Annotated in this window: 42 protein-coding genes and 1 tRNA gene; 20 read left to right on the forward strand and 23 right to left on the reverse strand. The window is 46.4% G+C overall.

All coding sequences use genetic code 11. The features are described 5' to 3' along the window. Positions 1 to 62 precede the first annotated feature (62 nt). Positions 63 to 329, forward strand: coding sequence for a DUF5615 family PIN-like protein (locus QUA99_RS22985; protein WP_333241334.1), 267 nt, complete (start codon positions 63 to 65; stop codon positions 327 to 329). Between the two features lie 46 nt (positions 330 to 375). On the opposite strand, the gene QUA99_RS22990 is transcribed toward QUA99_RS22985, so the two are convergent. The 6 genes from QUA99_RS22990 to QUA99_RS23015 all read right to left on the reverse strand — a co-directional run bounded on the left by QUA99_RS22990 (position 376) and on the right by QUA99_RS23015 (position 5,931). Next, on the reverse strand, positions 376 to 1,014 hold the full coding sequence (locus QUA99_RS22990) for a type I restriction enzyme HsdR N-terminal domain-containing protein (RefSeq protein WP_333241279.1): 639 nt from the start codon (positions 1,012 to 1,014) through the stop codon (positions 376 to 378). Positions 1,015 to 1,220: 206 nt separating this feature from the next. Next, positions 1,221 to 2,300 (reverse strand): class II fructose-bisphosphate aldolase, encoded by a 1,080-nt coding sequence (fba, locus tag QUA99_RS22995; protein ID WP_333166900.1) that lies wholly within the window; start codon positions 2,298 to 2,300, stop codon positions 1,221 to 1,223. Between the two features lie 242 nt (positions 2,301 to 2,542). Further along, positions 2,543 to 2,614 (reverse strand) — tRNA-Lys (locus QUA99_RS23000). A gap of 67 nt (positions 2,615 to 2,681) precedes the next feature. Then, entirely contained in the window at positions 2,682 to 3,551 is an 870-nt protein-coding gene (locus QUA99_RS23005; protein WP_445251036.1) for an aldose epimerase family protein, read from the reverse strand. A 133-nt stretch (positions 3,552 to 3,684) separates the two neighbouring features. After that, on the reverse strand, positions 3,685 to 5,763 hold the full coding sequence (locus QUA99_RS23010; RefSeq protein ID WP_333241282.1) for a CapA family protein: 2,079 nt from the start codon (positions 5,761 to 5,763) through the stop codon (positions 3,685 to 3,687). A 12-nt stretch (positions 5,764 to 5,775) separates the two neighbouring features. Next, positions 5,776 to 5,931, reverse strand: a complete 156-nt coding sequence (locus QUA99_RS23015) for a hypothetical protein (protein ID WP_333241284.1) — start codon at positions 5,929 to 5,931, stop codon at positions 5,776 to 5,778. Between the two features lie 620 nt (positions 5,932 to 6,551). Between QUA99_RS23015 and QUA99_RS23020 the strand changes: the two genes are divergently transcribed. Continuing rightward, entirely contained in the window at positions 6,552 to 6,863 is a 312-nt protein-coding gene (locus tag QUA99_RS23020) for a DUF6679 family protein (RefSeq protein WP_006633466.1), read from the forward strand. Between the two features lie 471 nt (positions 6,864 to 7,334). Here the strand turns inward: QUA99_RS23020 and QUA99_RS23025 are convergent, their stop codons facing one another. Next, positions 7,335 to 8,966 (reverse strand): MBL fold metallo-hydrolase, encoded by a 1,632-nt coding sequence (locus QUA99_RS23025; protein ID WP_333241335.1) that lies wholly within the window; start codon positions 8,964 to 8,966, stop codon positions 7,335 to 7,337. A gap of 686 nt (positions 8,967 to 9,652) precedes the next feature. Here QUA99_RS23025 and QUA99_RS23030 point away from each other — a divergent pair. From QUA99_RS23030 to QUA99_RS23055, 6 genes are all read left to right on the forward strand, one after another. Further along, positions 9,653 to 10,522, forward strand: coding sequence for a phycobilisome linker polypeptide (locus QUA99_RS23030; protein ID WP_333241285.1), 870 nt, complete (start codon positions 9,653 to 9,655; stop codon positions 10,520 to 10,522). A 182-nt stretch (positions 10,523 to 10,704) separates the two neighbouring features. Next, positions 10,705 to 11,502: a phycobilisome rod-core linker polypeptide gene (locus tag QUA99_RS23035; RefSeq protein WP_333241286.1), complete on the forward strand. Its 798-nt coding sequence runs from the start codon at positions 10,705 to 10,707 to the stop codon at positions 11,500 to 11,502. Between the two features lie 155 nt (positions 11,503 to 11,657). Continuing rightward, positions 11,658 to 12,416 carry a phycobilisome rod-core linker polypeptide gene (locus QUA99_RS23040; protein ID WP_333241288.1) on the forward strand — a complete coding sequence of 253 codons (759 nt, stop codon included), beginning with the start codon at positions 11,658 to 11,660 and terminating at the stop codon, positions 12,414 to 12,416. Between the two features lie 234 nt (positions 12,417 to 12,650). Next, positions 12,651 to 13,184 (forward strand): phycobiliprotein lyase, encoded by a 534-nt coding sequence (locus QUA99_RS23045; RefSeq protein ID WP_333241289.1) that lies wholly within the window; start codon positions 12,651 to 12,653, stop codon positions 13,182 to 13,184. Between the two features lie 212 nt (positions 13,185 to 13,396). Then, positions 13,397 to 13,996: a chromophore lyase CpcT/CpeT gene (locus QUA99_RS23050; protein WP_333241290.1), complete on the forward strand. Its 600-nt coding sequence runs from the start codon at positions 13,397 to 13,399 to the stop codon at positions 13,994 to 13,996. A gap of 99 nt (positions 13,997 to 14,095) precedes the next feature. Next, positions 14,096 to 14,326 carry a CpeR family transcriptional regulator gene (locus tag QUA99_RS23055; protein ID WP_333241291.1) on the forward strand — a complete coding sequence of 77 codons (231 nt, stop codon included), beginning with the start codon at positions 14,096 to 14,098 and terminating at the stop codon, positions 14,324 to 14,326. Between the two features lie 122 nt (positions 14,327 to 14,448). Here QUA99_RS23055 and QUA99_RS23060 read toward each other — a convergent pair whose 3' ends face one another. Beyond that, positions 14,449 to 15,036: a phycobiliprotein lyase gene (locus QUA99_RS23060; protein ID WP_333241293.1), complete on the reverse strand. Its 588-nt coding sequence runs from the start codon at positions 15,034 to 15,036 to the stop codon at positions 14,449 to 14,451. Positions 15,037 to 15,187: 151 nt separating this feature from the next. Here QUA99_RS23060 and QUA99_RS23065 point away from each other — a divergent pair, with 151 nt between their 5' ends. The 7 genes from QUA99_RS23065 (at position 15,188) to QUA99_RS23095 (ending at position 25,185) form a co-directional block, all read left to right on the forward strand. Continuing rightward, positions 15,188 to 16,036 (forward strand): pentapeptide repeat-containing protein, encoded by an 849-nt coding sequence (locus tag QUA99_RS23065; protein ID WP_333241294.1) that lies wholly within the window; start codon positions 15,188 to 15,190, stop codon positions 16,034 to 16,036. Positions 16,037 to 16,610: 574 nt separating this feature from the next. Beyond that, on the forward strand, positions 16,611 to 17,804 hold the full coding sequence (locus QUA99_RS23070) for a glycosyltransferase (protein ID WP_333241295.1): 1,194 nt from the start codon (positions 16,611 to 16,613) through the stop codon (positions 17,802 to 17,804). Positions 17,805 to 17,900: 96 nt separating this feature from the next. Beyond that, on the forward strand, positions 17,901 to 19,247 hold the full coding sequence (locus tag QUA99_RS23075; protein WP_333241297.1) for a glycosyltransferase: 1,347 nt from the start codon (positions 17,901 to 17,903) through the stop codon (positions 19,245 to 19,247). A 108-nt stretch (positions 19,248 to 19,355) separates the two neighbouring features. After that, the gene (locus QUA99_RS23080; protein ID WP_333241299.1) at positions 19,356 to 19,628 is read left to right on the forward strand and encodes a hypothetical protein; all 273 of its coding nucleotides are present in this window, start codon (positions 19,356 to 19,358) and stop codon (positions 19,626 to 19,628) included. Next, entirely contained in the window at positions 19,625 to 20,416 is a 792-nt protein-coding gene (locus QUA99_RS23085; protein ID WP_333241301.1) for an ABC transporter permease, read from the forward strand. The genes QUA99_RS23080 and QUA99_RS23085 overlap by 4 nt, the downstream gene beginning before the upstream one ends. Next, a complete protein-coding gene (locus QUA99_RS23090; RefSeq protein ID WP_333241303.1) occupies positions 20,417 to 22,489 on the forward strand; it encodes a Wzt carbohydrate-binding domain-containing protein in 2,073 nt (690 codons plus the stop codon). It begins immediately after the preceding gene. Between the two features lie 269 nt (positions 22,490 to 22,758). Beyond that, on the forward strand, positions 22,759 to 25,185 hold the full coding sequence (locus QUA99_RS23095; RefSeq protein WP_333241305.1) for a sulfotransferase: 2,427 nt from the start codon (positions 22,759 to 22,761) through the stop codon (positions 25,183 to 25,185). A 56-nt stretch (positions 25,186 to 25,241) separates the two neighbouring features. Here the strand turns inward: QUA99_RS23095 and QUA99_RS23100 are convergent, their stop codons facing one another. From QUA99_RS23100 to QUA99_RS23125, 6 genes are all read right to left on the reverse strand, one after another. Further along, positions 25,242 to 26,462, reverse strand: coding sequence for an NAD(P)/FAD-dependent oxidoreductase (locus QUA99_RS23100; protein WP_333241307.1), 1,221 nt, complete (start codon positions 26,460 to 26,462; stop codon positions 25,242 to 25,244). 7 nt (positions 26,463 to 26,469) lie between these two features. Beyond that, positions 26,470 to 26,661, reverse strand: coding sequence for a hypothetical protein (locus QUA99_RS23105; protein WP_333241309.1), 192 nt, complete (start codon positions 26,659 to 26,661; stop codon positions 26,470 to 26,472). A gap of 173 nt (positions 26,662 to 26,834) precedes the next feature. Next, on the reverse strand, positions 26,835 to 27,191 hold the full coding sequence (locus QUA99_RS23110; protein WP_333241311.1) for a hypothetical protein: 357 nt from the start codon (positions 27,189 to 27,191) through the stop codon (positions 26,835 to 26,837). Between the two features lie 69 nt (positions 27,192 to 27,260). Beyond that, the gene (gene dxs, locus QUA99_RS23115; RefSeq protein WP_333241313.1) at positions 27,261 to 29,171 is read right to left on the reverse strand and encodes a 1-deoxy-D-xylulose-5-phosphate synthase; all 1,911 of its coding nucleotides are present in this window, start codon (positions 29,169 to 29,171) and stop codon (positions 27,261 to 27,263) included. Between the two features lie 440 nt (positions 29,172 to 29,611). After that, entirely contained in the window at positions 29,612 to 29,779 is a 168-nt protein-coding gene (locus QUA99_RS23120) for a hypothetical protein (RefSeq protein WP_333241315.1), read from the reverse strand. Continuing rightward, positions 29,757 to 29,939: a hypothetical protein gene (locus QUA99_RS23125; RefSeq protein ID WP_333241316.1), complete on the reverse strand. Its 183-nt coding sequence runs from the start codon at positions 29,937 to 29,939 to the stop codon at positions 29,757 to 29,759. The genes QUA99_RS23120 and QUA99_RS23125 overlap by 23 nt, the downstream gene beginning before the upstream one ends. A gap of 41 nt (positions 29,940 to 29,980) precedes the next feature. Between QUA99_RS23125 and QUA99_RS23130 the strand changes: the two genes are divergently transcribed. Genes QUA99_RS23130 through QUA99_RS23140 form a run of 3 tightly spaced genes read left to right on the forward strand, consistent with a single transcriptional unit; the run spans position 29,981 to position 30,646 of the window. After that, positions 29,981 to 30,193, forward strand: a complete 213-nt coding sequence (locus QUA99_RS23130; RefSeq protein ID WP_333241318.1) for a helix-turn-helix transcriptional regulator — start codon at positions 29,981 to 29,983, stop codon at positions 30,191 to 30,193. A gap of 10 nt (positions 30,194 to 30,203) precedes the next feature. After that, positions 30,204 to 30,416, forward strand: a complete 213-nt coding sequence (locus tag QUA99_RS23135) for a helix-turn-helix transcriptional regulator (protein WP_333241319.1) — start codon at positions 30,204 to 30,206, stop codon at positions 30,414 to 30,416. Positions 30,417 to 30,433: 17 nt separating this feature from the next. Then, positions 30,434 to 30,646, forward strand: a complete 213-nt coding sequence (locus tag QUA99_RS23140) for a helix-turn-helix domain-containing protein (protein ID WP_332942973.1) — start codon at positions 30,434 to 30,436, stop codon at positions 30,644 to 30,646. Between the two features lie 122 nt (positions 30,647 to 30,768). Here the strand turns inward: QUA99_RS23140 and QUA99_RS23145 are convergent, their stop codons facing one another. Then, a complete protein-coding gene (locus QUA99_RS23145) occupies positions 30,769 to 32,916 on the reverse strand; it encodes a thioredoxin domain-containing protein (protein WP_333241320.1) in 2,148 nt (715 codons plus the stop codon). Between the two features lie 127 nt (positions 32,917 to 33,043). On the opposite strand from QUA99_RS23145, the gene QUA99_RS23150 reads away from it, so the two are divergent. Together QUA99_RS23150 and QUA99_RS23155 are read left to right on the forward strand one after the other, a co-directional pair. Next, positions 33,044 to 34,618, forward strand: a complete 1,575-nt coding sequence (locus QUA99_RS23150; RefSeq protein WP_333241321.1) for an outer membrane protein assembly factor BamB family protein — start codon at positions 33,044 to 33,046, stop codon at positions 34,616 to 34,618. Between the two features lie 123 nt (positions 34,619 to 34,741). Beyond that, the gene (locus QUA99_RS23155; RefSeq protein ID WP_333241323.1) at positions 34,742 to 35,239 is read left to right on the forward strand and encodes a 2TM domain-containing protein; all 498 of its coding nucleotides are present in this window, start codon (positions 34,742 to 34,744) and stop codon (positions 35,237 to 35,239) included. 121 nt (positions 35,240 to 35,360) lie between these two features. Here QUA99_RS23155 and QUA99_RS23160 read toward each other — a convergent pair whose 3' ends face one another. The 8 genes from QUA99_RS23160 to psbV2 all read right to left on the reverse strand — a co-directional run bounded on the left by QUA99_RS23160 (position 35,361) and on the right by psbV2 (position 41,535). After that, a complete protein-coding gene (locus tag QUA99_RS23160) occupies positions 35,361 to 36,212 on the reverse strand; it encodes a Uma2 family endonuclease (protein ID WP_333241324.1) in 852 nt (283 codons plus the stop codon). A gap of 97 nt (positions 36,213 to 36,309) precedes the next feature. Beyond that, a complete protein-coding gene (locus QUA99_RS23165) occupies positions 36,310 to 37,422 on the reverse strand; it encodes an NB-ARC domain-containing protein (RefSeq protein ID WP_333241336.1) in 1,113 nt (370 codons plus the stop codon). A gap of 9 nt (positions 37,423 to 37,431) precedes the next feature. After that, positions 37,432 to 37,713, reverse strand: a complete 282-nt coding sequence (locus tag QUA99_RS23170) for a hypothetical protein (protein ID WP_333241326.1) — start codon at positions 37,711 to 37,713, stop codon at positions 37,432 to 37,434. Between the two features lie 703 nt (positions 37,714 to 38,416). Next, positions 38,417 to 38,674: a type II toxin-antitoxin system HicA family toxin gene (locus QUA99_RS23175; RefSeq protein WP_333241327.1), complete on the reverse strand. Its 258-nt coding sequence runs from the start codon at positions 38,672 to 38,674 to the stop codon at positions 38,417 to 38,419. Further along, positions 38,667 to 38,873: a type II toxin-antitoxin system HicB family antitoxin gene (locus QUA99_RS23180; protein ID WP_333241329.1), complete on the reverse strand. Its 207-nt coding sequence runs from the start codon at positions 38,871 to 38,873 to the stop codon at positions 38,667 to 38,669. Before QUA99_RS23180 ends, QUA99_RS23175 begins: the two co-directional genes overlap by 8 nt. Positions 38,874 to 39,108: 235 nt before the next feature. After that, positions 39,109 to 40,128 (reverse strand): CHAD domain-containing protein, encoded by a 1,020-nt coding sequence (locus QUA99_RS23185; RefSeq protein WP_333241330.1) that lies wholly within the window; start codon positions 40,126 to 40,128, stop codon positions 39,109 to 39,111. A 442-nt stretch (positions 40,129 to 40,570) separates the two neighbouring features. Beyond that, on the reverse strand, positions 40,571 to 40,909 hold the full coding sequence (gene petJ, locus QUA99_RS23190; RefSeq protein WP_333241331.1) for a cytochrome c6 PetJ: 339 nt from the start codon (positions 40,907 to 40,909) through the stop codon (positions 40,571 to 40,573). Positions 40,910 to 41,034: 125 nt separating this feature from the next. Then, entirely contained in the window at positions 41,035 to 41,535 is a 501-nt protein-coding gene (gene psbV2 / locus QUA99_RS23195; protein ID WP_333241333.1) for a photosystem II cytochrome PsbV2, read from the reverse strand. Between the last annotated feature and the right edge of the window lie 116 nt (positions 41,536 to 41,651).

The following is a 41,651-nucleotide window of genomic DNA, read 5'->3' on the forward strand; positions in this document are numbered from 1 at the left end:
AATGGTTATTAAATGGGAGCGAAAAATCAAAAATAAAGGCAATGCTATTTTATCCGGTTTAGCTGCGTAGCAGCTTAGAATTACTGAGAGCTTTAGGACACGATGTTTTGACAGTCCAAGAAGCAGGCAGAGCGAATCAGAAAATTCCTGACCCGGATGTTTTAGCTTTTGCTACTAGCGAAAAACGTGCCGTCATTACCGAAAACCGTAAAGATTTCTTTCGGCTGCATCGGATACAGTCCCTTCATGCTGGCATTATCGCCTGTACGAACGATCGCAATTGGGAAGCCCTGGCTAACCGAATCCACACTGCGATCGTCGTCGCATAACCTTTAGAAGGTAAACTGATTCGTGTTGTGCGCCCTTGACCGTAACTTAGACGGCCGTGATGCCTTGCCCTAAATGCTTCAAGACTTGAAAAGCCGATCGCAATTCACTTCGCACAGTATAAATCGAAAATGCCCGCGATAACCCATATTCGGCTGTAGGTTGAGCCTTGAGTTTCACAAACAACAGATCATCGCCATTCGTCAACATACCAAATCTCGGTTTATCCAAATCAGGATTCGCCATCATGTATGCTAATGCTTGGGGTAATGCCGATCGCGTCGAAATCGTAGTCTTCTTACACTCCAAAACCATTACCCAAAGCTGATTCTGCAAAATCAAGATATCAATTCGTCCGCGCAGGGTTTCTTCCCCATCATCGATCGCAATTTCGATTGCAGCTTCAGCCTTCATCCTGAAAGGTGGATCGTAGAATCCCGCCAGTTCTAACAAAGGTGATGCCACCAGTAATGTCACTGCCCCTTCTAACAATTCTCCATCGGCTCTATGATATAGCAATCTGCGTCGTAGCGTATCCAAAGCAGTCTGTTCAGAATCGCTGGGACTTGGCAATTCAGTTTGCCACTCTGTAAAAAAAGCCTCATCCTCATTTCGGCTCAAATTCAACCTTGATTCAGCCTCAGCAAGGCTTTTAATAGCTTCTGTAACTGCAATAACCTTTGCCATTCGTTCACCTTTGATTCAAACGGTTGAATTTCCAAGGAAAATTAGCTTCATTGTAATCAAAAATAGGGAAACTGCTATAGCGCTCGCAGTTTTCAATATCACTTCTATTGGTTTGTGCCCAAAAACAAAAACCGGGCAACTTCAAAGCTACCCGGCAATCCTAACTTTAGACTTCAGACAAATCTAAAATCTAAAACCTAAAATTCTTAAACAGCTACAGTCTTCTTAGCAGAAGAACTCAATTCGCCCTTAGCATACTTAGCTGCAAAATCGTCCAAAGACACTTGCTTAATCTTTGTACCGTGACCGGCGCAACCGAAAGAATTATAGCGATCGCTACAAACCTTCTGCATATACTTGATCGACGGCTTCAAGAAGTGACGGGGGTCAAACTCGTCGGGCTTGGCAAACAAAGCTTCGCGCACTGCAGCAGTAATCGCCAAACGGTTGTCAGTATCGATATTGATCTTGCGAACGCCGCACTTGATGCCCTTTTGGATTTCTTCCACAGGTACGCCGTAGGTTTCGCGGATTTTGCCACCGTTGCTGTTGATGATTTCCAGCAATTCTTGGGGCACAGAAGAAGAACCGTGCATTACCAAGTGAGTATTCGGCAAGCGGCGGTGAATTTCTTCAATGCGGCTGATTGCCAAAATTTCGCCAGTCGGCTTGCGAGTGAACTTGTAAGCGCCGTGAGAAGTGCCGATCGCAACTGCTAGAGCATCAACGCCGGTTTGCTCGACGAAATCCACAGCTTGTTCGGGATCTGTCAGCAACTGATCGTGAGAAAGCGCACCTTCAAAGCCGTGGCCGTCTTCTGCTTCGCCCATCCCTGTTTCCAGAGAACCCAAGCAACCCAGTTCGCCTTCAACGCTAACGCCGATCGAATGAGCCACCTTCACCACTTCGCGAGTAACTTCAACGTTGTACTCGTAGCTAGCGGGAGTCTTAGCATCCGCTTCCAGAGAACCGTCCATCATCACGCTGGTGAAACCTTGGCGCATGGCAGAATAGCAAGTGCCGGGGGCATTGCCGTGGTCTTGGTGCATGGAAATGGGAATGTGAGGATAGGTTTCAACTGCTGCCAAAATCAAGTGGCGCAGGAAATTTTCCCCAGCGTAGGAGCGAGCGCCGCGAGAAGCTTGCAAGATCACGGGGCTGTTGGTTTCGTCAGCAGCGCGCATGATCGCTTGGATTTGCTCCATGTTGTTGACGTTGTAAGCCGGTAGGCCGTAACCGTTTTCAGCCGCGTGGTCGAGCAGCAGTCGCATAGGTACAAGCGCCATAGATATTCCTCCTAGTTATTTGTGGTTTCTAAACAGTGGATTTTGGACAAGTTCAATTCTTACGACAATCTTAAGACAATTTGTAGCCGATCGCGCATTATGTTTCCAGATTTCAATTTAGCCTCAAAAAATCCACATTGCCCAATAAAAAACTCAGGCCAACCCCCAGGGATTGTCCTGAATTTTTTTTTGAAAGCTAGAATTACTTCTGCCTTCTACTTTTTAGCTTCTGCCTTGAAAAATGGGTCGCCCGGGATTTGAACCCGAGACCAATCGGTTAAAAGCCGAATGCTCTACCGCTGAGCTAGCGACCCGCTAAAACATTGTTTCCGCACACAATTTCTAATAGTAGCACCCATCAATTGAAATAGCAAGTCTTTTTCAAAAAAAAGTTGCAGTCATGCGAACCAGCATCTCGCAAGTCGCTCCCGGCTGCAAATAAATCAAGTGTTCGCCAGTGTTGAGCGCATTTCTAGGAGCCGTCCAAGGTTCCAAACAGTAAAAATCCTTGCCCTTAACCATCCACAAAACCAACTTCCCGTAGCTGGAGTTGTAACTGAGGGTGAGCCGCAAGCGCCGCGCCGCGTCAGTGACAGTAGCCGCCAGACCAGTGAGCTCATCAAAGGAAATATCAATTTCATCCAGCGTGTGGTCAAAAACCCCGGTGAAATAACCCTTCGAGTGGGTGTTCCGATCTCTGTACTGCATCCCGGGAATCTCAAAGCGGAGCTGAGATTTGTCCGTCGCCAAAAAGTAGGGGTGCAAACCGCTAGAAAACGGCATGGGTTCGGCAGACCGATTTGTGTATTGCTGAAAAATTTCCAAAGAATTGCCTTTAATCTGATAAGTGAAGGCTAGTTGGAAATCAAAGGGATAAACAGCCAGCGTTTTGTCGCTGCTGTCGAGCATCAGGGTAAGAGCCGCACCACCCTCGGTAACTTGTTCGCCTATCGTCCAAGGCAAGTCGCGAGCAAAGCCGTGCTGTTTGAGCTTTCGCTGCACTCCCTTGTGGATGTAAGTATTGTCGGGGAGATTGCTGCAGATGGGGAACAGGATGGGAATCCCGCCACGTACAGTTAGATCGGGATTGGCGAACCGTTCCGCGTCCAAGTAGAAGATTTCTTTGCCTTCAACCAACCAGCTAGTGGCAATACCGCCCCGTTCCGGCACAACTTCTAGACAGGAGTTAGCGGTTTCGTCGGAGAGGATATAGGTTTTGTACTGCTTTTGCTTGAGCGCGATCGCAAACACATTTGTCATCGGTAGTAGGTCATCGATCATTGGTTGTCAGTAAATCGGTCGTTAATAATTGGTCGCTGGTATGTTGCTGTTCACCCATTACCGACCCTTTCCTCCCCCTGCATCCTTGCTTCGACCCCACCGGCTAACCAATGCTCGCAGCGATAGGAGGCAGGGCGATCTGCGGCTTGGAGCGATCGCTGGTTGTGCCTGGAACGCTCTTCGAGGTCGGCTGCTCTTTGACAGCGACTTTGAAAGATAGATGCCGAGTTGGGGGAACATAGCTTTGGGGACCAGGCACCACTCCTTGACTGGGAGATGGGGGCGAAATAAACGGTTCTTTGATGAATGGCTCTTTGGTAAACGGCTCTGCTTCCCGGCTGGGATTTTGAGGTGGAGTGCGGTAGATGCGGGGCGGCAAATCTTGACTCGGGGGCGGGCTTGACTCAATTGCAGGTCCCGCCCCGTTCTGGAATAATGAGGAGTTGTCGGGCTGTTTGGCGGCATCAGGCAAAGCCGGCAAAATCGGAGTAGGTTTGGGTTGTCCGGTGTCTGGTATATTGCTTTCACCGGCAGGGACTGGAGAACCGGACCCGGGCCCGTAGGTACCGCTCTTTGCTGCTCCTGGCAATTGAGAATTTGGAGTCTTTGGTGTTGTTCCTGGGTTGATTTGGGCATCTAGAACTACAGAAGATCGCATCGGCCGATCGAAAATACTAGAAATTTGCTCGACGTGTTTGAGGATGCGCTCGGCTGCGGCTCCCTTCACCACCTGCGGCTGAAACTTTGTCACCTCCACGGGCAAAAATTCTACCTTCATATTCCTGTCTTTGAGCGATACTTTCAGGACTGCGGTATCGTAATCGCTGCGAGCATTCCCGCCGAATATAAAATTACCCAGCGAGTAAACAATCGGGCGGCCCTTGTAAATTTCTGCACCTTGCAGGACGTGGGGGTGGTGTCCCACTACCAAATCTGCTCCTTGGTCGATCGTGAACCGAGCCAAATCTATCTGCCAGTCCCCCGGATAATCTGCCAATTCGACTCCCCAGTGGTAATTAACAATAATCCAGTCTACCTGACCCCTGAGAGATCGAATATCCTCTGCCACGCGATTGTTGCGGCGGGGATTAGTGCCGGCTTTTCCTTGGTCGGCGGCGTGAAGGTCGGTATCGTAATAACCGAGGTACGCAATCCGATGACCCTTAACCTCAATAATATCTGGACGCCTCGCTTCTTTAATATTTCTGCCGGCTCCCAGATGCTGAATCCCAGCATTATTTAAAGTATTTATCGTCTCCACCAGCCCCGGTTCCTCGTAATCCATAGCGTGGTTATTTGCCAGATTGACAATATCCACTCCTCCTGCTGTTAATACTTTCACCAATTCTGGATTGGCTTTAAAATTTAATTGTTTTTTGCCAGATCCCAAGGTAGAGCGAGTCAGGGGGTTTTCTAGGTTAACCATCGCCACATCTGCTTGCCGATACTCGTCCATATTGGCGAAAGCCCAATGGTAATCGTTGCCTGCAGATGCTCCGATCGCATCCAATAGATTCACATTTCCTCCGAACATCAGCGTTACGGTTGGGTCGTAGGGATTGGCAACCTGCTTTTGTTGAATTACAGGTACTACTTCTAAGGCCGCTTGCACCGCATCCGGACGTTTTGGGGGCGGCCCCGAAATTACTGCAGCTTGCTGGTACGGGGATACTGGGGATGCTAACCGCATGGCAAGAGCCTCGTGGTAGCTGACCCAACACCCTAAAACAAATGATGCAAGTGCCGATCCTACTAGCAGCAGAGAACGATACGTTTTAAATTTAACCCAATCGACGAGCAGTAGGGAACGGTAACGCCGCTGCCGGCGGTTTGCGGGAGTGACAATTCGCACTGACTGTTTCCAGAGAATTTCTGGTTCCCCAGCCAAGCGCGCGTGAATTCGCACCCCTTCTACTGCTGGCGAGTTGAGTCTCCAAATTTGGTGGCAAATAAATTTGACTAAGCCTTCTCGGAGATTGCTCCCCAGTAATGTAGTGTCTGGCGCAAATTCGCGCTGGAATTCTACTAGGATTTGGACGCAGCCGGCTTGAGCCTGTTCGACGCGGGCATAAATCCCTTCGGGTCTGAGCAAGCTGTCAATCCAGTAATTCAGGGCTTGAAAGTTGCCCGATCGCGCTAGCTCCAAGATAGACGGCTGCGACCACTTTTCTGCGTACACCATCAATTAGCCTCCTTAACACGCTCGAGCGCTGACTCCAATTTCTTTTGAACGGAACCGCAATTCTTTTAGCTTAACCGCCACAGGTTCCGCTGCCCGTTTTGAAGCTAGTTGTTGGTCGCCACCATTTTCTACATTTAGGGGCTGTCTGCTGTCAGTGATTTTTATCACACTTCGGTCTGTCGATTTGAGATTTGAGATTGAGTCCAAAGGCTTTACTGGGGGCTAAAACTAACGTCCAAACTAGAGAGTTCTGCGCGACTTGAGTTTTCAAGCTCTGTATCCATCTTTGGATAAGGTCAAGTTTATGATTGCAGTTGGGTTGGAGTCAAATCATTTGGCAAAAAAATTAACGTTGGGCGAGTTGAAGGGCTCGATTTGAGATTAAATATTGAGTCAATAGGGTGTACTGGGCGATCGAACTAACGTCGAACCTAGAGGGTTCTGGGCGACTTGAGGCAGAAGAGAGCGAGCTTTCTGAGGCAGAGTCTGTTTTTATTATCGCTGTTTGAGCGATCGCTCCGTCAAGTCCTGATTATTCGATCGATAGTGGCAAATGCCTCCCGCGAGGGATGCCAATGGCTGCACAACCTGTAATTGGATAAATGGCGTACTAGATAGATTTGGTGGTAAAATCAAATTTGGTAACTCCCATCGTTACCAAATTTGCGGAAAACGTGAAACTGGTCAGCCGATCGGACTGTGCCTTCCGATATAAAACCCAAAGTACGTTACTGTACTGTAAACAGGCAATCTTTTTGAGCCAATACACTGCGCAGGAGAACTGACAAATGCTACAGCGCAAAATCTATCAACTCTGTTGTGATGGTCGTGAGGTTTCTATTTTTCTTCGAGATCAGCAACGTTGGATAGAGCGCGCTCGTATCCTAGATATTGAAGGGGATCTAGTCACGCTGCGCTACGAAACCGACGAAGAAGACGAAATCAGCTCTTGGGAAGAAATGGTGCGTCTCGAAAGTATTGGAGCTGTGTCCCAGAAGTTGGCTTCGGTGTCGAGAACTAACTGCGAACCCCTAGTTTCTGACGATTGTCCCGAAGCCGAACAAATTCGCAATCACTACCCGGACTCGAATTTGGAATAGTTTTGATCTCGCGCTGGAGGGACAAGGAAAACTTGGGGGAAAAGAAAACGACTTTTCTCCCTTTTTTTCTCCCTTTTTTTTTGGAGGAATTATCCAAAAAACCCGATTTAGCCCAAAAATATTCTGGTTGTCACTAAATCAGCTATTTTTCATTTAGAGCAGAAGGAAGAAGGAAGAAGCTCCTTAAGGGGAAGCTGAGCGGGTAAAAATAAGGAAGAAAGAAGAAGCAGCAGTAACAGCAATGGTTTCAGCGATTAAGAAGCTCCTAAACGTCGGGCGCGGTTGCTATAAATTTAAGCTTTACGGCGGGCTTTTGTGCCTACCCCACAAAAGCTTAAGTACACAGTAGTTGACAAATTCAATGCGTGACAGCTTACCACTGCTTAAAGCGGGTTTTTTACCTGGGTGCGTCGAGGACTGTTCTTTTGTTTTCTTTGCCTGCTAGCTGGTTTCGAGGTGTCCGACAGGTTTTTAGCCGTCTGTTTCCCCATCTAGGAAAAGTTCGGACTCCGGTATCGCTTCAAACACCGGACAGAAACCGTCGGGGGTAACTTTAAAGCCAAACAAAGCACTGGACTGGTTCCAACAGCGCTGGCCGCGGTAGTGCTGGCAATTGCCACAGCATTCGAGGTTTGCCTGAACGGCGCTGCCTTGAAAAAGCAGTTCCCGCTGGGAGATGCCGCGCAGTACCAGTTCTTCCCCTTGCCAGCGGGCTTCTACCAAACCGGTATCGGCAAAATTGGCCCACCGAGGATCGGCTGTAATCGGACTCGGCAAGCTAATGGCTACCTCTGTCCCCAATTCGCTGAGTTCTCCCTCATAGTTAGTTTCCGGGATAGCGGGCTGCAAAAACATTTCCCCGATCGGCAGTTCGACAAGTGTTCCGGCAGCCGGAGTATGCAACTGGTAGCGGTTTCGCAGCTCGTCCAAGTTAGCCAAGTCAGCCAAATACGCAGGGGAACCGTGGATCAAAATTACGTGCTGGGGACGCAAATTGTGGATGAGCTGGGTAGTCCCCGGGCCGTCGCAGTGTTCGGCTAGCAGATAAGTTTCGACGCTTCTGACTCCTGATTGGGGCGAGTTGCCCAGCCAGTCCCTGACGGGATATCCGGGTTTTTGAGGTGCCAGCAAAATCCAAGGATTGGTGCGATCGGCAACGTACAAAGCCAAATCAGCAATTCGATCGGTAATCACAATACATGGCGTGGAACCCAATCCGGGGCGCCCTTCGGCAGACAGCCGGCGGACGCGGGGTTTCACCCTTTCGTCCCAAAACAAAGGTTGGTGCAGAGCAAAATTTTGGACGGCGGTGGGAAATTGGGGCAGCAGTTCCAGATAAGCGTCGCACCCGTCGGCGACAGTGCCGTCCACCCAAATATCCAAGTCGCGGCCGGTGAAGTAGTGGTGACTGCGGAGCAGCATCAGCAGTTCTTGACCCAAACCGATCGCCGGCGAGGGCAGCAGTACCGAGTACCCGTCGGCGATGGCGCGGTGGATGCGATCGGCTAACTGATTTTCCAGTTGTCGGCGGTGAGGGTGGCGCGCCGTGCCGTAACTGCCTTCGACAATTAGCACGTCCGGCTTCATGCCCCTGAGTTCTCCCAGAGGCAAACCTTCCACCAAACGAGAATTGGACAGAAAAAAGTCCCCGGTGTAAACCAGGGTGTAAGTGCGGTGGGAGGCGGTATAAGTCAGCAGCACGGCTGCCCCTCCGGGCAAATGGCCCGAGGGGAACAACTGCACGCTCAGTCCCCGGCGCAGTTCCACCGGCGACTGCCAGGGCAGTGCCTGACAGAAATGCGACTCCGGCTGCTGAGCCAGAGAGGGCCAGTTGAGCGGTAGCAGTCGCGCTGTCACTTCGCTGGCGTAAATTGGCAAGTGGGGGAAAGATTGATGGAGTGCTAGCAAACCTCTGGCGTGGTCGGAGTGGGCGTGGCTGCACACCACGAAATCGGCTGGCAGCGATCGATTTAGTGACGCTGACAGGGGTGAGACATCCTCTACACCGCAGTCGAGTAAAATGCGGTGCGGCCCCATTCGCACTAGCAGACAGACCCCTTCCTGTGCGTGGCCTGCGCCGTAAGGTAAACAATCGAGATCCATCACTGCGGTTAGCTCCCTCCTTTGCGCGAAACTTGCAGTATCGCCAGATTTCAACATCGATCGCGACTGCATTCATTCGATCTAGTTCAGTCCCGGACGCAGAAACCGGGTTTGATGGACGAAAAGACTTTGTTACCGCCCTCGCTCCCGGTAAAAAAAATCCGGTTTATCAAAGTTATGGTGTCTCAGCCCTGGAGTTAAATGTTTGCTCGCAGGCTCCGGCTCCCGTGCCAGGAAAGTAATTGCACTTAAAATTTGACGCACGACCGGGAAAGCGATTTTCCGAAGGCATTAGCCCTCGGGCAAAAGGCTTTCGACAAAGTTAATGCTACTGGTTCTGGCATCAAAAGTTACATTTTATTGCACCTTGTAAGAGCAGTGAACTCGATCTCATATTCTGAGTTTTAAACCTTTTTTCACAATTTGCGCCTGCTAAAAGCTAGTCTTTTTTATGAGAAGATTTTAATTCAGCAGCCCAAAGATGTTGACAAAACTTTACAAATCTTCATCTCTCGGGTTTTGAGGGCGGTGTATAGTCCAATAATCAAAACTTGAAGAACCGGAATCGTGGAGGCTAGCTGCTGCTGTCAGGGCAGATAGCGACTTTATGAGTTCGATCGGTCTCTTTGTAAAAGTTTGATACATTATTCTCAGCAAACCTTGTGGCTATCCAGGAGAGAGTTTAAATGGCTTTTGGACCTGCATCTCAATTGGGCGTTGCCCTATTTGAAGACACAGACCCCGTTCAGTTGTGGCCCGGACGCTCGGATGAGGAAGCCGCAACCGTAATTCAAGCAGTGTACCGACAAGTTTTGGGCAATGCTTACGTGATGGAAAGCGAACGGCTTGCTGTTCCCGAATCGCAGCTAAAACGCGGCGAAATTAGCGTCCGCGAGTTCGTGCGCCAAGTGGCAAAATCGGAGCTTTACCGCTCCCGGTTTTTTGACACTTGCCCGCGCTACCGCTATACCGAGCTGACTTTCAAGCACCTGTTAGGCAGAGCCCCTGAGGGCTACGACGAAACAAAGTATCACAGTGGCATCCTCGATACAAGCGGCTTCGAGGCTGATATCGATTCCTACATCGACAGCGACGAATACCAGAACGCTTACGGGGAAGACACAGTGCCGTATTACCGCGGTTACAAAACCCAAACAGGTAAGAACATGGTTGGGTTTACCTATATGTTCCAACTGCTGCGGGGTGCTTCCAGCAGCGACTTGAAAGGCAGTTTGGCCGGCAAGAGCCCCAAACTGTACAAGCACGTAATTCGCGAAACGCCCCTGGCCGTGATCGCTCCTTCGGGCGGCTCGGACGGCTGGTCGTTCCAAGACTCCCCCAGTGGCGCTCGGACTCGTCACGGAGCAGGTGCTGGCGAGGAAGGCAAGGTCTACCGGATCGAAGTTACGGCTTATCGATCGAATGTGGTCAACCGCGTCTCTAAATTCCGCCGCAGCAACCAAGTCTATCTGGTGCCTTTTGACAAATTGTCGCAAGAGTACCAGCGGATTCACCAAATGGGCGGCGTGATTGCTAGCATCACACCCGTGAGCTAGGTAACAGCAAAATGTCTGGGTAAGGTGCGCAATGCGCACCCTACAGGACTGGGTAAGGTGCGCGCTGCGCACCCTACATGACATTTATGGCGGATGAAATCTACTAGGGGAATTCAACTCAGTAGAAAAGCAGATTTTCAAAGGTTTTTTATCCACAGAATAAGGATGGGGAGACAGTAAAAATGGTCAGTACAGCACCAGCAGTAAAATTCGGAATCGATGCTTTTTCGGGAGGACCAGTTGAACTGTGGCCGACTAGCGGTTTGGAAGAGATCCAAATCGTCATGCGGGCAGCCTACCGGCAGGTTTTGGGCAACGCTCACGTGATGGAGAGCGAGCGTTTGACGAGTGCAGAATCTCAGTTGTGCGATCGTAGCATTTCCGTGCGCGACTTCGTGCGGGCGATCGCCAAATCAGAGATGTACCGCGCCCGTTTTTTTGAAACAGCTTCTCCTTACCGATTTGTCGAACTCAATTTCAAACATTTGTTAGGTCGAGCGCCTCAAGATCAAGCGGAGATTTCCGAGCACGTTCGCCTCTACAACGAGCACGGTTACGAAGCGGAAATTGACTCTTATCTTGATAGCAAAGAATATCAAGAGAACTTCGGCGAAAATACCGTACCTTTCTACCGCGCTGCTGTCAGCCAAGTCGGTCAAAAACAAGTCGGCTACAACCGGATGTTTGCTCTGTTCCGCGGCCCTGCGGAAACGGACAAAGATAAGGATTCTCAGCTAACTTATGCTGTGGCAACTAACAGCACCAGCAAGATTGTACCGCCGCTGTCTGGAGGCCGTGCTGGTGGTTATGCCGACGCTACTGAAAAGATGTTCAAGATTGTGGTGCAAGGTGCGAAGTACAACGGGCCTCGCCGCCGCAGCACAGTTGAGTATATTGTTCCCGGAAACAGAATGACACCGCAAATTCAGCGGATTAATCGGACGAGCGGCCGAATCGTCAGCATCACCGAAATTGGCTAATCGATCCTGAGTAATTGGTAAGGGAAATGGGTAAAAAAAGAGGATGAAGAAGAATGAATTCTGAATTCTCAAATTCTAATGGCCAATTACCAATAACCCGTGACTCGTTACCAGTTACTAACTACAAAATTGATGGAAAACTAGGAGAAAATCAAATGTCTTTATGGGCTGTGGAATCGACACCAGTGGAAATGCGACCGAATGCTACCGAAGATGATTTGCAAACAGTGATTCGGGCTGTTTACAAACAAGTCTTGGGCAATGCACACTTGATGGAGTACGATCGACTGACGAGTGCCGAATCGCTATTGCGCAATGGCGATATCAGCGTTAAGGGTTTTGTCAATTTGGTAGCAAAATCGGAGCTGTATCGATCGCTCTTTTTTGAGTCGAACTCTGCCTATCGGTTTATCGAACTCAATTATAAGCATTTGTTGGGTCGCGCACCGGCGGATCAATCGGAGATTTCCCAACACGTTATCACTTATAACGAGCAAGGATACGACGCTGAAATTGACTCTTATCTCGATAGCAACGAGTACAATGCAAATTTTGGCGAGAATACTGTTCCCTATCCCCGCAGCACTCGCAGCCAAGTTGGCAGCAAAAATGTTGCTTTCAATCGGATGTTTGCTTTGTACCGCGGCGATGCTACTAGCGATGCGGGCACTCAGGCAAAATTGATTGCCGATGTAGGTGCTAATCTCGCCACTAAAATCAAAGCTCCTGCCAGCGGTTCCGGTGCTTACAGCAATACTGGCAAGCGTTTTCGGATCTCGGCTGTCAAAGGCACGGGTGCGCGGAGGAAGGTGAGCAATGTAACTTATGAAGTTGGTTACAGCCAGCTATCTCAGAACATTCAGTATATCAATAAAAGCGGGGGAAAAATCCTCAGCATTACTGAGGTTGCTTAGATCGGTCACCGATCGTCAGTTATTGGTAATTGGTCATTGACTAAGTACAAATAACAGTTGACAGTACGGCAAGGATATGCAATGATACGCGGATGAAAATACTGTTAAATCAGTATTGAATCCGTGTATCTGCGTTAAAGACTCCAACTTAAAAATGGCGTTTTTAATTGGTGATTTTTAATTATTTGCCCAATTCCTTTCCCTCTTGCTTATTCCTTTTGCCTTCAATATAAAATGAACTTGAGTGAATTTATCGAGCGTTCAATTGGCAAATGGCGATCGCAACGAAGCGCTCACCATTTAGCATTCAGTCACTTTGAGGAAGTTCGTTCTAGAATTGAAATTGTAGGGCTGAATGGGGACGATCCAGAAGTAGTTGAGCTTTGTCAATCTTACAATATCGATCCGGCGACGGCGGCTCATCCTTTTCGGATGAGTTGGGAGGGGGAGTCGGATTGGGATGAGAAAGAGGTGCTCGAAGGAAGTTGCGTGCTCGTACCGGTGCCAAATGCAGAAAATCCGTCAGAGGGCAAATTGCTGCGCGATCGCGGGTATGCTGAGACAGTGCCTGCTGTTGGTCGCTACCAGTTGACAGAAGATGGAACTTTTATTTTAATCACAGAGTACGATCGCGCCGCTGCTGAAGAGCGAATTTGGTTCGGCACTCCCAATCTGCGCTTCCGTGTTTCGCTGATCAAAACAGGCGACGGTGCAGGTGTTACCACGGCTTCTTTTTCATCAGAAATCCGCTGTTTATCCTCTAATTAGTCATCAGTCATCAGTCACGGCTAATGGGCAATTACTTATTATTATTATTAGTCATCTGTCATCTGTCACGAATGCACGAATGCACGAATGACTGTTTTTTTGTTAAAGGTTGACTTCTTCTGTTAACATCCATCGGTTAAATCTTGTACACTCCTGCGTTGGGGAACTTCCTTCTTCCTTCAACTTCGCAATTATCAATTACCAATTACCCAATGACAAGTGAACTTATCGCCCTAGCTAGCTGGATGGCAGGGCATTTTAGCAACCAAAAGCAGGCAAGTGCCAATCCGCAAAGTTACGCTCACATTCGGGTTTTGTTTCGGCCTTTACCCTTTGAGTTTTTTGGCGGAATCGGTTTTTATTCCGAACAGGTTTATGACTACGATTTGTGGAATCCTTACCGTCAAGGAATTCACCGACTCGTCGAACAAGAAGGTCAAATTTATATAGAGAATTACGGCCTAAAAGATGGTATGCTGTATGCGGGTGCAGGGCGAGAATTAGATATTCTCAGGACTATTAAGCCGGATTGTATTGAACGGCGCTATAACTGTTCGATGGTATTTAAGAGAGATGGCGAAATGTTTCGAGGAAGTGTGGAGCCGGGGGACAAGTGTTTGATTAATCGCAAGGGATGCGAGACTTATTTAGTCAGTGATGTGGAATTGACAGAGCATACTTGGGCAAGTTTAGACCGAGGGATGGATGTTAATACTCGCGAGCAGGTTTGGGGTTCGACTGAGGGGCCTTTGCTGTTTGAAAAAGTCGAAAATTTTGCTAACGAATTGCCTGCGGTCACATTAGTCATATGAAAAAAACTGAATGGTTAATATATTATGTTGCCGCCATTAGCTAAAAAAAAAATGGAGTGCTGGATTCGGAGCCGGCATTTGATTTGTTCGGGAAACTTTTTGATATTTGAAACGTTAGAATATCCTACTATTGAAAGTTTTGGGGAGTGCATTGAGAGTTTGGGGGGGACTTTTATTTGCGTTCATCCGATTAATAAGGTTTGGATTGGCAATCACCGAAAAGTTATTTTGTATCAAGCTAAAGCGAGTTTGCACGCTCCTGAGTACGAGCTCAAACAATACTGGATTAAATACGGTAGTTTTTATACTAGGTTTGATGAACGCTGTTAGGGAAAAGAGTTACCCCCTTGATGATTCGGAGCTTGAAATTGCTACTGCACAAGCTCTCGTCCGAGCAGAAGCGGACTAAGAAATACAGGGGGTATTTAACGCGGATTTTGTATTCCTTCTTTCTAATGACTGATGACTTGTTGTTGAATTATTTGCTGCAAAACTTCGGGGGCGACGCAGCGGCGTTCGGAACTGTAAGTCATTAAGTTTACTCCGTTCATCATCCGCACTGTGCTGACGCGCACGCGGAAATCGTCGGTGATAAACCAGCAGCGTTCCTGACCTTGATTCTTTTCATATTCAGTGTCGATTGTCAATACTCCATCGGCAGCAAAATTGTATCTCCCGATAACTGGTATTCCTTCTACATAGCCTTGGTTGCGGAGGAATTTTCCAGATTGCGGATTGTTCGGCTCGGGAATATCTACTAGAATTGCTGCGTAATTTGGGTTTGGTTCTTTGTCTTTGGCGTCGAGAGTTGTCTGCCACATGAATGTAGCTCCGCCGACGGCTAGTGCTGGATTAACTCCTTGTTTGTCGCACAGTTCTTGGATTTTGGGGTGGTCTTTTTCCATGACTTGAATGATGAGATTTGATTCTCCTGACTCGTCTGCGGCGGCATCGAAGTGATGGACTGAACGCTGCGAAAACCAGGTTCCTTCGCTTTTGCGAAAGAAGTCCATCATTGTCATTGGCGGTTTAATTTTCATAGCGTTTGTGACCTTTGCTGATTTTTTACCAATTAGGTTTTCTCGATTTTACTAAATTTTATAAATTTTGATTGTAAAGTTTAGTAAGGGATGCCCAGAGTAGTTCTGGTCAAGGTATGATAATTTGAATTGAGGTATTTTTTTTAATGAAATGGTTAATTTAAAGATCGATCGCACAAATTCCGATTCGGAGATTTTACGGGCTTTCAAGTCGGGGCAAAGTTTGGCAGGGGCTGAGTTCCCGGACGCTGATTTGAGCGGGATTGAATTGTACGATAGCGATTTGAGCGGTGCAAACCTCAGCGGTGCAAACCTCAGCGGTGCTAGTTTAATTGGCGCTAACCTCAGCGGTGCTAATTTGAGCGGTGCTAATCTGGTTGAGGCTGATTTGCGGGGCGCTAATTTGCAAGGTGCGATTTTGAAGTCTGCTGCTTTGCAAAACAGTTGTTTGTGCAGGGCTGATTTGCGGAATGCTAATTTGAGTGAGGCTGATTTGAACGGCTCGAAATTGCAAGTTGCTCTCTACGACTCGCTGACAGTTTGGCCCTCGGGTTTTAGATACAAAAGTTGCGGGGCTGTGGGGCCGGGAGCTCTGTTGAGCGGGGCTTTTTTGAATACGGCTAATTTGCGGTTTGTGGATTTGAGCGGTGCTAATTTGCTGGGCGCTTACTTGAGCGGGGCTGATTTGACTGGTGCTAATCTGCAAGGTGCGGGTTTGAGCGGTGCTAATTTGCGGATGGCTTTTCTGACAGGTGCTTGCTTGCGGGATGCGCGGTTAAATGGTGCGGAATTGCAGGGAGTTGATTTTCGAGCGGCTGATTTGACTGGTGCTAGTTTCGATCACGTTACTAGCATTGAAGGTGCGGATTTTACAGGGGTTCGGGGACTTGGCGAGGCGGCGAGGGCGATGCTTTCTCACCGGAGTTCGGAGGAGTTGGATAGTTGGAATTCTTATACTAGAACTACTACTCGCGAAAGTTTGAATTGCGAGAGTGTTTAATTGTTTGGTATGTTGCCCTTGAATAGTACCCGATCGCAATTAAAGCTGAAATGAGGAGCGATCGCAAAAACCCGGTTTTCTTAATAAAAAATCGGGTTTTTTTGATTTGGCATTAATCGCAAAATTTGCTAGCCCTGGTCGCAAATGACACTCGCAATTGAGATAATGCCCGACGAGCAAAAGAGCATCTCATTTTCGCAAAAAGGATTTTTTTTACAGTGCGAGCGTCCCCGCTCGCGATGATTATACACCTCGCGAGCGGGGACGCTCGCACTACAAATGGAAAAGAGAGATGCACCCGACGAGCAATCGCTGTCGGCGACAAATATTCTGTAGGAAAAAAACTTGACATCAGCGGGTCATAGAAAGTAAGAATAAATAACAGCCATAAAAAAAAGAGGTTTTATGTTTGATTCGCGATCGGCGATCGGCAAGTATGACATTAATAAGTTGCTATCCCTAAAACAATTTCGGCTAAAATACATCCGGTAAAATACGGAGGATATATGAGTTTTTTGCAATCTAAAATCTAAAATCTAAAATCTAAAATCTAAAATCTAAAATGGCATAACTCATGGCAACAGCTATTCTCGACCTGGAAATCTCGAAACTCCCGCCAGAAATTACGGTTGAGGAGCGTTACAGCAAAGCCTTAGTTTTAATTCGACTGGACGGAAAACCGATCGGTCAAGCTCTACTTTCGGTAGTCGGAGGTCGCATTGAGGGAGATCAATTGCGGGAAACACTGATAAATGCAGCGGGCGAGAACCTTTGGAAAAATTTGCTCTACGATGCCCTCGCATGGGACGAACGCGGGCCCGTGCAGCCAATGCCGATCGCCACAGTAGCGGTTTGCACGCGCGATCGCCCGGAAGATTTGCGGCGATGTCTAGAAGCGTTTATGCGGCTCCCCGACGACGGTCAGGAATACTTAGTAATTGACAATTGTCCCAGCACGGACGCTACCAAGGAACTGGTCAAAAATTACCCAAAAGTGCGCTATGTGCGCGAAGACCTACCGGGCTCCAGCGCAGCCCGCAACCGAGCTTTACGCGAAGCTAAACATGAATTCGTAGCCTTTACAGATGACGATGCCGCCCCCGATCCGAACTGGCTGCGATCGCTCTTGTGGAATTTTAGCGATCCGCGAGTTATGTGCGTCACGGGGCTGGTGATGCCCTTGGAACTGGAAACCGAAGCGCAAGAATGGTTCGAGCGCTACACCCCCCACGGGCGGGGCTTCGAGCGCCGAGTTTTTGACGGGGCGCACTGCAATCCTCTGATAGTGCATCTGGTGGGAGTTTCTGCGAGTATGGCTTTGCGGAAAAGTTCGATCGACTTTATCGGCTTCTTTGACGAGGCTTTGGGGCCGGGAACGCCCACTGCCAACGGGGAAGACTGCGAACTGTTTGCCCGCATTTTGTGCGCCGGCTACCGCATGGTTTACGAACCGAGGGCCTTGAGTTGGCACCGCCACCGGCGCACATGGGAAGAACTGCGAAACACGCTCCAAGGCTACGCAATGGGAGTCTATGCTTTCTGGACGCAACTATTTGTGGTCAACAGAGAATTCAGCGTGCTTATGTTAGCCTTGTCATGGCTGTGGTACAAACAAATTCCTGAACTAATTGCTTCTTTGCGAAAGCAACCGGATTCTGTTCCTAGTGATTTGCTTTTGGCTCAATTACGGGGCTGCATTAGCGGCCCGAAGGCTTATTTTGTGTCTCGCAAGTGGTTGCAAAAAATTAAGGAAGAAATTATTAGTTAGTTGTGATTGGTTATTTGTTAGTTGTTATTTGTTAAGAAGGCCCTCTTTTCCCTTCCCGATCCCTCCGCTTCGCTCTGCCCAATTCCCAATGTAAATATGGAAAATCTAACATTTAGCATCATTCTTATAACTCACAACCGAAGTTCTTCGCTGCGGCGGGCTTTAGATGCTCTGCAATCACAGACTTATCCGATGAACCTCATCGAAGTCAGGGTAGTCGTAGATAGCTGCATTGACGATACTTTAACAATGTTAAAAGACTACAAAGCTCCTTTTAAAATGCACACAATTGAGGCAAACTGCCGGAGTGTGGGTATGTCTCGCAATATTGGAGCAGCCGAGGCTACTGGACAACTGCTGTTGTTTCTGGACGATGACATTGAAGCAATGCCGTGTTTAGTCGAAAACCACGGGCGCGTTCATCGAGAACGTCCGGGCTGCGCCGCGATCGGTCCTTATCCGCCAAAGTTGCAATCCAGGACTAATTTTTTTGACGTAGAAGTGCGGACTTGGTGGGAGGAAAAGTTTTACCAGATGAGCAAGCCGACTCACCGGTACACTTATCAAGATTTGCTCTGTGGCAACCTTTCTATTGATAGAAAACTGTTTGCTGGTACCGGAGGCTTCGATTCTGCCTTCGGCCCGGGTACTGCCTATGAAGATTACGAGTTCGCCTTGCGCTTGCTCAAAGCAAATGTACCTTTTGCGGTGGCACCGGATGCAGTCGGGTATCACTACGAACACGAAACTAACAACCTCGATCGCTCTTTTGGCAGAGCTCGCGCGGAAGGGCGTTCGGATGTTTTGATCGGTCAGCGGCATCCGGAAATGAGACCGACGCTGCACATAAAAGACTACGAAACTCCTGATTCGCTGGTCAATAAAATTTTGGTCGCGATCGTATTTTTCTGGCCGGCAGCCTTAGATGTGCTGGCTGTCGGACTGAGAAAATCCCTTGACTGGCTTCAATACATGGGGATGCGGGGTAGTTGGCGGTGGCTGCGGACTAAACTACTGGCTTACTCGTACTTGCGGGGAGTGATGGATCAGTTAAAAACCCGATCGGCTCTTTCTAGTTTTATGCAAGAAGGAACGGCTAGCGGCGATTTGGGCAGACATGAAATTGAAATCGATTTGCAGGAAGGTTGGGAAGCAGCAGAACGAATCATTGACGAGAAAAAACCCGATGGCATTTACCTCCGTTACGGTGAACTGTCAGTCGGTCACGTCACTCCCAAATTCGGTGTAGAGCCTCTGCGGGGCGCTCACTTGCGATCGATTCTGGCGCTTGACTTTGCCGAACCCCTGGCTCGGGCGATCGCGGTTAAAGGTATGCCCAAAAGTGCTGCTCATGCTGAGCCTAGCTTAGTTGACAACACCCTACTTCAACATCTACAGTTATTTACAGTATTGGAAAAAAAACAACTGAAAAATCATTCCTAGAAATGACATAATTAGGCTGGATAAGCAACAAAAAATAGAGGTGTAATGAAGCCTTGAAGTAAGTATAAATAAATAGAAATTGAACTAAAATAAATTACAAGGGTAATTATGGCAATAAAATTGATTGAAGCTGATTTTTTAGAACCAATTGCTGACAAGCTGACCCTGGTGCAGACTCAGAATTTGGTTAAGATTCAGCCCTGGGAGGCATCTGGGCGAGAACTTCAGATAAGTAAGTCTGTGGGAAAAAACACAACTGTGTTAAGAAAAATAAATGAGGCTGAAACCCTCTTCCCTCCTGCCTTCTGCCTTCTGCCTCCTGCCTCATTCCAACTACAAATATTTACGCCGTTCTACTTAGTTGCCGGAGGTGTGCGGTGAGAAATGCGGGAACGCTGCTTTATCGGCGCAAAATGGCTCATTGGTTCGATTTGCTGCGGGTGTTGGTCGATCGCGATATGAAATTACTTTACAAGCGATCGACCTTGGGGATTGCTTGGACTTTAATCAGTCCGCTGTTACAGTTGGCTGTATTTTCCTTTTTGTTTCGCTCTGTCGTACCGCTGAATATTCCCAAATTTTCTTCCTTTGCTTTCAGCGGTTTGTTAATCTGGAGTTGGTCTCAAACGGCATTATTTAAATCAACGGGATTAATTACCACTAATAAGGCACTAATCAGGCAGCCAAATTTCCCCACGGCAATTTTGCCGGTAGTCACGACGATGACTGGCCTAATTCACTTTGTGTTAGCTTTGCCGGTGTTAATTATCTTTCTGGCAATAGATGGCGTCCATCTCAATTCAGTGCTACTTTTGTTGCCGCTGCTGATGATTATTCAGTTTTTTTTGACAGTTAGTTTTGCTTATCCCCTTGCCGCTTTGAATGTCACTTTTCGCGACACTCAGCACACTTTGGGAGTAGTTTTGCAGATGATGTTTTACCTAACTCCGATTTTCTACGACATCAACAGCGTACCGGAAAAATTTAAGATTTTTTATTACTTAAATCCCATGGTGTCGCTGATTGAAGCTTACCGCGCCATACTTCTCAAAGGTATGCAGCCGGATTGGCCGGCTTTGTTAATTTTGAGCTTGGCTGTGGCGGCTATTTTGCCCATCGGACTGGGAATTTTTAGACGGCAAAGCGATCACTTTGTGGAGGAATTGTAAATGCGTGAAGCAATTATTGTCAAGGGTTTGGGTAAGCGTTTTAACCGCTACTCGACCGCAAGACCTTATACGATTATGGAGGCCGCTTTGTCCGGTTGGTGGAAGCTGAAGCCGGAGGCGAGTTTTTGGGCGCTGCGGAATATAAATTTTACTGTTTCTCCTGGGGAAATGCTGGGAATTCTTGGCAAGAATGGCGCGGGAAAATCAACGCTGCTGCAACTTGTCGGCGGGATCGGTCACGCTGAGGAAGGAACTATTAAAGTTAACGGCAGAATTGGCGGTTTGTTAGATTTGGGTGCGGGTTTTCACACGGATCTAACGGGTAGAGAAAACGTGTTTGTGGGTGCAGTGGTGGCCGGTTTGACTCGCCGGGAAGTGGCGCGCCGGTTTGACGATATTGTGGAATTTGCAGAGTTAAAACAGTTTATTGACAGCCCGATGCGGACTTACAGTACGGGGATGAAAATGCGGCTGGCTTTTTCGGTGGCGGTGCATACCGATCCAGAAGTGCTGTTAGTTGATGAACATTTGTCGGTTGGTGATGTGGCTTTTCAAACTAAATGTTTGAACAAGATAACTGAGTTTAAGAATCAAGGATGTGCGATTGTTTTGATTTCTCACACTGCGTCGCAAATTCAGAAAATGTGCGATCGGGCTTTGTGGCTGAAATCAGGTGAAATCGTGGCTTATGGGGAACCGGAAGTGGTAGTCGGTCAGTATTTGTCAGAAATGCGATCGTCCACAGAAAATCGCACTCCCCTGCGTGCTGCTGAAGCTACAAGTAGCGGCTCGCCACTGCGAGGTAATCAGAATCGCTTCGGTTCTTTGGAAGTAGAAATTACCGATGTTCAAGTGTTGCCAGATTCAGAAATAGATAGCGGTGATGCTATTAGCATTGAAATCTATTATTCGGTGTCGCAGGACATTTCGGCTGCTATTTTTGCCGTGACAATCAGCAGGGATGATGGTCAAAGTTGTTTTGAGACTAATACTAATCAAATGGGCAGACTGCTGCCGCTTGTGAAAGGTAAAGGCAAAATCCGGCTGCAAATAGACAGGCTGGATTTAGGAAACGGTCAGTATTACGTGAATGCTGGGGTTTACGAGGAAACTTTGGCTTACGCCTACGATTATCATTGGCAGGTTTATCCGCTGTACGTGCGATCGACTGTAAACCAAAAAACGATTCTTTGTCCGCCGTACCGCTGGGAATTTGAGGGCAAAATGCCGCTTTTGGATTTAGCCGAACCAGCCGCTGCAACTTACGATTTGGATAAGAATCATCCAGGCTACGCCAAGATTTTGACTCAGTTGGAAAACAAGCAAAAACCTGACTTTTTAATAATTGGCGCTCAAAACTGCGGCACGGAATATTTATACAGCCATCTCGAAAATCACTTGCAAATTATCAAAGAAGGTTCCCGGGACATTCACTTTTTTGATTTAAATTTTGAGCGCGGTGTTAATTGGTATAACAAACAGTTGACTCGCAGTGTAACTGGTGAAAAGGTATTGCTGTGGGAGATGACTCCTTACTATATTTATCATCCTTTGGTGGCGGAGCGAGTTTACAAGTGTTTCCCCGATGTTAAGCTGATTGTGATGCTGCGAAACCCGGTAAAACGAGCGTGGATGCACTATCATTTAGAAGTGGCGAATGGCTGTGAAAAGTTGGATTTTGAAAAGGCGATCGCTTCTGAACCTGATAGACTCAAAGGTGAGATTGAAAAAATTAAAGCCAATGAAAATTATTACAGTTTTAATCACCAGCATTATTCCTATTTAGCGCGGGGAATTTATGTAGAACAAATCAAAAATTGGCTCGATTATTTTCCGAGAGAACAGTTGCTAATTATCAAAAGCGAAGATTTTCACGCAGATACAGGCAAAGTATTTTCGGAAGTATTAAAGTTTTTGGATGTTAGTGCGAGTTCAAGTAAAGAATATGAAATTAATTATGTCGATGAATACAGCCAAATGCCACCGGAAATCGAACGAGAATTGACTGATTATTTCAAACCTTACAATCAGAAGCTTTCGGATTTGTTGAAAGAAAACTTTAATTGGAGTTAGGAAAAAAGTTTTGAGCCCAGATAGGAATACAAAAGAGAAAGGTTTACAAATGATTTATAACAAATACAGCAGATTCCACGTTTATGAAGGACACCCGCCTATCGATATCCCGCCGTAGGGACACGGCAGTGCCGTGTCCCTACTTCATAAACCTGGAATACGCTGTAATACATGAATCAGAGCTGTTTCTTCTCTTCATCTGTGCAGTTAGCGCTCTCTGCTTTTAATCAAAAAAAATCTAATTCACAAACCATTTATCAGCTATAAAAATGAAACGGATATTTTTAGTAGGATCTCCGAGAAGCGGCACAACCATGCTTCAAAGTTTATTGGCTGCTCATCCTGAAGTTATTTCTTTTCCTGAATCTAAGTTTTTTCACTATTTACTGTACAAGAAGTTTGCGGGAAAGTTCCCAGGTAGGCTGGAAGCTTTTTTTAAGGATGAGATTCATCGCCCTGAACTTTTGCAAGGTTTTGATGATAGTCAAACTGTAGGAACTAAAGTTAGTTGGTTTGTCGGAGTTTTGGATGGTTTGGCGGCGGAACAAAACAAAAGCATTTGGTTGGAAAAAACGCCGGAACACATATATTTTATTGATGACATAGAGCGATTTTTACCGGATGCGAAATTCATACATATTTTGCGAAACGGCATGGATACAATAGCTTCTCTGCATGAGGCTACTAGGAGTTCTCATGATTTGTGGGGGCCTGGTTGGGATTTAAACCACTGTATCGATCGCTGGAAACAGGCGATGTTAATTAGTCACAAATATGCTAATAAATCCAATCATATATTAGTCAATTATGAGGAAATTCTCGATAATAAGGTCAAAAAGTTAGAAAACCTTTGTCATTTTATGGGCGTTGAATATGATGGCAAAATGCTGGAATCTTATAAAGAAACAGCAGCTAGTCTCAGTTTGAATTTACCTTGGCACCAAGGGATTGAGAGAGAGGTAAAAAGTAGTAATGTTCACAAATATCATAAAATTTTCACGAGAAATGAAATTAAAGATATTTTAGATAAGATTAAGCGAGTCAACGGTGAAATTGCCTGGAAAGTTACGGTAGAAGTGAGCGAACCAATTTCGGATATTTGCAATCTTCCGCAAATATACGATCGCCTGTGCTGTACGATCGAACTCGAAGGAATTAAACTCGGTATTCTTGAATTGCCAGTCTGCGATGGCACCGTTGCCGGTGCGGTGTTGGCGGATGCGATCGCAGCCCAGTTTGCTTGGCAAATTCTCGATCGCTTTTTTCAACGCAATCGCTGCGAAAAAGGTAATAGATTGTGGGAAACTTTGCTGGAACCATTCCACAAGAAAAATGACTGGATGCTATTTTTGCAAGAATTATGGGGGCGTCCGCATTGGCATTTAGAGGATTTCTACAAGCCAGAAATAGCCGAAGAAGTCCCAACAATTACGCTCGAAAAAGATTTAATTGCTCTGGAAGTTAGCGAGGAATTTGCTAATATAAAAGTTGAGCTTGATGAAATTGACGTGCTGGTGAAAGTAGGTGGCGTTGCTGTCGGTATTGTCACGGTTGCGGTGGAAAATAATTTTGTTTCTGCTCAAAAATTGCGATCGACAATTACTCGAAATAGCGGTTTTGAGTTGTGCGTCGCCGCCGTGCGAGAAGCTTTGTTGGGAAAACCGCTCAACGGCAAGCAATCGCTACGATCGCGCCTAGCCTCTTGTGCTCAACAAAGGTCAAATTTGCCCGACAGTTTAAATGCAGCGGGTGCTGGGGGCATTTACCCGCCAAATGCGGTGATGTTCGGCAGGCGATCGGGTGCGATCGGGACGAGTGTCAGCCGCCGGGCAGCATTCCCGGCGGCGGCGCTGCGGGAAATCGCGTCAGCGGCGGCAATTGCGGGGGAAACAACAATGCAAATTGCCTCAGAAAACGAGCTTCCAAAGCAAGTATTTTACGCACCGGAAATTATTGGGCGAAAATCGCCGTATGGGGAAGTTTTTCACTCGGTGAAACCTCAAGTTTCTAACAATCATAGCGTTACACAAACGCTGCCCATTCTCGCCTACCGTCGCATTTCTCCTGAGGGTTTAGACGCAGTTACTCCGCAGGTTTTGGAACAACAGTTGCAGTATTTGAAAGACCGTGCTTATTATAGTGCGAGTTGGGAAGATTGGCGAAGTGCGAAACTGGATAAAACTCCTTTACCCGGTAAAGCTGTATTGATGACTTTTGACGGTGGCTATCTCGACTTTTTCCAATATGCTTGGCCTCTGCTAAAACGCTTTGATTTTACAGCGACTGTTTTTCTGGTAGCGGAGTCGATAGGAAAGACAAATAGTTGGGAAAAAGCCGAATTTGAAGAAGTGCAGTTAATGGGATGGCCGGAAATTCACCAACTGCGGGATGCAGGGATTGAATTCGGTTCTATGTCTGCTACTTATCAACCTCTAACTGCATTGTCGCCGACAGAAATTGTGCGGGAGGGGGCAAAATCCCGTGCTATCTTGGAAGGGGGATTAGAGAAATCTGTTAAATGTTTTGCTTATCCTTACGGGGATGTCGATCCAATTGTAGCCCATTTAATTGGAGCGAGTGGGTATACTTTTGGTGTATCCTATAGATCAAAATTTAGCAGTTTTGACGATTCTCTATTGTCGCTGCCGCGCATTAAAGTTACAGCAGAAAATTTTTTATGGCAATTAGGTTTGTAGGGTGAGTCAGCCAGCGATATTTTTCCCTCAACTAACAACTTCTCAACTGACGCACCTTACAAGTGAAATTGCTTAATCAATCCCTGGATTTTTCGCTGCAAATAACCGCCTAACCCTCTGGAAATTTTCTCAAACTTATAATAAAATAAAATATCCATAACATCTTCAGTTTTCATATACTTTAAATAAGAAATCATTTTATCGGTCAGTTCATCATTAACATCATCGATATATTTTCTCACAGCCAACCTTTCCGAAATATTCCATTTTTTATCAAACTTGCGGTGCATTTCCGTCTCATAATCCCGAAAATCTGAGATTTTTCCCTCCAAATACCTTTGAATATATTTCCCCGCAATTTCCGCACCATCCATCCCGTGTCTAATCCCTTCGCCACCCAAAAAATTTACTGTCGAGACAGTATCGCCGATCGCAATTATATTATTTTTACAATAAATATCCTTCAAACCAGGACTGTACTTCAGCGTCGAACCGTGTTTGTCAATAACTTTATAATTTTTAGACTTCAGATATTCATCAATCAGTAAATCAATATATTTTTTCAGCGGTGACAAATGCCTCAACGTTTTCGGATCTAAAAAAATGCGGCCCGCACCAACTTTCAGCCTGTTTTGTTCCATTGGGAATATCCAGGAATAACCCTTTGGCATCCATTTATCGCCCAAAAAGAAGATTAAATCACCCTTGTATTTATTGTAAACTTCCGGCTCTACTTCAATTAAATATTCGATTCCGGTTCCCGACAAAAAATCGGGCTTATCCTTCTCTCTTTCGTACATAATCGCCCTAGCAAAGCCAGTAGCATCAACCAATACTTTCGTACTAACATTGATAGTTTGACCGTCGGATAACTGTTTAAACTCTACTGTTGTTTCGCCCTTGGCTTGTAAATGTCCGGTGTAGCGATAACCAAGCCAAACTTCACCGCCAAATCGCTCAACTTCGCTGGCCAAAAATGCTCTAAATTTAGCAAAATTGAGAACAACACCTAAGCTTTCGGGAGACTCCCAAGTTTGACTGACTTTGCTAGTTTCAATAGTTAGTTTGTGCCAAAAACTGCCGATAACGGATTCGGGTAAATCGAATTTAGAGAGGGTTTCTAGAGGCGTGGCGGCGCTAGAAAAGTCATTTTTATTAAAGTTGTCGTTTTGCTCTGCAAGCAAGACTTTGTGACCGGATTTGGCTAGGATTCTCGCGCAGTGACCGCCTGCTGGGCCTGCTCCTACTATTACTATGTCAAAACTTTTTAAATTCATTTTACTTTTAACACGCTTCCAATGTCAAAATACCCGCAGACATATCAACTACTAACCGCCGAGTTTTCAGCCACTGGCGGCCGATTAAAATTTCCGGTACTCCGTCACCCACATGAACGGGAATCTCAAACTCTTGCTCATCTATGCGTACTTTTCCTGCATAAAGATCGAAATCAAATTCTCCCTTTGCTGTCCGCATTTCTTGTCGCCTAATATAAATCCAATCAAGTCCCTCGAAATCTTGCTCGTCGATTGCTAACCAGCCAGAAAAACCTGTATCTAGCAGAGCATCAACAGGTAATTATAAGCCGTTACTAGCAATCAATTCAACTTCAAAAAATAGCTCGTCCTCATCACCAAATCTTCCTTCAATCATATTGAGCCGCACGCCCCTGTATTGTTGATGCGGAAAAGGTAGGGGATAGCATTTGGGTGTTTCTGGCGACACATTTTGGTAGCCGCCATATCGTCCTTGTCGATAAAATATTCCCCGCTATCAGGTTCAACCGCCATGTACCAGTTGTAGTGAGTGTCAATTAATTCTGGTTTAAGGCGATCGAAAATTACTTTGCAACGCTTGCGAAATGCCGCTCTTTCGGCTCGCCACTGGGCTTTTTTTTCTTCTGACCACTGAATCTCTGGGAACAGTCTTCCCCGCCGCACGGTACGATTTGGTTTCACGTTAGTCATTGTTTTTTCTCCGTTGTCCTCAAATCTTCCTTCAATCATGCTGCTCTTTCACTGTCATAGATCGAATATCGAAGAGTAAGGTGCGCTAGGCGCACCCTACAATTCTAGCTATTTCACGCTAACGGGTGACTGTTTGCGGCTGAAGGTTGCCAAAATGCGATCGGCCATTTGCGACGGATTTAATCCTAAACTGGCAAAGGATTGCTCAGGCGTTGCATGATCTACCAATGTATCTGGCACCCCAAGCCGCATCACGGGCACGACAACATTATTGTCTAGCAAAGCTTCGGCTACTGCTGAACCGAAACCGCCCATCAAACAGCCTTCTTCCATTGTTACAACTCGCCCGATTCGCTGTGCCAAAGGCAAGATTAATTCGGTATCTAAGGGCTTGACAAAACGCGCATTGATGACCGTTGCTTCTATGCCGTGTTCGCTCAACATCTCCGCGGTTTGCATTGCCGGATAAACCATTGAACCGTAACCTAGTATTAGCAAGTCGTCGCCGTTGCGGAGGATTTCGCCTTTGCCGATCGGCAATTCTTCCCAACCTTCCTCCATCAGAGGCACGCCGTAACCGTTGCCGCGCGGGTAACGCATGGCGATCGGGCCGCTGGTGTGATTGATTCCGGTGACTACCATCCGCTGCAATTCTGCCTCGTCTTTGGGTGCCATAATTGTCATATTTGGCAGACAGCGCAAGTAGGAAATATCGTACATTCCTTGGTGGGTGGGGCCGTCAGCACCGACAATGCCGGCGCGATCCAAACAGAAGAAAACGGGCAAATTTTGGATGCAGACATCGTGAACTATTTGGTCGTATCCCCGCTGCAAAAATGTCGAGTAAATTGCTACAACCGGGCGCATTCCTTCGCAGGCTAAACCAGCCGATAAAGTTACGGCGTGCTGTTCGGCAATGCCGACATCGATGTATTGTTTCGGCAGTTTTTCCTGAAGTTTGTCAAGGCCTGTTCCGGTTGCCATTGCAGCGGTAATACCGACAATTTTGGGATTGTTTTCTGCTAGCTTGACCAGGGCGTGGGTAAAGACTTTCGAGTAAGCTGGAGGCTTGGGTTTGGTGGAGGGAATGCCTTTGCCGGTGGCTAAGTTAAAGGGATTTTGGGCGTGATATCCTACTTGGTCTTTTTCGGCGATCGCGTATCCTTTGCCCTTCACAGTCACAACGTGAACTAGCACCGGGCCTTGGATGGTATGACCTTGTTTGAAAGTGGCAATTAATTCTGCCAAATTGTGTCCGTCTACCGGGCCCATGTAGGTAAAGCCCAATTCTTCAATTACGGCTCCAACTTTGGAAACTGCCAAGCGTTTCATGCTTTCTTTGAGGCGTTCCATTTCTGGGGTAAAAGTTTCGCCGACAAAGGGAATGTGTTTGAATTGTTCCTCTAAGTTATCTTTGAGAAATTGCACCGGCTGCGAGAGTCGCATCTTGTTCAAATAGCGGGTAATCGCGCCGACATTGGGCGAGATTGACATCTCGTTGTCGTTGAGCACTACCATCAGATTGGTTTTCGGCATATGGCCCGCGTGGTTGATTGCTTCGAGTGCCATGCCGCCAGTCAATGCACCGTCGCCGATGACTGCTACTGTTTTAAAGTTTTCGCCTTTGAGGTCGCGCGCCATCGCCATTCCTAGGGCTGCGGAAATGCTCGTAGAAGCGTGGCCAGCACCAAAATGGTCAAATTTGCTCTCGCAGCGCTTGAGATAGCCTGCAACGCCGTCTTTTTGGCGCAGGGTGTGGAATTCGTTGTAGCGGCCGGTTATCAATTTGTGAGGATAAGCTTGGTGGCCGACATCCCAGGTAACTTTGTCGCGATCGAGGTCGAGTGTTTGGTAGAGTGCTAAAGTCAGTTCCACTACACCCAGTCCGGGACCGAGGTGGCCGCCAGTGGCAGCTACAGTTTCTAAATGCTTTTCTCGAATTTGTCGGGCAATTTGTTCGAGTTGATGAATCGAGAGGCCGTGTAATTGGTTTGGGTGAGTCAGTTCGCTCAGATGCATATTTTAAAATCTTGCTCCTGTGAATCAGGACGAATCCTTAACAGCTATAGGTTGAGCCTGCGACGTTGGGGACGCGCAAACGTTAGAATAGTTTAGCTGTTATTTGGGAAAAACTGTGAGGCGTAAGATTTTTGTTATTTTTGACCTGGTAATTATAGTTAATAAATTGTGCGCCGTCAAGATAAAAAAAGCTTATGTTGTTAGTTGCTAATGGCTTGTTGTTAGCTGCATGGAGATTCTTAAGCATTTAAAGCTAATTAAGCCCACTAAAAAAAATAGAATACTCAGATACCCCACTTCTTAAAGAAGTCGGGTATCTAACAGAAGAACGTTGACGTTTAATTAGAGCGACTTACTTTCTTTTTGTCAGGAAGGGACGAGATCCCTTTTCTATTTATCGGTTTTCCAGTTAAAAGAAAAAAGGATCTCGCTCCCATCAATTACAACATTCGTTCGCAATTAGCCGATCGCACTTCTGGCAATTTCTCGACCCCTGTCGTATCAAATACGATCGCGTGTTTGGCCGCCGGCAACAACCGCCGTAAAATTTGCATATATCCCTCAGCATCGCCCCGGCGGTGGAACCTAGCCACAACCAATCGCTGCATATTTGGCAATTGCCGCACGATACACCAGGGATGAGTGTTTAATTTGGGCTTTGATGTTGGTATCATAGGGTAATCCTTCCCCACGTTCGTGGGGTGTGGTAGAAAAGGCGATCGCCCTTAAGTTTTCGAGGCTAGGAGGGCGATCGTTTTCAGTGTACATAGATATTATCTGTTGCATACGCATCAATGTCAAGTTAAAACATGGGATACGTGAGACTGCGGATTCGAGAACTAGCTGAGAAGAGGGGTTGGAGCCTAAAGCAAGTTGCGGATCACTCAGGAGTGAATTACAACACTGTCAGAAGCTACGTTCAGCGCGATACCTTAAACACAGTCGATCTCTCTGCTGTCTACAAAATAGCCCGCGCCTTCGATGTAACAATGGAAGATTTGGTCGAGATTTTGGAAGATTGAGGACGTACTAATGGGGCGAGTTAGGCTAAAAATTAGAGAGTTGGCAGAAGAAAAGGGCTCGACGCTGCAAGACGTGGCCGATCGCTCAGGGGTTAATTACAACACGGTCAAGGGCTATGCTAGACGGGATGATGGCATGAGTACGGTTGACCTTAGCGCCGTTCAAAAGATCGCCCTTGCTTTTGACGTAATGATTGAAGATTTGGTCGAGTTTTTGGAATAGTAGGGGCGATCGCACTAATGGGCTACGTTAGACTGCGGATTCGAGAACTAGCTGAGCAAAGAGGTTGGACGTTCAAAGAAGTTGCCGATCGATCGGGAGTAAACTACAACACGGTAAAAAGCTACGGGAGGCGGGATGCTTTGAACACAGTCGATCTCTCTGCTGTCTACAAAATAGCCCGCGCCTTCGACGTGACGATGGAAGATTTGGTTGAGATTTTGGAAGATTAAGGGGCAGAATGAAGATGCGATTCCTTCCGGGTAAAAGATAACCTACTTCTTCCTTCTGCTTCCTCCTTCTTCCTTCGCGTCTTTGGTGTCTTCGCGGTTCAACAATATAGACCGTATTGGTGCTAGACTCGCGTTTGACTTTGCAAAATTTCCTCCAACAGCCGCTCTTGACTTTTCGCCGGTTCTTTGCAAGTCAAACACTCGCAAACTAACCCGACAACACCTTCAGGCAAATCAGCCTCAATCTGACAGACAGCAGTGGGATAATACTGGGAAATCAAGCCAGAAATTCGATCGGGTGACGTGCGAATCAAGGTAGAATGCTGATACCAGTCGATCGCCGAAAGTAGACTCGGACAAGCTTGCGGAGCATCTTGTACAATACTGCTGAAAGCTTGCAAACCTTGCTCCGCGCGATCGAGATATTCCAAATTTTGCCCCAACAGTGCGAGACGAACCAAAGAGGCGATCGCAATTCCATTCGCCGCCGGAGTTGCATTGTCTATATAGCTGCGTTCCCGTACCAACAAATCTCCGCTAGCATCCTTAGCAGTATTGTAATATCCTCCCAATTCCACGCTCCACAAAAACTCATCAAACTCTTCTTGCACCTGCACAGATTTCTCCAACCAAAACTGAGAATTCGGCAACTGTTTTCCCTCTTCCCCGTTGCCTAAAGTCAAACTCGCTTGGTGCAAATCCAACAAAGCTTTCACAAACAAAGCATAATCTTCCGACTGCGCGGTTACAGCAGATTGTCCGTCATAATTCAACCGCTGAAACCGCCCATCCGTCCACTGATTGTCTAAAATAAACTTAGCCGCTTTCACAGCTAATTCCAGATATTCCCAATTTCCAAAAACCGCTGCAGCGCGGGCTAAGCCCGAAATCATTAAGCTATTCCAAGCAGCAATCATTTTCGTGTCAGTAACTGCGGGAATTCTACCCGGCCAACTTTCGTTTTTAGCTTCTTGATTGTTGCGGGCTGGGGGAAAGGTTTTTACAGTATCGGGATTGCCACCGTAGCGAACAGCAAAGAGTTTAGCCAAAGCCGTTTCTACCGTGTCGCTCAGTTTTCCCGGATGGCGGCGCTGCAATACATTTTGACCTTCAAAATTGCCGCTGCGACTAACAGTAAACTGTGCTTTAATTTCCGTTAATTCCTCAGCAGTTAATAGCTGTTCCAGTTCGGCATAAGTCCAGACATAAAATGCTCCTTCTTCCGGTTCTGACCCCCCCGTTGCCCCCCCTTGGTAAGGGGGGGTTGAATTTTCTGCCCCCCCTTGGTAAGGGGGGGTTGGGGGGGTAAAGCTGTCAGCATCCTGTGCGGCATAAAAATAGCCTGTTGGCGCGGTCATTTCTCGCTTCAACCATTCTACTGTTCCCGCGATCGCAGTTTCAAAAGCGGGTTCTTGTATTCCCGCGCTCCACAAATTTGCTAAATACTCAACAATTTGACCGTTGTCGTAGAGCATTTTTTCAAAGTGTGGCACAGTCCAAGTCGCATCAACCGTATAGCGGTGAAATCCGCCTCCTACGTGGTCGTAAATGCCGCCCAATGCTAAGTCTAATCCGCGCTGAGTGCAGACTTGTTTGCTGTCGTGTTTTGATTCAAAATTAAATCGCGTTCCCCGCAGTGCTAGCTCAGCATAAGGTATCATGGGAAAGCTGGGGCCGGGGTTGCTGCCCGCAATAATTCCGGTGGTGATTTCTAAGCCTTTTTGGAAGACTTCGCGATTTAATTCTGCGGTTATCCCCGACAGCGCTGCCGACTGTTGGAGGTTGCTTAAAATCTCTGCTTTGAAAGCTTCTACTTTGCCTTTTTCTGTGTCGTAAAAGCGGCGAATTGCTTGCAAAACTTCTAAAAATCCGGGCCGTCCGTAGCGCGGTTCTACAGGGAAATAAGTGCCTCCGTAGAAGGGAACTCGATCGTCTGGAGTGAGAAAAACATTGAGCGGCCAACCGCCTTGACCGGTCATCATTTGCAAGGTTTGCATATAAATGCTATCGATATCCGGCCGTTCTTCACGATCGACTTTTATCGGTATAAAGTGCGAATTCATGTATTGGGCGATCGCGCGATCGGAAAATGCTTCTCCTTCCATCACCGTACACCAGTGGCAGCTAGAGTAGCCAATTGACAGGAAAATCGGTTTATTTTCGCTTCGGGCCGCTTCCAAAGCTTCGTCGCACCAGGGCCACCAGTCGATCGGATTTTCGGCGTGTTTCCGCAGGTAAAGGCTTTGGGATTGAGCAAGACGGTTGACCATAATCAAATCCACTTTTACTCGTGCTGGGTAAGCTTGTCAGTTCTCTAGCAGTTTAGCGCGAGATGTTTTAATTGAGTTGTTGCTGATAATTATGTTTTAATATTATGGCTGATTATATCGATATAATATGAGCATATCATCTCGGAGAACCTTCAATCAACAGCTAGGACTATTTTTGCTGAGTGCTGCTGTTCCTCCTGCTGTTCTCAAACTGTACCAAACAGCCTCCCCGGAGCAAGCTTTATTAGAAACTAATCTTAACAATTCTCTGGCAAAAGCAGACCCAGAAATAGAATTATTAGTCCCGACCTTTTTAGGTAACGACAAGCGCCGGTTCTACGGCAGAGGTGTTCCGAAAAGTTTGAAGTTAATCGACAAATTTGAGCTAGGAAGCGGACGGACTTTTCTGGGAAGGCGGTCTGTAGTTTGGAGCGGTGCCGGTTGGACTGGACAGCCGACAATTACCAGAGACGGGGGAAAAACTTATTTAATTATAGGTGCTTACGACCACAATTTGCGAAAAATAGATATTGCTACTAATAAAGAAGTTTGGCGCTATAAATTTGATGATATAATCAAAGGCTCATCAACAATTTATATAGATGAAAAAGCTAGCGCCGAAAACAAAATTGTGATTTTGCAGGGCAGCCGCAGCGGTGGCGGTGGCAAAAGTGTCGTGCCGAGTTTTAGGGCAATATCTTTTAGAACTGGCAAGGAACTTTGGAAATTGGACATCAGGAGAACGCCCAGCTACAGCCGCGATAATGACAGCAGCGCTTTGGACATCGGCGGTGGAGTTTTGTTCAATGCGGGGGAAAATGCGATCGGCTATTTTCTCGATAGTTCCACAAGCAGTGCAAAAATTAAACAAGGCATCAAACAGCCAAATATCTTGTCGGAAGTACAGCTTTATGCAGCAGCAGATATCAGCAAGCACCGCGGCAACTTGGTAGCGGAGTCATCGCCATCACGGCTCAAAGATAGAATATTTATAGCTGCTGGTTCCGGTCATATATACGGTATTAGCATTGCAAGTAAAAAGATAGTATGGGATTTTTATACTGGTTCTGATTTGGATGGCAGTGCAGTAATTTCTAAATCGGGAAAACTGTTTTGTGCCATTGAAAAACAATACATTCAGGGCAACGGCGGCGTGCTGAAGCTGAATCCCAACAAGGAACCGAATGCCAGCGTCGAATGGTTTTTGCCGACGGGAAATCGCCGGCTTTCTAGCTGGGAAGGCGGGATAATTGGCTCGGTGGCGTTGAATGATGAGTACAATTCAGGGGAGTTTCCGGCGCTGTTTGCCACAAATGCGATCGACGGCAATTTGTATATCGGTTCCCAAGATATGATTACAGGCAAAAAAACTTTTGTACCTTGGCGAAACCTGTCTTGCGATACTCCGGTAATAGTATTTAAAAAAGCCATTGGTTCTTCAATTTCTACTCCAATTTTTACCGATGGCAATAAACTGATAAGTGCGGGATACAACGGTGTTTATTTGTTCAATTTGAATTGGGAACGAGCGAAGTCTGGGGATCGGAATGCTTTGAGAAATGCTAAAGGGGAGTTTTACCGTTTGAAAGTAATAGAATCGGGGAGATTTAAGCCGGGTTTGTCATTTGAGGCGACGCCTGTAGTTTGGGACGGAATTGTGAGAATTTGCGCGAGGGATGGCTGGATGTATACTTTGGGTTAGTTATGGGTATTTTTTACCTCGATCGGGAACAGGGTGTTGAAATCCGCCACCTATTCCTACCTGCGGTTTAACTGCGGTTATATGTATGATAGAAATAATTTCGGAAATTATGGGAAACTCGTTATGGCAACTCATGAAACTCAAATAAGTCAAGTTTACGGTTCAGAGGATGCTCAAGGTATTTTACAGCTTGCGATCGCGCGGCGACAGGATGAAGGGGAATTATCCAGAGTGCAGCTTTTCGAGATTGCAGCGGAATTGGGCATTTCCGAACAGGATATTCTGGCGGCGGAACAGCAATGGCTAGCAACTAGAGGAGAATTTCAAGAAAAGCTGGTTTTTAACACTTACCGTCGTGCTAAATTGCAGAAAAATGTGACAAAGTACGGCATTATCAATACTTTTTTAGTTCTGTTTAATCTAGCAGGATCGCACGAGCTTTCTTGGTCGCTTTTCATTTTACTAACGTGGGGCTTGGGATTGTCGCTGAATGCTTGGAATGTGTATCAAACTGAAGGCGAAGATTACGAACAAGCGTTTCAGCGGTGGCGTTTGAAGAAACAGGTGGGACAGTCTCTTGGTACTGCGACGGATAAGTTTATGAAGTGGTTGCAGTCGTGATAAGTTACATAATCCCCGGTTAAATAGATATAAATCCTGTAGGGCGGGTTTTACCGATCGTAACTGCCTAAAATCAATAATCTCATAAACCCGCCCCCGCTTGGGCGGTAAATCCTTAATTTTACGCTTCAGGATCGATACCCAAAGCTCTTAACTGAGCCGCCAGTCTATCGGCACGCTGCCGCTCTTGTTCGGCTTGTTGTTGGGCTAATTCTTTCTCTTGTTGCTCGCGTTCGGCACGCTGTCCCTCTTGTTCGGCTCGTTCTCCACCTGTCAGCAGCAAATTACCTTCTTCGTCCCAAAAACGCAACCAAGGCAGTTCGGCATTTTGATACTGTCCCTGCCATATTCCTAATTCTACACCCAAAGGCCCAATCGGATAGTGTCCGCGATCGTTGGCTGGCAATAACTGATAGTTACCTGTTAGCAACTGATACACTTCTACGCTGGCTCGACTCACTTCATAAATAGCGTAGAACGGCACGCGAATTGCTTGTTCGTAAACCCAAAACTTACCCGTTTTAGGAGTTGTATCTCGTTCTTCCGAGCCGTCGCCCGAAACAAATTCGATGACAATTAAAGGTGCGATAACTTCGTACCACATCACGTAAGAACGCCGAATTTGACCGTCAACTAATGGCGGCACGTTTGGAACATAAAACCAATCGGGTGCTTCAGCTCCTCTGTCTGTCGGCTCTGTTAAACGCCAATAAATGCCGCAATCTTGACCTATGCAATATTGATTGTCCTGATGGCGCTGCTGCAATAGCGGGGTGATGGAATCAGTCAGCAGAATGCTTTGGGGGTGCTCCTGAAAGTTTTTCACAAATGTACCGTCTTCGTCGGGCAGTTGAGTGTGGTCGGGAGGGCGATCGGTTATTGGTGTATAGTTTGTATCTCCCTCGGATTCTGGCAGTTGAGTGTGGTCTGGCAGTCGATTGAATGCGATCGAAGATTTTGTTTGAGAAGTCATGGCACTAGCAGTTCATTATAAGCTGATGATTATTCAATTAATTTAACAGATTCTTTGGCAGTGTCGCGGTCGTTTTATGGTTAAGAATTATTGTAGATCATCTGGGAGCGAGAGAATATTGTGTCATCACATATTGCCTCACCGCTGGCGATAGAGTGAACATCGATCTCTCGCCCTGTTCTTGTTTTTCTATTAATGCTCGCCATCCCAAAGATTGCAGCGCATTGAATAATTCCGATGGCGATAATTGCACTTTCTCTAACAATTGGGAAATTGAAAGTGGCTCGATTTCATTCCCGATGCAGCACATCACCTGTTTCTCTAACTCGGATAAGCGATCGCACTGCTGCTGCAATCTTGCTTTCAATTCTTCTGGCAAGAATAGCATATCATAGTTTAAGAATTCGGCTACTCTGCCGCTCAATAATTCTTGAATCATGGCTGCCACTATTTTTAACGACAAGGGATTGCCTCGGTAAGTGTTAATTAAGGTTTCCCATTTGTCTTCGTCAAGTAAACCTTTTTCTCGGAAAATTTCGCCTGCGACCGCACCTAAACAGTCGAGTTGCAAGCTGCGAACGCAGGGTTGTTCTCTGGTTAATGTGACAATTTCTGTAGGTGGTTCCCAACTATTTAGGATTAAGCAACTGTTGTGGCAAATTTCACCTATCCGTTTGAATAAAGTGCTGTAATTATCATATTCATGTCGATAATTGCCTGCTCTTTGTCCGCTGCTGAGAATAGTTTGTACGTCATCTAGGATGATGAGGCAGCGGTGCGATCGCAATTTGTCGATTAACAGCAATAGCAGTTCATCGGTGCTTGTTGGCAATTCGGTTTCTGGTAGATTAGATAAAAATTTAAGTAGGCTTTTTAGGGTAGTTTGGAGGGTTGGGGATGTGCCGAGACTTCGCCAAATTACATATTCAAATTGATGCTGAATTTGTGGGAGGAGGTGAAGTGCGAGATGGGTTTTGCCAATTCCGCTGAGTCCTAATATTGCGACTAGGCGGGTGCGATCGTGTATTATCCACTGTTGTAGGGTGGCGAGTTCGGATGTGCGATCGTAAAATGAGCTGATATCTGGTGCGTCTCTTAAGTCTTGGCGGATTTGGGGTTCGGTGTTTTCTGGCGTTGAGGGCGATCGATCTTTTGGAACTTCTGGAGATTGGAAAGTATCTCGACAGACGTTAACGTTACCAATGTGTATAACGTCTTTCTAGTAATGTGATGAAACAATGGAAAATTGCTGCCTTTTCAAGGTGGATTTAAAGTTAGACTTATTAACTGCTTCACCTAATACATCTGAAAGTATTTTCCATAATTCCGAAGCAACATCCCTAACATGACCCTCGCTACAATGAGCTTCCTCTGCGATTTTAGGGTATTTTTGACATTGCCAAGCACCAAGCAATATAGCCTCTTGCACGTTGTCGAGGTGTTTTCCAGTTTTGGCGAAAACAAGGTTGTCGGCAAATTTTAAGATTTCTTCAGCGTCCATCGATCGGCGTGGTGTGCGGGTTTTAGCTATTGTATCCGACATTTTCCGATATTACCAGATAAACTATGACTTTTTACTAAACTGTGATTTGTAAAACTACCGACATTTTCCGATATTATCCGGCTTGACAAAACTTTATTCACCCACTAATAATAATGTTAATTATTGATGAGGTACTAAACATGAATCACTAAATAGTTCCGATTAATTGTTGGGTTGAGCAACGCACCTTGCGTTACACTCGACCCTACACAATGGTTATAGCAAGATTTGGTGAATTTGGTATAACCATTGTAGATACGGAATCAGCAATCAATATTCTTGCAATAAAAGTAGAATTTACTTATTCGCAAAAGAGCGATCGCCCTTTCTTGACTAAAGTACGCGCGAGCGAAGCTATCCCGTAGGGAGTCGCACTTTCGCAACAATCTCAAGCCTGAAAGCTTAAGTGCAAGTCTGCGACAATCGGCAATTCAAATACATTACTCTCTAGAAACCGCTTTGAGAAAAACATAACTTCGATATTTTCTATTTTCTCAGTTTCAGGATTGAGACGATCGACAATTCCCTAGTCTAGTTCTTGCGATTCTTGCTCTGCATAAGGCGAACACTTATTAATGTACAGAATATCGCCGACAGCCTCGTATTTAAAAGTTAGTTTTTGTGCCACGATATTTCCTTCGGTAACAGTTAAAATTACCCTCTACAGATTATTCAAAAAATCTTCTACTGAAATCCCAGCCTGATTTAAAATGCTTCCAAGAGTTCCAACTGCCAAAGTTTTTCGCTGTACCGGCACCACACAGCCTACTTCGATCGCCTCTTGCGGATTTTCCGGATCGTCTGCAAGTATTTGTTTCTTCAAAATAACGTGACTTCCCCGCTGCCGAACCCGGACAAACCCTAAACGTTCTAAAGCACGGATAGTTTCTGCACTACTAACTCGGGGCAGTCTAGGCACTCAACACCTCAAATGTTGTTAGTAAACGCGGGGAAGTTTTAGGTAAAGAGAATTCCTCTAAATAGAGTTCTGTTGCTTCTTTCAGATTGGCGATCGCTTCTTCAATTGTTTCACCCTGGCTGGCAGTTCCCACTTCAGGACATTCTGCCACATAAACATCTTCTTCCCAATAAACGATTGCTGTAAAGATACGAGGCATATTTTTTGCAATACCTACTTAGTTCTCACTTTAATCATTATTTTAGCACATCGGGCCGAGCTCCCTTTTTTTACTAAAGTGCGATCGACCTTTCTGGAGTTACACAATGAAGGACACGGCAGTGCCGTTTCCCTACGAATATCTGTTATTGTAGGTCATATTTGTAGGGATACGGAATTGCCGTGTGCGGCTTCTAGTTCCCCGCAGTCGATCGCATTTTCACCGCCCAAAAACCCTAATTTTGCTGCGGCGAATCCCCGTTAGCAGCATCATCAACCACAGGATGAATTAAAGCAGATCGAAAACCTTGCCGAACTTCCGAACTCAAATACCTGCGCTGCAAAACCTGCCATTTTTGCCAAGCTGCGTAGCGATTTTCTGCCAACAAACCCGCCAATTTCGGCAACTCTTTTTTCAGATCGCGATCGACAAAATCTGTCAGAAACTCGCCTAAAACTTCACTGTCTTGAATATCGCCCAAACATTCCTGAATAGCTTTCACATCTTCGACATAAACTTCGTAAGTCTCGCTGTAAAAATCCCCAAACAGATTCATCAGATAGCGAACTCGCTTAGCTTGCTTCCGCAAATCGTGCAGAATAGTTCCCTCCGCTGCTAACTTCTCTTCGACAGCCTCAGCATTCAAATCCTTAGCAATGTTAACTTTGCCATCTTCATATTCTGTACCCAACAGCCAAGCCGGATGCAGGAAAAACTCGCTGACTTGAGGTAACAGTAAATCTGGCAAAACCTCAGCAATTGGCAAATGTTCGATCGCCCCATACTGCGGTTTTTCCAACCAATCCTCGATCGACTGCTTTAGCAATTCGTAGCTTTTGTGCTCTAAAATCGCCCTCACCTCTTTCAAAGCCCGGTGTCGCTGTTTGAGCAAATTCAACAAAGCTTTATCCAAAACTTTCTGTTCTTGAGTCGGCAAATTCGGGTAATAGCGGTTTTGGAGACTTTCGAGCATCACATCCAAATCCCTGAGAGTTCCCAGAATCCGCCCCACCTTACCAATTTTACGTTCAGAAGCCTCTTTTGGCCAATCTAAAACCGGAGCAAAACCAGTCACAGCCGATCGCAAACGTCTCAATCCCACGCGCATTTGATGAAGTTCTTCTGCGTCTTGGTCTTTGATAACTTCAGCCTCGTGCGCTACACTTTTGCGGAAATATTTCTCAATCGCCCCAGATGCAGCGTCTCCGAGAGTTTTAACTTGAGTTTTAACTTTTGCTGATGTTTTTACGTTCATGGCAGGTGTAGATTCCACTTTGCTGATCGACTTTAATTTCGATTTCAAAGCTTTGCTAATAAGGGGTTATATCCTAGCACATACTTTAATTTATGAACCGCAGCCAGAATAAATCTTAATATAAAGTGCTTGACAATTTCTACAAAATCAGCATCTAGCAATCTTCAAATCTTCAAATCTTCAAATCTTCAAATCTTCAAATCTTCAATTCTTCAAATCTTCAATTCTTCAATCCAAAATCTAAAATCTAAAATCTAAAATAAAATGTCCCTCCCTCGCCCTTGGGCCGATAAAAATCGGATGTCTGGCGCGCTTTCCCAAACAGGTTAAGAGCGCTGCAAACCGACATTTATTCGCCAAAAAGTGAGAGAGGGTGCGTGAGGGAGGACAAGTTTTAAATTAAATCAAGCCCGCCCAGCTTGTCCGACTTCAAAGAGGCAGTTTAGCCTTTCCAGTCTTTCTCAGATTGCTCGAGCACGTAGGTTGCTACATCCTCGATTTGTTCGGGCTTCAACTTGGCGCCGAAAGCAGGCATAGCATTTTTGCCCTTAGTTACCTGAGTGGTAATAGCTTCCAGAGAATTCATGCCGTACTTCTCAAGAGCACTCTTTTTCAAGGTTTTCATGGCCATAACCACGTTGCCGCCACCGATGTGACAAGCAGCACAGTTCGAGCTAAAGATTTTAGCTCCTTTAACAGCATCACCTGCCAAAGCAGGGCGACCAAAGCCGACGGTAAAAATTGCGAACGCTAATAGGGCGATCGATAAGAGTCTTTTCAACGCAGTTCTCCTCTAATGGACACGCAAATGGTGATTCTTTAGATATTTTACCTGTTTTAACAGGCGCGATCGCGCAGTCGTATCGCCTTCTTCCGAGTAATTTACCACTTTTTGGCAGTGGCAGTTCAACTCTCAAAATTCTCCACGCCCCAGCCCGGAGCTTTCTGAGCTGCCCGGATCACAAAAGCGGCTAAATTTTCAATCTCAGCCTGTGGCATCCAGCTTTCCGGCACTTGGCGGCACCAAAAAGTCTCCTCAGTACCGTCATAAGTCATCGGTTCTCTCAGATACGCCACCAGACTATTGATGTTGTTGCGGGGAGGCGTTGCCCCCTTGAGATCAGCCAAAGACAGAGATATCGTCGGATCGGGCAAATTAGCTCCTCCGACGTGACAATTGAGGCAATTTTGCTCGAACAATAGCTTGCCCGCAGACAAATCCTGAGCCGAAAACAAGCGAGTATGTCCCTCAGAGTCTAACTCCAGAGCCACAGGTTCGCTGGCTTGTAAATACCTATTCACGTAAGAATCGGCAGCAGCCAAAACAGGTTGAGGAGCCAACAGCACGAGCGGCAAAATAATTAACATCCCCAACAGAAAGCAGACAAAAGCACCACGACGCAGCATGAGGGACTACAACCTTTTGCGATAATCAATGAGCCGGAGTTGACACTCCCCAGCTATCAAGGCGAGGGGATTCTTTGTTCACGGACTCAACTTGCTTGCGACAGGATTTCTCCAGC

This window comes from Microcoleus sp. F10-B2, assembly GCF_036704965.1.
GTDB lineage: Bacteria > Cyanobacteriota > Cyanobacteriia > Cyanobacteriales > Microcoleaceae > Microcoleus.

Excerpts from the sequence above, each read along its gene's own strand:
- QUA99_RS22990 (WP_333241279.1), bottom strand. The coding sequence starts at position 1,014 with ATGGCAAAGGTTATTGCAGTTACAGAAGCTATTAAAAGCCTTGCTGAG.
- fba (WP_333166900.1), bottom strand. The coding sequence starts at position 2,300 with ATGGCGCTTGTACCTATGCGACTGCTGCTCGACCACGCGGCTGAAAAC.
- QUA99_RS23010 (WP_333241282.1), bottom strand. The coding sequence starts at position 5,763 with ATGGTGTACGCAGAAAAGTGGTCGCAGCCGTCTATCTTGGAGCTAGCG.
- QUA99_RS23020 (WP_006633466.1), top strand. The coding sequence starts at position 6,552 with ATGCTACAGCGCAAAATCTATCAACTCTGTTGTGATGGTCGTGAGGTT.
- QUA99_RS23025 (WP_333241335.1), bottom strand. The coding sequence starts at position 8,966 with ATGGATCTCGATTGTTTACCTTACGGCGCAGGCCACGCACAGGAAGGG.
- QUA99_RS23030 (WP_333241285.1), top strand. The coding sequence starts at position 9,653 with ATGGCTTTTGGACCTGCATCTCAATTGGGCGTTGCCCTATTTGAAGAC.
- QUA99_RS23035 (WP_333241286.1), top strand. The coding sequence starts at position 10,705 with ATGGTCAGTACAGCACCAGCAGTAAAATTCGGAATCGATGCTTTTTCG.
- QUA99_RS23040 (WP_333241288.1), top strand. The coding sequence starts at position 11,658 with ATGTCTTTATGGGCTGTGGAATCGACACCAGTGGAAATGCGACCGAAT.
- QUA99_RS23045 (WP_333241289.1), top strand. The coding sequence starts at position 12,651 with ATGAACTTGAGTGAATTTATCGAGCGTTCAATTGGCAAATGGCGATCG.
- QUA99_RS23050 (WP_333241290.1), top strand. The coding sequence starts at position 13,397 with ATGACAAGTGAACTTATCGCCCTAGCTAGCTGGATGGCAGGGCATTTT.
- QUA99_RS23060 (WP_333241293.1), bottom strand. The coding sequence starts at position 15,036 with ATGAAAATTAAACCGCCAATGACAATGATGGACTTCTTTCGCAAAAGC.
- QUA99_RS23065 (WP_333241294.1), top strand. The coding sequence starts at position 15,188 with ATGGTTAATTTAAAGATCGATCGCACAAATTCCGATTCGGAGATTTTA.
- QUA99_RS23070 (WP_333241295.1), top strand. The coding sequence starts at position 16,611 with ATGGCAACAGCTATTCTCGACCTGGAAATCTCGAAACTCCCGCCAGAA.
- QUA99_RS23075 (WP_333241297.1), top strand. The coding sequence starts at position 17,901 with ATGGAAAATCTAACATTTAGCATCATTCTTATAACTCACAACCGAAGT.
- QUA99_RS23080 (WP_333241299.1), top strand. The coding sequence starts at position 19,356 with ATGGCAATAAAATTGATTGAAGCTGATTTTTTAGAACCAATTGCTGAC.
- QUA99_RS23090 (WP_333241303.1), top strand. The coding sequence starts at position 20,417 with ATGCGTGAAGCAATTATTGTCAAGGGTTTGGGTAAGCGTTTTAACCGC.
- QUA99_RS23095 (WP_333241305.1), top strand. The coding sequence starts at position 22,759 with ATGAAACGGATATTTTTAGTAGGATCTCCGAGAAGCGGCACAACCATG.
- QUA99_RS23100 (WP_333241307.1), bottom strand. The coding sequence starts at position 26,462 with ATGAATTTAAAAAGTTTTGACATAGTAATAGTAGGAGCAGGCCCAGCA.
- QUA99_RS23105 (WP_333241309.1), bottom strand. The coding sequence starts at position 26,661 with ATGCGGACAGCAAAGGGAGAATTTGATTTCGATCTTTATGCAGGAAAA.
- QUA99_RS23110 (WP_333241311.1), bottom strand. The coding sequence starts at position 27,191 with ATGATTGAAGGAAGATTTGAGGACAACGGAGAAAAAACAATGACTAAC.
- dxs (WP_333241313.1), bottom strand. The coding sequence starts at position 29,171 with ATGCATCTGAGCGAACTGACTCACCCAAACCAATTACACGGCCTCTCG.
- QUA99_RS23120 (WP_333241315.1), bottom strand. The coding sequence starts at position 29,779 with ATGCAGCGATTGGTTGTGGCTAGGTTCCACCGCCGGGGCGATGCTGAG.
- QUA99_RS23125 (WP_333241316.1), bottom strand. The coding sequence starts at position 29,939 with ATGTACACTGAAAACGATCGCCCTCCTAGCCTCGAAAACTTAAGGGCG.
- QUA99_RS23130 (WP_333241318.1), top strand. The coding sequence starts at position 29,981 with ATGGGATACGTGAGACTGCGGATTCGAGAACTAGCTGAGAAGAGGGGT.
- QUA99_RS23135 (WP_333241319.1), top strand. The coding sequence starts at position 30,204 with ATGGGGCGAGTTAGGCTAAAAATTAGAGAGTTGGCAGAAGAAAAGGGC.
- QUA99_RS23140 (WP_332942973.1), top strand. The coding sequence starts at position 30,434 with ATGGGCTACGTTAGACTGCGGATTCGAGAACTAGCTGAGCAAAGAGGT.
- QUA99_RS23145 (WP_333241320.1), bottom strand. The coding sequence starts at position 32,916 with ATGGTCAACCGTCTTGCTCAATCCCAAAGCCTTTACCTGCGGAAACAC.
- QUA99_RS23150 (WP_333241321.1), top strand. The coding sequence starts at position 33,044 with ATGAGCATATCATCTCGGAGAACCTTCAATCAACAGCTAGGACTATTT.
- QUA99_RS23155 (WP_333241323.1), top strand. The coding sequence starts at position 34,742 with ATGGCAACTCATGAAACTCAAATAAGTCAAGTTTACGGTTCAGAGGAT.
- QUA99_RS23160 (WP_333241324.1), bottom strand. The coding sequence starts at position 36,212 with ATGACTTCTCAAACAAAATCTTCGATCGCATTCAATCGACTGCCAGAC.
- QUA99_RS23170 (WP_333241326.1), bottom strand. The coding sequence starts at position 37,713 with ATGGACGCTGAAGAAATCTTAAAATTTGCCGACAACCTTGTTTTCGCC.
- QUA99_RS23180 (WP_333241329.1), bottom strand. The coding sequence starts at position 38,873 with ATGCCTCGTATCTTTACAGCAATCGTTTATTGGGAAGAAGATGTTTAT.
- QUA99_RS23185 (WP_333241330.1), bottom strand. The coding sequence starts at position 40,128 with ATGAACGTAAAAACATCAGCAAAAGTTAAAACTCAAGTTAAAACTCTC.
- psbV2 (WP_333241333.1), bottom strand. The coding sequence starts at position 41,535 with ATGCTGCGTCGTGGTGCTTTTGTCTGCTTTCTGTTGGGGATGTTAATT.